Below are 57,671 nucleotides of genomic sequence, written 5' to 3'. Positions count from 1 at the left end.
GTAGTAGCTGAGTTTAGTCCAAAAACTAAGATTTTTAAAGAAGGTGTGTTTTTACAAACCCCTGCTTCCCCGCACAAAGGTAGGATTTTAGAAAATTTAAGCTATAAAGCCTTTGATATACAAATTCCACAAAGTGATAAACTCATCATCGAGCTAGCTGGTGGGCTTTTTTCGCCCCTTGATGATGAAAAAACAATGATTGATTATATGAGTGCGTTTAAGTACCCTACGATTTTAGTCGCAAAAGACTATCTAGGAAGTATCAATCATACACTTTTAAGTATAGAAGCACTAAAACAAAGAGATATTAAAATCCTTGCTTTAATCTTAAAAACCCAAGATAACTTTAGCAAGGATTTTATAAGTAATTACGCTAAAATTCCTATCATAGAATTTGATGATAAAGTGTGTGAAAATATTAAAAATAGTATTTGTTCAATTAAATAAATTTTTTAAATAAAATTGATTTTGTTATATTTTTCCCATTCTTTTCCAAAAAGTTCATATTCTGGAATTCTATTTAAAACTATGCATGTATAACTAGGTCTAGTTAGCGCTATATAAGTCTCAAAGTCACTTAGTTCGGTTTTTGTAGTACTTGTTAGAAAAATCACACATTGCAATTGCATTCCTTTGAAGCTTTTGATAGTTGAAATTTTAACGTTATCACTTGTAAAAGAAAAATATTCTTTGTTGTTTATCATATCTTCAACTGAAACATTTTTTTCTTTGAAATATTTTTTTATAATATCAACTTCCTCGTGATTAGATGTTAAAATTACAATATTTTTTGGAGAATTGTGCTTTAATAGAAAATTATAAGCCCTGAAAACCATTTCAGTGTAATTATTTTTTTCTATATTGCACCAATAAAGCTCTCTAATTAAAGAGCTATCCGCGTTTTGAGTATTAATTATAGGAGGTTCTAGAGTTTCACCAAAATTTTTGTTTGATTTTATCAAATAACCACTAAGATAAAACACATAAAACCTATAGGCTTCTATTAAAATTTCAGGGAAATTGTATTGTCGTATATTCATATTTAATTTCCCCCATTGCCCCTTAAATTTATACCCTTTATTGTTCATATTTCCAATCCATGAAATTTCTCTATCATATATATTTTGCTTATCATCTGCAACGACCATTACTTGCCCGTTGTCTTTTAGAAAATATAATAAAAATCAAACCATTTTTGTTTAAAATCTTGAGCTTCATCAATTAAGATAGCATCATAATATCTAGAATTTGAAAAATCTTCTGATTGTAAAATATAATTTGCATTTTCTAAAGCTTCTTTTTCATTATTTTCAAAAGATTTTGTATATTGTAATGATATGTCGCTATTTTTTATAAAGTTAAACAATAAGCCATGAAAGTGATCTATGTCTATCAAATTCCAATCAAATTCTTTTCTCACATCGTTAATTTGTGCTTTTAAATATTGTTTTAATGTTTTGTTATAACAAATTACTAAAACTTTTTTACCTTTTGAGGCTATATTTGCTGCTCTGTGTGCTATAATCAAACTCTTTCCACTCCCTGCAACACCTTTTATTCTGTTCCAAGTATTAGGTTTGTCTTCAATATAATATTTTTGTTGATTTGTTAGTGTTATGTTTTTTCCATGTTCTACTTTATGTATATTTTTTAAAAAAAGCTTCCTAAAGTTATCACAAGTATAATAATTTTTACATTGTATGTAAAATGTAATAAAATTAAATAGCTCGTTTGCGTTATTTTTTCCAAAAATTTTTATACCTTTATTGTCTATTTTTTCTAGAATATCTTTTGTAGTAGCGTTGTGAAAATAAAGAATTTCATATATTGGGATAAAATTATTTTTTAAAAAATTTGATATTATATTTTTATATTCATTAGTTTGTTGTATTGGATTTTTGATTTTTTTATTATTTTTATAAACTATTTCAGGATAGATTTTATTGTTAATAAGTTTGTTTTTACAGTTATTATTTTCAGTAAAACTAAAATTTTCTAATTTCCAATCTTTAACCTCTATTATAAAAATACCTTTATTTTTATGATAAATAATAAAATCAGGTATATATAATTTGTTCTTATAGTTGATTTTCGGTTGCTCATAAATTTCATAATCTCTACTAAGTCCATTATAAAGCATGTTAGATATATATTCTTCGCCTTTTGTGAATAGTTTATACTGCTCTTTACTCATTATATATCCTATTTTTTGGTTTTTTTAGCTTTCAAAAATCCTTGAAAATCTCTCTTAAAGACTGCACTACATAATTAATTTCATCTTCATTTATAACATATGGTGGCATGAAGTAAATTGTATTTCCAAGTGGTCTTAAAAGTAAGCCTTTTTCTAAGGCTCTTTGAAAGACTTCAAGTCCTGCTCTTTGGTATTTGCTTTTTTGTATATCAAATGCACTTACCATGCCTAAATTTCTAAAATTTCCTAAAAAGTCAAATTCTTTTAAACTCTCCCATTGAGTTTTTATAAAAGCACTTTTGATTTTATTTTTTGCGATGATATTTTCTTTTTCAAAAATATCCAAAGTAGCATTAGCCGCTGCACAAGCTAGGGCATTACCCGTGTAAGAGTGAGAGTGTAAAAAGGCCTTTTGACTCTCATAGCTATCATAAAATTTCTCATAAATTTCATCTTTAGTAAGCACCACTGAAAGTGGTAAATACCCACCTGTGATAGCTTTAGAAAGACATATATAATCAATGCTTTGTGAGCAATAATCAAGCGCAAACATCTCTCCCGTGCGTCCAAAACCTGTGGCTATCTCATCAAATATCACTTGCACGCCATAATCTTTAGCAAGTTTAACCGCCTCATCTAAATACCCAAGCTCATACATGTGCATATTGCCTGCACATTGAAGTAAAGGCTCAAGTATAAAAGCACAAATTTCATGATGATGATTTTTTAAAATGCTTTCTAAAATTTCAAGTTCTTTTGTATAGTCTTTGCTTGTTGGCACAGGCGTTGTGATACTTTTTAAAAGTAAAGGCTCATAGGTTTTTTTATAAAGTGCTACATCGCCAACGCTTAATGCGCCTAAAGTTTCTCCATGGTAAGAATTGCTAAGTGATAGGAATTTATCCTTTTTAGAACCATCATTGTTTAAGTGGTATTGAAAACTCATTTTTAAAGCCACTTCTATGGCTGAACTACCATTGTCTGCAAAAAAGCATTTATCAAAAGGTAAAAGCTCACAAAGTCTTTGTGAAAGCTTTATGATAGGCTCATGTGAAAAGCCTGCAAGCAAAACATGCTCTAAATTTTGAAGCTGATTTTTGATTTTTTCATTGATATATTCATTACAATGGCCAAAGATATTTACCCACCAAGAGCTAATGCAGTCTATGTAAGATTTTTCATCAAAATCATACAAATATATTCCTTTGGCTTTTTTTATAGGTATTAAAGGTAAAAACTCATGATCGCTCATTTGCGTGCAAGGGTGCCAAATGTGTTTTAAGTCTAGTTCTTTTAAATTCATTTTTACTTCTTTGATTTTTATTGCTAATGATACTACAATTTTTACTCAAATTTATGCTTTAAAATGAAAAAGGATTATTTAGAAAATATTTATATAATTAGCTTTTATCTTAAATTTAGAGGTAAAGTATGAAAAAAGTTTTGATTATCTTAGCGATTTTATTTTTAAATTTTGTATATTCGCAAGAGAATTTGGTTGCAAAAGGATTTAAAGCTTATGAAAGTGGTGATTACACCAATGCCATAAAGTATTCGCAACAGGCTTGTGATTTGAATAGTGGAATCAGTTGCTCTAATCTTGGTGTTATGTATGAAGATGGAAAAGGTGTTGAAAAAGATAATTTCAAAGCAGTAGAATTTTATCAAAAGGCTTGCAAATTGAATGATAATGTAGGTTGTTCTCACCTTGGGTATATGTATGCAAATGGTTATGGTGTAAAAAAAGATAATTTCAAAGCGGTAGAATTTTATCAAAAAGTTTGTAGTTTAAACGATAACTTAGGTTGCTTTAATCTTGCTATTATGTATGAAAATGGCAAAGGTATTAGAAAAGATACTTCTAAGGCTTTAGAATATTTTGGCAAGGCTTGTGATTTAAAAAGTGATGAGGGTTGTGAAAACTACGCAAGGCTTAAACAATAATGCAAATTGCACAAATTTTAGATGAGTTAAAACAACAAGATAATTTTAGAATTCTACGCTCATTAAAGCACGAGGGAAAATATGTCGTTTATAATGAGCAAAAATTACTAAATTTAGCGAGCAATAATTATTTAAATTTAAGCAATGAAAAAGCATTAAAGAAAGACTTTTTAACGCATTTAAAAGAATTTGAATTTTCTAGTTCAAGTTCAAGAAGCTTGAGTGGAAATTATGCGATTTTTGATGAATTTGAAAGCTTTTTAGAAGCTAAATTAGGCAAAAAAATTTTGCATTTTAACAACGGCTATGCCCTAAATGTTAGCTGTTTACAAGCTTTAGCAAGCATTAAAAATACTTTATTTTTAGCAGATAAGCAAGTGCATGCAAGTATCATTGATGGTTTAAGGCTTGGTGGGGCTAAATTTATAAGATTTAAACACAATGATATAAAGCATTTACAAAGCTTAGTGCAAAAGCATTATAAAGAATTTGAAAATATCATTATCATAAGTGAAGCTTTATTTAGTATGGATGGGGATTTTGCACCTATAAAAGAATTTGTAAATTTAAAAAAAGAGTTTAAAAATATCAAAATTTACATCGATGAAGCCCATAGCATAGGGTGTTTTAATGATGATGGTTTGGGTTATGTGAAATTTTTGGGCTTAGAAAAGGAGGTGGATTTTTTAGTTTTTACTTTTGGAAAAGCTATAGCTTCTATGGGAGCTTGTATGATAAGTGATGAAAAAGATTTTTTTATCAACAAAGCAAGGGCCTTTATATATTCAACTGCCATTGCGCCTATCAATGTAGCTTGGACTTTACATGTTTTTAGGCATTTGTATGAATTTAGTGCTCAAAGAAAAGAGCTCTTAGAATTAAGTGCTTGGTTTAAAAATGCTTTAGCAAGTAAAGGTGCAGTTTTAGGCGAGGCTTATGTGATATCTTTTATTTTAGGGCAAAATGCATTAGCTAGTGAAATTTCTCAAAAACTTTTAGAAAATGGTTTTTTTGCACCTGCTATTAAAGAGCCAACTGTGGTCAAAAATACAGCTAGAATTCGTTTTTCTTTGCATGCTGGATTAGTGAAAAAAGATTTAGAAAAGGTTTTGGAGGTACTTTGAAAACTCATTTTTTACATGAAAATGCAAATTCATCCGAGTTGATTTTGTTTTTTTCAGGGTTTTGCTCGCATTTTAGTCATTTTACGCATTTAAAAAGTGATGTAAATGTTTTAATGGTGTATGATTATACGAGTTTTGATTGGGAATTTGATCTTCATAATTTTGAAAAAATCACTCTTATTGGCTTTTCTATGGGAGTTTGTGTGGCGAGTAAAATTTTAAAAGATATAAATTTTTATAAAAAAATAGCTATAAATGGCACAAATTTGCCTATAAATGATGAATTTGGAATTAAAGAAGTTATTTTTAAACTTACGATGAAAAGATTTGCTTTAGAGGATTTTAAATTAAATTTACTTGAGAAAAGAATGAGTTTAAGTGATGAATTTTACTTTGAAAAAAACGAGCATTTAAAAGCAGAACTTTTAAGTTTATATGAGTTTTGCACTAAAGACTTAAATGAAAATTTCACTTGGGATAAAGCCATAATTAGCAAAGATGATAAAATCTTTCCACCAAAGCATGCTTTTAATTTTTTCAAAGAAAAGGTAATGTTTATTGATGAGCCACATTTTGCATTTTTTAAATACCACACTTGGGAAGAGCTTTGCAAACTTTCATAAGAGCAAAAGACACTTATAGCGCAAATACACCTGTGCAAAAAGACATGGCTAAAGAACTTTGCAAAATGCTTAGTGAGAATGATTTTAGAGATTTTGAAGCGGTGTTTGAGTTTGGCTGTGGGGTAGGGGTTTTTAGCAAGGCTTTGCAAGAGTGTATTAAATTTAAGCATTATTTTTTAAATGATATTTATCCTTTTGAAAATCCTTGTAAGTTTGATGAATTTGGTGTTTTTGATATGAATGAGCTTAAAAATCATCATTTTTATATGAAAAAATTTGATCTTATAGCTTCAAATGCTTGCGTGCAGTGGCTAAAGATAGATGAGCTTTTAGAAAATCTTGCAAATATGTTAAATAAAAATGGGATTTTGCTTTTTTCTACTTTTGGAGAAAAAAATTTCACTCAAATAAAGCAAAGCACTAATTTATCACTTGAATATTTAACTTTAGAGCAAATGGCGCAAAAGCTTTCTAAAAATTTTAAGATCATAAAGGCAAAAGAAGAGTTAAAAGAGCTAAAATTTGATGATACTTTAGAGCTTTTTAGACATTTGAAATTAAGCGGGGTAAATGCTTTGAATGAAAAATTTTTCATAAGCAAGGCATTTTTAAAAAACTATGAAAAAGAATTTCAAAATACCTTGACTTATCATCCTTTATTTTTTATGTGTCAAGTTTGTTAAATTTGATAGATATTTTTTTGCTAATTCTTCTCTTAGATAAAGCTTGTTAAAATCACTTATGTCCATACATAAAGCAAAAGCATAAATTTGATGAGTTTTTTTATCTTTTATAAAACCTACGATTTGTCCGTATTTTTCTTTACCCCAGCCTGTTTTTGCAAAAAACTCATATTGATTATTTTCCTTTAATTTAATGATATCAAGCACTTCTTTTTGTATATTTTTAGGATAATCTAGTGCTAAATTTGCTAGTTTAAAAAGTAAAGTAGATTGCTCTTTAGGACTAATTTGCAAAGAATCATCAAGCCAAAATTCATCGATTTTGCTTATTTTTTGATTGCCATAGTTGAGTTTATTTAAGTTTTTTTGCATTTTTTCCAAGCCTATTTTTCTAGCTAGTTCTTTATAAGCAGGAACTTGAGATCTTTGCATAGCTAGGGCTAAATTTGCGTCATTTTTCCAAGAGGGTAAAAATACTTTTTCGCCTTTGTAATGATAAAAAATCTCATTAGTATTTTTCACAACGCCTTCATTGAGTGCGATTAGAGCATTGAAAATTTTAAAAGTAGAGGCAGGTAGAATGCGTTTGTTTGCTTTTGTAAAATCATTACTATAATAATTTTTGCCATCATAAGCTACAAAAACCCCACTTTCATTGTAATCTTTAAAAAGATCTTTTAAATTTTCATTTGCCAAAGCAAAAGAGCAAAAAAGACTAAAAAGCAAAAGTAATTTTTTCAATTTATTTCCTTTTTCATTAAAAAATTTTTTAATTCTTGTTGATCTCTTATAGCAATGTTTTCTTTGATGATTTTAAATCCTGCTTTTAAAAAGAAATTTTTAGCACTAAGGCTAGCAAAAGTATAAATTTCACTATAAGGGTAGTTTTTAAGAGCAAATTCTAACAAAGCTTTGCCATAACCTTGATGAGCATAGTTTGCATGAGCAAAGCAAAGATCGAGCGTTTTTTCTTCTAAATTTATACTTATAAAAGATATGATTTGACCTTTTTCTTCATAAACAAAGCCTAGTTGATTTTGAAATTTTTCCTCCCAAGCTTTTTGGTCTATATTAGTCCATGCATGAATTTGTTCTTTTGTGTAATCATTTTTACAAAGGGTAGATACGCTTTGTTTAAAAAGCTTGATACAAGAAGCTAAGTCTTTTATATCAAGCTTTCTTATCAAGCACTTTCCTTAAAGCCAAAGAAGCTAAAGCAAGTCCAAAAGAGGCTGTCACACCCATAAATGAGCCAAGATCTTTACAATGAGCTTCTTCATCTGAAAATACCACATCAAAATCCCCTTTAAATCCTGATTTTCTAAGCTCATAACGGAATTTTTTAGCTAGGGCATCGCCATGTGTTTTAAATATGCTTGTCGTTTTAATACGCGTTGGATCAAGCTTTCTAGCTCCACCGGTTGATGAGATAAAAATTTGCTTTTTTAAATCAACTAAATTAGCCAAAGCAACCTTAGCAGGTATATCATCAATCGCATCGATGATTAAATCAAACTCACTTAGATCAAAACTTTTTAAAAACTCATCATCGATTTTGCTAACTATACCTTTGGCATTGTAAATGCGTTCAAAAACCTTAGCTTTTTCTATGCCTATATTTTCACTATGAAGTTGGCGGTTTTGATTAGTAGTTTCAAATTTATCCGCATCGATTAATGTTAGATTGCTAAAGCCACTTCTAAAAAGTGCATCAACACAAATTCCACCAACTCCACCTAAACCACAAACTAAAACTTTAGTGTTTTGAATTTTGATAAAATTTTCTTCATTAACAAGCCATTTTATACGCGTGTATCTATCCATTTTTCATCCATTTTTTGAGATTTTTCATTTGTTTATACGCTGTTAGATCAAGCATTATAGGGGTTATTGTGGCATAGCCTTGTTTTAAAAGTGCTATGTCTGAGTCTTTTTCATTTTCATGATCAAGATTAGCAGCAGCTAGCCAGTAGTATTCTACGCCTCTTGGATTTGTATTTGAGTGTGCTTCATAACTATAAATTCTTTTACCTGCTTTGCAAATTTTTAAGCCTTGAAAGGCTGTTTTGCTAGAAGGAAAGTTGATATTTAAAAATTCTTTTTTATCTAAAGGAAAGCCCTTTTCAAAGATATTTTTGACTATTTTTTTAGTAAGCTTTAAAGCAAGTTTATAATCAAGCTCTTTTTGATTATCTTTGTAAAATTGTGATAAAGCAATGGCAGGAATTCCATGAAGCACAGCTTCCATAGCACCTGCGCAAGTTCCTGAGTAGGTTATATCTTCACCTACATTAGCACCTTTATTGATCCCACTTATGACAAGATCAGGCAAACGCTTTTTGTATAAAGCATGCAAAGCTAGATAAACGCAATCTGCAGGCGTGCCATCATCAAGCTTGTAAAATCTTTTACCAACCTTGTGAAATCTCAAAGGTTTGGTTAGTGTTATGGAGTGTGAGCATGCTGATTTTTCACTAGCAGGAGCTACTATGGTAATTTTAGCTTTAAAATGCTTTCTTAGCATTTTAATAAGCTTTTTTAAGCCTTCACTTTCATAACCATCATCGTTTGTTATTAAAATTTCTTTCATATTTTTTCCTTTTTTTAAATTTTAACACAAGTAATACAATATTTTTTATTGCTAAATTGTTTTTTCATTTTTTAAATATTAAAATTATAGTTTTGATTAATTTTTTTAAAGGAAAGAATGATGTCAAAACTTTTACTTTTTAGTGCTTCTGGTTATAAAGATAGTGCGTATTTAAGTCATACTAGAGAATTTATAGATGATTTTTTAAAAGAAAATTCTATGGTAGATGAAGAAATTCTTTTTATACCTTATGCAGGAGTTAGAAGGACTTATGATGCTTATGAGGCTAGGGTAAAAGAAGGCTTGAAAAAAGATAATATCAAATCTTTGCACCATTTTGAAAATTTAAAAGAAGCGATTTTAAATGCAAAGGTTTTTTTAGTAGGTGGTGGCAATAGTTTTATGCTTTTGCATAAATTATATGAAAATGATTTGCTTGAAGTGTTAAAAGAGCGTATTGAAAAAGGGGTTTGTTATATAGGTTGGAGTGCAGGCTCAAACATAGCAGGACTTAGTATAAAAACAACTAATGATATGCCTATTATTATGCCAAAAAGTTTTGATAGTTTAGGGGTTTTTCCTTATCAAATCAACCCACATTTTATTGGTGGGAAAATTCCTGGACACAATGGAGAAAGTAGAGAGGAGCGTTTGGAGGAATTTTTGATAACTAATCCAAAAGACATTGTTTATGCTATACCGGAGGGTTCTGCATTAAAAGTGCAAGATGGTAGCTTAAAAATCATAGGTCATCATGATGTGTTAAAGCTAAGTTATCCTTTTAATGTGGAATATTTAAAAGTTAATCAAACAACTAAAATCTAAAGGAGAAAAATGCAAACTTTTTATCTTTTAGCTGCGATTTTTGGTATTGTGGCTGTGGTTTATTTGCTTATTAAAAAAGTAGAAACAAAAACAGCTTTAATTAGTGTTGGTTTTATTTTATGCTTGATTTCACTTAAGCCCATTGAAGCTTTGAGTGCTTTTACGCATGCTATGGTGCAACCTGCCTTGATTAAGGCAATTTGTGCAAGTATGGGTTTTGCTTTTGTGATGAAAGTGACTAAATGCGATAAACATTTAGTTAAACTACTTACAACACCTTTGAAAAATGTAGGATTTTTCTTAATTCCACTTGCTTTTATGGTGACTTTTTTTATCGCTATAGCTATACCTTCAGCAGCAGGATGTTCAGCAGCAGTTGGTGCGACTTTAATACCGCTTTTAATGGCTTCGGGTATAAAGCCTGCCATGGCAGCAGCAACAGTGCTTTGTGGAACTATAGGAGGAATTTTAAGTCCAGGTGTATCACATACTGCTTTGATTTCAGAAATTTCAGGGAAAAATATACAAGAAATTGTTTTAACTCAAACTCCAAATGCATTAACAGCAGGGGTGATAGTGATGATTTCTTTGATGATTATGGCGGTGGTTTTTAAAGATTATCAAAAAGGACAAGTTTTTGAAGTGGCAAATCAAAACAAGACTGAAGATAATATTGAAAAAGTAAATGTATTTTATGCACTTATGCCTTTAGTGCCTTTAATTGTGCTAATTATAGGTGCAAGTCCTTTAAATGATTATGAGTTTTTAACATGGACAAAACAAGTTGGAGTTGCCGAAGCTATGCTTTTAGGGGCGATTATAGCTTTAGTAGTAACTATGAGTAAGCCCGATAGTATTTTTAAAGAGTTTTTTAATGGTATGGGAAAATCTTATGCAGAGATTATAGGGATTATCATAGCTGCTAGTGTTTTTGTTGCGGGTTTGAAAGCATGCGGGGTGATTGATATCATCATAGAATGGCTTAAAAATGAACAACATTATGTGCGTTTTGGTGGAACTTTTATACCATTTTTAATGGCTATGGTTACAGGTAGTGGTGATGCTGCTGCTATGGCATTTAACAAGGCTGTAACTATTCATGCTCAAGATCTTGGTTTTGATCAAGTTAAACTTGGTACTGCAGTGGCAATGTCAGCAGTGCTTGGAAGATACCTTTCGCCTATTTTGGGAGCTTGTATTATCGTTTCAGCTATAGCAGGGGTTAGTCCTTTAGAAATTGTTAAAAGAACTGCTTTAGGTTGTGTTATTTCAGTAGTTGTAATTGCTTTTGTGTTGTTGTAAATTTAAGCCTTTTAAGGCTTAAATTTATTTTGCAGCTAGGATGATGATTTCTTGTATAACTTTGCTTGCTGCTTTTAAAGATTTAACAGGTAAATACTCATAAATAGAATGAAAATTATGTGCTCCGGTAAAGATATTTGGACAAGGTAAGCCTTTTTCTGAAAGCACTGCTCCATCATATCCTCCACGCATAGGAATGATTTTAGTTTTGATATTTAAATTTTTATAAGCTTGCAAAGCAAGTTTAATAGGCAAAGATTCGGTTGTTTTTAGACTATTAAAGACATTTTTATAACGATCATTGAGTTTAATGTTAATTCTTTCTTCTCCGTATAGCTTTTTAAAACTATTGCTTAAATCTTGCAAAAATTGCATTCTTTGTTTGTATTTTTCATCATCAAATTCTCTAATATCTATTTTTAAAATAGTTTTAGCGCTATTTCCTTTGAGTTCTTTAACCCAAAAATATCCTTCTTTGTTTTCTGTATATTCAGGTGCTTCACCATTTGGAAGCATAGAGATAAATTTATGTGCTAAAAGTAAAGAATTAACTAATTTTCCTTTGGCGCTCATAGGATGAGCAGATTTTCCTATAAATTCTACTTCACAATCTCCTGCATTCCAATTTTCATAAATAAACTCTCCTATCTCACAACAATCTAAACAATATCCAAAGTCAGCATTAATTTCTTTTATATCAAAAGCTTTTGCCCCTCTTAAACCTTGTTCTTCATCAGGTAAAAAGCAAGCATAAATATCACCATGTCTAATATCAGGATTTTTAACAAAAAACTCAAGCATATCCATAATAGCTGCAATAGCTGCTTTATCATCAGCTCCAAGCAAACTTGTGCCATCAGTGTGGATAATATCATCTCCTATGTAGTTTTTAAGTTCTTTAAATTCACTTTCTTTTAAATAAAGATCTAAGTTTTTATTTAAGCATATATCCCCACCTTGATACTTAGTAATTTGTGCTTTGGTATCGTTAGTTTGCTCCATACTTGTATCTAAATGCGCGAAAAAAGCTATTTTAGGAGCATTTGGAGTGTTTGCTGGCAAAAGAGCTGTGGTAATGGTGTTTTCTCTTCTTTTGATGTCTTTTAAACCTAACTCTTGTAGTTCTTTTTCGAGTAATTTTGCAAGCTCCATTTGATTGAGACTTGATGGCATAATACCCTTAGCGCCATTTTCTCTACTTGTAGTGGTGTTAATTTTAGTGTAGTTTATAAACCTTTGAACAATATCCATAATTTCCCCTTTTTTTGTACCAAAAATTAATAAATTATAACAATTCATTTTTTAAATATTTTATAAAGTCAAGAAAAAATTATTAAATGATATTTTATATCAAAATTTATTTTAAATTATGGTAATATATAAAATTAAATTGAGGAGTAAAAATGCAAAAAGTTAAATTTATAATGATTCTAAGTATATTGATAACATTCTTTATAGGATGCTCTTCTAAAGAGCAATTTAATCCTTTAGGGCGTTCTTTGGGTGTAGTGAATGATAGTGATCCTTTGAATATAGGTAAAAATCCAACACCACCTGCAAAACAAAAAGAAGTATCTTTGGTAGAAGGGAAGAAATTTCCAGCCATACCGCTTGAGCCACCACTTATAAAAACGAATACTTTTAAGGGAGATAACCCTATAAAAGGACCTTTACCAAGATTAACATCAAATGGGTCTTTTAGTCAGACTTCAGTATTTGAAAACCGTGGTTTTCCAAGCGATTTTGTTACTATTATGAGCCCAAATGGTGCTGTTTTAACTGTGTGGGCTTTAAATCCAGGAAATTGGATTTGGGGTTATAGTTTATATAATAGTAGACCTTTTGGAGATGCAAGAGTGTGGCAGCTTATAGAATTTCCAGATGACATGGTTATGATAAAGAATGCAAAAACAAATACATGTTTAAATGCATATGGTAACGGTATTGTGCATTATCCATGTGATCAAAGTAATTATGCTCAGTTTTGGAAGCTTTTTCCTATGAATAATGGTTCCTTTCAGATTCAAAATTTTGCAACACAAAAGTGTATTCAAAATTCAATTGGGGATGTTATGAGGGATTATCGTTTAAGTTATTTTGGAATTTTTTTAACAAACTGTCTACGCTCTAAAGAAAAAAATTTAGACAGACAATGGTATATTACAGCTCCAGCTTTTACTGCTAAGACGCCTTATATGAAAAAGTAAAGGAAGAAAATGAAAAAAATATCAATATTGCTATTTAGTATAAGTTTGCTTTTTGCAAATTTGGACGATTATAATGTAGGCACTTGGAATTTACAAGGATCTTCAGCTGCAACAGAAAGTAAATGGAATATAAGTATTAGGCAGCTTATAAGTGGGGATAATCCTTTGGATATATTAGCTGTCCAAGAAGCGGGAGTTTTACCTTCTACTGCAATGATGACTTCAAGACAAGTTCAACCCGCTGGAGTTGGAATTCCTATACATGAGTATGAGTGGAATTTAGGTTCTTTGAGTCGACCAAATTCTGTTTTTATTTATTATTCTAGGATTGATGTTGGAGCAAATCGTGTAAATATGGCTATTGTAAGTAGAAGGCAGGCTGATGAGGTTATTGTGTTGCCTCCCCCAACAGTAGCATCAAGACCAATTATAGGAATTCGTATAGGTAATGATGTATTTTTTAGTATACATGCTTTAGCAAGAGGGGGTAACGATGCAGGAGCTATTGTAGCTGCTGTGGATATGTATTTTAGAAATATGCCGCAAATTAACTGGATGATTTTAGGAGACTTTAACAGAAATCCAGCCGCTCTTGCTTCTTTACTTGATCCTGATTTGATGTCTAGAATCAATTTTGTTTCTCCTCCATCATCAACTCAGACAAGCGGTAATGTGATTGATTATGCAGTAACTGGAAATTCAAACAGAGGTTCTATATATACACCACCTCCTTTTATTGCTGTTTTAGCATTGGCTGGACTTAGAAGTTTTTTGGCTTCAGATCATTTTCCAGTAAATTTTAGAAGATTTTAAAAAAGGAGACATGATGAAAAAGAAATTATTTTTACTGCTTTTTTATTTTTGTTTTTGTTTTGGACTTGAACCATCAAAAGGAGATTTGCCAGATTTTACCCCGATGTTTGCCATAAGATCTCTTGAGACAGGAATTTCATTAAGTCCTTTTAGAAACACATCTGAAAGATTAGAAGATCAAAATTGGCTTTTAAGAGAAATTATACTTAGTGATGAGCTTAAGAAAAAAGATACCCTAGCTGATAAATTACCGTTTGGTTATGTGCAGTTTGTTAATCCGTTAAACGAGGATTTATGTTTGGCTATTTTAGAGAGTGGTTTTTTTGGAGGTAAGTCTTGTAAGCAAGACCTAGAAGATGGAAAATTGGAAACTATTTTTTCTATCATGCCTACAACTACTTCAGCTGTTCAAATTCGTTCTTTGGTACTTGGAGGGACAGAGTGTATGGTTATCGTACGTAACCCTCAACTTGCTCTAGAAGATCGTTTCGGTATACAACAATGTACTCTTGATGATCCTGCGTTATTTTTAGAGCTTTACGAGCTGATGTTTTTCACTCCTGCTATTATTGAAGCAGCTCCTCTATATTAATTTTTACCCGCTTTTGCGGGTTTAAACTATGAGCTAAAATTTGTTAGAATATTTTTTTACATTGATATTATTAAGGTAAGTTAATGAAAACCTTTTTAGTTTGCGCCCTAGAGCCTTCAGCAAATTTGCATTTAAAAGAAATTTTAAAAGCTTACAAAAACGAGTATAAAGAATTTGATTTAGTGGGAATCTATGATGAGAGTTTGTGCAAAGAATTTAGTCTAAATTCCAAGCCACTTTATAGTTCACATGAGTTTAGTGCCATGGGTTTTATAGAGGTTTTGCCACTCATTTTCAAAGCCAAAAAAGCTATAAAAGAGTTAGTAAATTTAAGTCTTACTCAAAAAATTGATGCGATTTTATGTATAGATTCTCCTGCTTTTAATATACCTTTTGCAAAGGCTTTAAAAAAAGCAAATTCTAAAGTAAAAAGAATTTATTATATCTTACCTCAAGTTTGGGCGTGGAAAAAAGGTCGCATACCTATCATAGAAAGTCATTTTGATGTGCTAGCTTCTATCTTGCCTTTTGATAGTGAGTTTTTTAGCAAAAGCACTTATGTAGGACATCCGCTTTTAGATGAGATAAAAGAATTTAAAAATCAAGAAGATATAAATTCTATACTTTCAAAAAATGATGATGAAAAAGCAATCGCTTTCTTGCCAGGCTCAAGAAAAAGTGAAATAAAGCGTTTAATGCCTATTTTTAGAGAATTAAGCACTAAATTTAAAGGTAAAAAAATCCTTTGTGTGCCTGAGTTTAATCTAAAAAGACTAGAAATTTATAGGGATGTGAGTAATTTTGAAATTCAAAGCAATACCCCAAAAGTGCTAAAAAATGCTGATTTTGCTTTTATTTGTAGTGGCACAGCTACACTTGAAGCAGCTTTGGTCGGCACGCCTTTTGTGCTTGCTTATAAAGCTAAAGCTATTGATGTATTTATCGCAAGATGTTTTGTAAAACTTAAACACATAGGCCTTGCAAATATCTTTTTGGATTTTGCAGGAAAAAGCGAGCTTAATCCTGAATTTTTACAAGAGCAAGTGAATGTGGAAAATTTATATCAAGCTTATCTTAAATACGATTATAAGGCATTTTTTGATAAAGTAGATTTTTTAAAAGAATATTTGCAATTTGCAAGTGCAAAAAATTTAGCTAAAATACTTTATGAAATCAAATAAGGATAAATCATGCAAAAAGAACCTATGAGTAAATACGGTTATGAGAAATTAGAAAAAGAATTAGAACATTTAAAGAAAGTTGAACGTCCAAAAGTAGTAGAAGAAATAGACATAGCAAGAAGCCATGGGGATTTAAAAGAAAATGCAGAATATCACGCAGCTAGAGAAAAACAAGCTTTTATAGAAGGTAAGATAGCTGAACTTGGGGATTTGATCTCAAGAGCGCAAATCATCGATCCATCTTCTTATGAGCATGATAGTGTGAAATTTGGCTCAACTGTTGTGGTGGAAGATTTAGAAAGTGAAAAGCAAAGCACTTATACTTTGGTAGGGGTAAATGAGGGAAATTTAGAAAAAGGTTATATTTCCATTAGTTCGCCTATTGCTAAAGCAATGCTTGGTAAAAAAGAGGGCGATGATTTTAAAGTGCGTTTACCAAAAGGCGAGAGTGAATTTGAAATCATTTCTATAGAATACAAAGCTTTGGAATTTTAATTTTTGCAAAAAATAATTATAAAAGAAAATGCTATTTTCATCGCTGATGCGCATGAAAATGAGAATAGGCGTGGTTTTTGGGAGTTTTTACAAGCCTTAAAAGATAAAAAAATTCAAGCCCCGCAGCTTTTTTTAATGGGTGATATTTTTGATCTTTTAATTTATGAAGTAAAAGCTACTCATGGTTTTGCAAAAGCTTATATAGACTTACTTGAAGAGCTTGCTGATGAGATTGAAATCATTTATTTAGAAGGTAATCATGATTTTAATTTGGCTAAATTTTTTAAAAAAGTGAAGGTTTTTAGTATAAAACAGCAACCTTTACTTTGCGAATTTCAAGATAAAACCTTAGTAAAATTAGCCCATGGAGATATTTTTTTAAAACCTTTTTTGCAATTTTGCTTAAAAAGTTTAAGAAATCATTATCTGCTATTTTTTTTAAATTTTTTAAATATTATTAGTAAAGAAAAAATAACTCAAAAAATTCTAAAAAATCAAAACGAAAAACAACTTATTAGAAAAATTCCTCATTTTTCTACCTTGATAAAAGAGCGTTTAAAGCACTATAATATAGGTTTTATGATAGAAGGTCATTATCATCAAGATGTGTTTTTAGAATACGAAAATATAAAATATTTAAATTTAGCTACTTTTGCATACAAGGAAAGTTTTTTTGTAGTAAAATATGAGCCAGAAATCAGATTTCACAAAATAGAACTTAAGGAGGCATAATGTTTGATGAGAATGTCGTTAAAACAGGTTCAAATGAAATGGAACTTGTTGATTTTCGCATCTTTAAGCAAGGCCACGATAAAGTCTATGAGGGAATTTATGGTGTAAATGTTTCTAAGGTTAGAGAAATCATTAAAATTCCTTTTTTGACTGAAATTCCAGGGGTACCTGACTATGTGGAAGGTATTTTCGATCTTCGTGGTGTGGTGATTCCTGTAATCAACCTAGCAAAATGGATGCAAATTCAAGAACCAGAAATGACAAATATAAAACCTAGAGTTATTATTACTGAATTTAGTAATGTATTGATTGGTTTTATAGTGCATGAAGCAAAAAGAATTCGTAGAATTAATTGGAAAAATATTGAACCAGCTACTTTTGCTTCAAGTGCAGGTAGTTTGGATAAGAGTAAAATTACAGGTGTAACTAAGATTGAAGGTGATGAAGTTTTGCTCATTTTAGACTTAGAGAGTATTGTGCAAGAGCTTGGAATTTATACTCCACAAACTGATATTGAAGATGATAAAATTCAAAAAATTGAAGGTATAGCTTTAGCACTTGATGACAGTTCTACTGCAAGAAAACTTGTTAAAGATTTGCTTAATAAAATCGGCTTAAAAGTTGTAGAAGCAAAAGATGGGGTTGAAGGTTTACAAAAGCTTCAAGAGTTATATGGGGCATATAGTGATGATTTAAATAAACATCTAAAAATCATCGTAAGTGATGTTGAAATGCCTCAAATGGACGGTTTCCACTTTGCAGCTAAAGTAAGAGAAGATGAGAGATTTAAAAATATTCCTATAGTATTTAACTCTTCTTTATCAAATGAGTTTATGAGTGATAAAGGTGTTAAAGAAGCAGGTGGAGAGGGATATTTGGTTAAATTTAACGCAAGCGATTTCTTTGCTGAAATTTCTCGTGTTATTAAAAAACATGAAAAAGGTGAGGAGTAAAAATGGAAGATATTCAAGAAATACTTGAGGATTTTTTAGTTGAAGCCTTTGAACTAGTTGAGCAAATTGACCATGATTTGGTTGAATTAGAAGCAAATCCTGAAGACTTAGAACTATTAAATAGAATTTTCCGTGTCGCACATACTGTTAAAGGTTCATCAAGCTTTTTAAATTTTGATATTTTAACAAAACTTACTCATCATATGGAAGATGTTTTAAATAAAGCAAGACATAATGAGCTTAAAATTACTCCTGAAATAATGGATGTGGTTTTAGAGTCTATTGATATGATGAAAACCTTGTTAAATTCTATCAGAGATAATGGAAATGATACAGCAATAGGACTCGACATAGCTCCAATTTGTACAAGATTAACCGCTATTTCAGAGGGTGAAAGTTTAGAGTCTGTTGTTCCGGCTAAAACTGAAGAAGTAAAAGAAGAGCCAAAGGTGGTTGAAGAACCTGAAGTTGATGTAAATAAACTTAGTGATGATGAGGTTGAAGCTGAAATTGAAAGACTTTTAAAAGTAAGAAAAGCTGAAGATCAAGCAAGACGTGCTGAAAAGAAAAAAACACAAGAATCTAATCCGACTTCGAGCAAACCAGTTACTCAAACACAAAATGTAACTGCAGAGAAAAAAGTTCCTGCGACAGGTGGTGCAAGTAGTAGTGCAAGTATGGATCAAACAATTAGGGTTGAAGTTAAAAGACTTGATCATTTGATGAATTTAATTGGTGAGCTTGTATTAGGCAAAAATCGTTTATTGAAAATTTATGATGATGTTGAAGAAAGATATGATGGGGAAAAATTCTTAGAAGAATTAAATCAAGTAGTATCTCAACTTAGTATTGTCACTACAGATATTCAACTTGCGGTTATGAAAACAAGAATGCAACCTATTGCAAAAGTATTCAATAAATTCCCAAGAGTTGTACGTGATTTAGGTCGTGAGCTTGGTAAACAAATGGAGCTTGAAATTTCAGGAGAAGAAACTGAGCTTGATAAGTCTATTGTGGAAGAAATTGGCGATCCTATTATGCATATGATCAGAAATTCATGCGATCATGGTATAGAGGATCCAGCAACGCGTGTCGCTAATGGCAAACCAGAAAAAGGAACGGTTAATCTTAAGGCATATAATGAAGGAAATCATATTGTAGTAGAGATTGCTGATGATGGTAAAGGTTTGGATGCTGATGTACTAAAAGCAAAAGCTATAGAGAAGAATTTAATCACAGAACGTGAAGCTGATCAAATGACAGATAAAGAAGCGTTTGCATTGATTTTTAAACCGGGTTTTTCAACTGCGAAAAAAATTACCAATGTTTCAGGTCGTGGCGTTGGAATGGATGTTGTTAAAACTAATATTGAAAAGCTAAATGGTGTGATTGAAATCGACAGTGAGCTTGGAAAAGGCACTGTGATGAAGCTTAAAATTCCACTTACTTTGGCAATTATCCAATCGTTACTTGTGGGTACACAAGAAGAATTTTATGCTATTCCACTTGCAAGCGTTCTTGAAACAGTTAGAGTGCCAATTGATGATATTTATACTATTGAAGGTAAAAATGTATTGCGTTTAAGAGATGAGGTTTTATCTTTAGTAAGACTTTCAGATGTTTTTGGTGTAAAACAAGTACTTGAAAACACTGATCAAACTTATGTAGTTGTTATCGGCGTAGCAGAAAGCAAACTTGGCATTATAGTGGATACTTTAGTAGGTCAAGAAGAGATTGTTATTAAATCTATGGGTGAGTATTTACAAAACATTCAAGGTATAGCAGGAGCAACTATTCGCGGTGATGGTAGAGTTACTTTGATTATTGATGTTGCTGCTATGATGGATATAGCTAAAGAAATCAAAGTAGATATTAAAGCACAAATCGAATCACAATCTAAAAAGACTACTAAAGAAAAACCAAGTGATTATACAGTGCTTATAGTGGATGATTCTAAAATGGATAGAAATATCATGCAAAAATCATTAGAGCCATTAGGTGTAAGCATTATAGAAGCAACTAATGGTGTTGAAGCATTAAATACAATTAAATCAGGCGAGCATGATATTGATGCAGTGTTGATTGATATTGAAATGCCAAGAATGGATGGTTATACCTTAGCAGGTGAAATTAGAAAGTATTCTAAATATAAAAACCTTCCACTTGTTGCAGTAACTTCAAGAACTAGTAAATCAGACCGCTTAAGAGGTGTGGAAGTAGGAATGACTGAGTATATTACTAAGCCTTACTCTCCAGAGTACTTAGAAAATGTAGTTAGAAAAAATTTAAAACTAGGATAAGAAGATGAATGATAAATTAAGCCAGGTTTTGCAAAAACAACAAGCACAAATTGCAGAACCTGATGTAGATAAAGAAGAGGATATTATTCAGCTTGTTGGTTTTGTGGTAGGAGATGAGGAATATGCTATTCCTATTCTTAATATCCAAGAAATTATTAAACCTATAGAATATACTAGGGTTCCAAGTGTGCCTGATTATGTTTTAGGTGTGTTTAATATGAGGGGTAATGTTATGCCTTTGATTGATCTTGCAAAAAGATTTAATCAAGGTAGTTCTAAAATGACACCTCAAACAAGATATATTGTTTTAAAAGGTATGGCAAATGGCAATCAAACTCCTGCAGGTAATGCGGGTTTCGTGATAGATAGATTAACAGAGGCTATCAAAATTCACAGAAGCAGAATTGATCCACCACCTGAAACTTTACTAAAAGAAAAAGGTATGATTTTTGGTATAGGTAAAAGAGAAGAAAATATCTTGACTATATTAAAAGCTGAAGCTTTATTAAAGCGTGAGTTTTAATGATAAAGCTTTGTGCCTTTGACTTCGATTCTACGCTAATGGATGGAGAAACCATCGATATTTTAGCGCAAGAGTATAATGTTGGTGATGCTGTAAAAGCAATCACCAACAAAGCAATGAATGGTGAGCTTGATTTTTTTGAAAGCTTGAGTGCTAGAGTAGCCTTGCTTGAGGGAATGCCTATTGATCAAGTAAGAAAGTGCTGTGAAAATTTACCCTTGATGAATGGCGCTAAAGAATTATGCGAGTATTTAAAAAATAAAAACATAAAAATAATTGTTTTTAGTGGCGGGTTTCATGAAGGAATTGACTTAATACAAGATAAACTTCATTTTGATTTTGGTTTTGCTAACTTTTTGCATAGTAAAAATGGTATGTTAACAGGAAAAGTTTGCGGAGAAATTATGTTCAATAACTCAAAAGGTATTATACTACAAAGACTTAAGAAATTTTTAAATTTAAAAACAGAAGAAATTATGTGTGTGGGTGATGGAGCTAATGATATTTCTATGTTTAAAGAGTGTGGATTAAAAATAGCTTTTTGTGCCAAAGAAATTTTAAGATCCCATGCAGATATTTGTATAGATAAAAAAGATTTGAAAGAAATAATAAAGGTAATACAATGAAAAAATTTTCACTATGGTGTGATTTTATAGAAAATGAATTTTTAGAAAATGAATTTTTAGATTTAATATACTCAAGAACAATCAACGGTGCTACTTCAAATCCTGCTATTTTTAAAAATGCGATTTTAAACTCAGCTATTTATAAAGAAAAAATCAAAAAATCAAATCTTAAAGATAAAAAAGCTTTATATGAGTATCTTGCGGTAGAAGATATAGCTAAGGCCGCAGATAAATTAGCTATTAATTATTATGAAAATAATGATGGTTTTATTAGTATTGAAATTGACCCAAGATTAAAAGATAATACTAGCTCATCTTTGGCTGAGGCAAAAAGATTATACACGCAAATTTCAAAAGAAAATGTAATGATGAAAATTCCTGCCACAGAAGCTTCTTATGAAGTAATGCAAGAATTAATGAAAAATGGTATTAGTGTCAATGCGACTTTGATTTTTGATTTTGAGCAAGCTAAAAAATGCTTTGAAGCTTTAAATTTGGGTTTAAAAGAATTTAGAAAAAATAATACTGCAGCCAAAAAAGAACCTCAAGCAGTTATTAGTATTTTTGTAAGCCGTTTTGATAGATTATTAAATAATCAAGTTTTAGATAAAAATTATATAGGAATTCTCACTGCAACTAAGGCTTATAATTATATCATTAAACAAAATGAAGCAAATATTAGAGCTTTATTTGCAAGTACGGGTGTTAAAGGTAATGATTTAGAAAAAGATTATTATATTAAAGAATTACTCTATGATAAAGCTATTAATACTGCACCGCTAGATGCTATCAAAGCTTTTAAAGGTAAGCAAATCGTATTTAAAGAGCCTTTAAAAGATGAGTGTATAGAGAAAAAATTAAATGCAAATATTTCAAAAGATACTTTAAGCAAAGCTTGTAAAGATTTACTTGACGATGGTTTAGAGCAATTTTGCATAGCTTATGAAGATATTTTAAAATCTTTATAAACTTATTTAGCTATAATTAGCGTTTATTTTTTTAGAAAGGAAACAGATGTTAGAAGGTATCGTTAGAGAGAGTATCGGTAGAAAAGCTGCTAAAGCTTTAAAAAGAGATGGTTATCTAATCGCAAACATCTACGGAAAAGGATTAGAAAACATCAATGCTGCTTTTAAAGTAAATGAATTTATTAAAGAAGTACGCAAAAAAACTACTTTAGCTTTTGATGTAAAAGTAGCAGACAAAGTATTAAATGTTGTGGTAGTTGATTATCAAAAAGATCCTGTAACTGCAGAATTAAAACACGTAGATTTAAAAGTAGCACAAAAAGGTGTTGTTTCTAAATATATGGTTCCTATAAAAATCGTAGGAACGGCTATGGGTCTTAAAAATAAAGGTGTTTTAATCCAATCAAAAAGAAGATTGAAAGTAAAATGTGCAGCTGAAAACTTACCAAATTATTTTGAATTAGATGTAACTAAACTTGATGTTGGTGATGCACTTTTAATCCGCGATGTGGTTGTACCTGAGGGTGTAACTATGGTTGATGCTGATAGAGTAGCTGTAGTTGGCGTAGAAAAAGCAAGATAAAATGACCTTAGTCGTAGGACTTGGTAATATAGGAGAACAATACACCCAAACCCGTCATAATGTAGGGTTTATGCTAATTGACTTAATTTTGAAAGATTTGCAAACAACAAAACTTTCAAATGCTAAATTTAAAGGAGAGCTTTTTAAAAGCTCTTCTACTCTTTTTTTAAAACCTTCCACTTATATGAATTTATCCGGAGAAAGCGTAAAAGCTGTTAGTGAATACTATAAATGTGATAGAATTATTGTAATCCATGATGATATAGATTTAAATTTAGGTGCTTTGAAATTTAAAATAGGTGGATCAAGTGGTGGACATAATGGACTTAAAAGTATAGATAATCTTTGTGGTAATGCTTATGAGAGAGTACGTATAGGAGTAGGAAAAGGACAAGATGTAATTTCTCATGTTTTGGGGAAATTTAAACAAGAAGAGCAAGAAAGTTTAACTAAGGTTTTAGAACGTAGTAAAAAAGCCTTACTTGAGCTTTTAAATTCTGATATAGAAAAAATCGCTTCAAAATATTCTTTAAAAAGTTAAACGATGAGTATATTTTTTCGCTATATTTCATCTTTGTATTTAAAATCATTTTTTATTTTATTTTTTTCTTTGACTTTTTTCTTTGTAGCGATTGATTTTTTGCTCAATTTCAATAGACTACCAAAAAGTGCAAATTTAGAGCTTTTGTATATATTTTTCTTAACATGCTCAGCAGCTTCTTATATACTACCTTTAGCTATAGTCCTTGCTTTGGTTTTATGTATTTTTAATATGATACGCTCGAATGAATTTGTTAGCTTATATGCTTTGGGTTTAAGTAAAAATCAAGTGATTTTTTATCCTTTTTTATGGGCTATGTTTTTTTGTTGTGTTTATGTAGGACTTAATTTTAGCTCCTTTGCTTATGCAGATGAATATAAAAGTAATATTCTTAAGCGTGGCGTTGTAGATAGAGAGGGTGGGGAAGTTTTGATTAAATATAATGATAAATTTATTTATATACAAAAAACAAGTTCTCAAACCCTATATAATGTAAAAATCTTTGATGTAAAAAATTTAGACATTCAAAGCATAATCCACGCAAAAACTGCTAAATTTAATGGAGATTCTTGGGATTTAAATGATGCTAAAGCTACTAATGTACCACAAAATTTGATTGTTTCAAAAGAGGGTTTAAGTATAGAAGAATTTAAAAATATTAAAGGTTTAGAAGACTTTTCTCCAAAAATTTTAGAAAGAATTTCTTTAGTAGAGAGTAATCCTTCTTATTCTATTTTAGACGCACTAGAAAGTATGGTGATTTTTGCAAAACAAAATATTTCTACTAATACACTTAGAACAAGTTTATATTCTTTAATTCTTACACCATTTTTTGCCCCATTTTTGATGCTTATTGTGTATTATTATTTTCCTTTAATTGCAAGATTTTTTAATCTCGCACTTTTAGCTTTTGTGTTTTTTGTGTGCATACTTTTAGTTTGGGGTTTATTGTTTTTATTAACAAGATTGAGTGAAAATGAAATTTTACTTCCAGAGCTTGGTATAATGCTACCAGTATTTATTTTAATGAGTATAGGAAGTTTTTATTATTTTAAACACAAATAACTACAAGTGAGGTTTTTATGGATTATTTAAAACTAGCAAAAGAATATAACACACCATTTTATATTTATGATTTTGATAAAATCAAAGAACGTTTTACAATGTTAAAAGATGCATTCAAAGCAAGAAAATCACAAATTTTTTATGCAGTTAAAGCAAATTCTAATTTAAGTGTTTTAAAACTTTTAGCTTCTTTAGATAGTGGGTTTGATTGTGTTAGTGCAGGCGAGATTTATAGAGCTTTAAAAGCAGGAGCTAAAAATTATAAAATTATTTTTAGCGGGGTAGGTAAAAGTGCTGATGAGTTAAAATATGCTTTAGAGCAAAACATACTTTATGTAAATTTAGAAAGCTACGAAGAAATGCTTCTTTTAGAACAAATTGCTAAAGAAAATCAAAAAATAGCTCGTATAAGCATAAGAGTAAATCCAAATGTAGATGCTAAAACACATCCTTATATTTCTACAGGTTTGCATGAAAATAAATTTGGTGTAGATATAGAAAGTGCTAAAAAAATGTATCTTTATGCTAAAAACTCACAATTTTTAGAGCCAGTTGGTGTGCATTTTCACATAGGCTCTCAAATTCTTGATATAAGCAGTATTCATGAAGCTTCAGTGATTGTTGCAAAATTAGTAAAAGAACTTTTAGCTTTAAAAATTAATATTAAATTCTTTGATATAGGCGGGGGTTTAGGAGTTTGTTATAAAGATGAACAAGAACCAAATTTATATGATTATGCTCAAGGAATTTTAGCAAGTTTGCAAGGTCTTGATGTGTGTATAGGTATGGAACCTGGTAGGTTTTTGGTAGCAAATGCAGGCGAGTTTGTTGCTAAAGTTTTGTATGAAAAATTTAATGATAAAAAGCGTTTTGTGATTGTTGATGGAGCGATGAATGATTTATTGCGTCCAAGTTTATATAGTGCTTATCATGAAATCAAGCTTTTGAGTGAAAATAAAGAAGAAAGCCTTTGTGATATTGTTGGCGGGGTTTGTGAGAGTGGAGATTTTTTAGCTAAAGATAGAAAATTAGCTAAAACAAAAGCAGGAGATTTAATCATAGTTAAAAGCGCAGGTGCGTATGGTTTTAGCATGAGTAGTAATTATAATACTCGTAATAGAGTATGTGAGCTAGCTTGTGAAAACGGCACAGTAAAAATGATTAGAAAAAGAGAAAGTTATGAGGATCAAATTGCTTTAGAACTTGATTTTTTAAAGGATTGAAATGTTATTTTTAGATGTTCAAGGGACTTTGATTTCAGATTATGATAAAAGTCCTATAAATGGTGCTTTAGAACTCATTCAATCTTTAAATAAAGAAAAAATTCCTTATGTGATTATTACTAATAATACCAAAAAATTAGACTTTTTAAATTATTTGCAAAATTTGGGTTTTGAAATTAATGAAAAAGTTTATATTGATCCTTTTTGTGTTTTAAAAGATCATTTAAAGCCTTGTAAAATAGCAGCTTTTGGAGCAAAAGAATTTTTAGATTCACTTCAAGAGTTAGGCTATGAGCTTGATTATAAAAACCCAAAAGCATTTTTAGTAGCAAGTTATGATGATTTTAAATTTCAAGATTTTGCTAGTATGATAGAGTATCTTAAAAATGGTGTGCAAGCTATAGCAATGCATGAAAGTAGTATTTATAAGAAAAACTCAAGGCTTTATCCAGGTGTTGGAAGTATCATGTCTATGCTTAAAAATGCATGCGAGTTTGATTATAAAGTGATAGGAAAACCTAGTAAGGCTTTTTATGAAAGTGCTTTAAATTTATTAAAACAGCAAGATTATAATGCAAGCTTTGAAAAGACTTTAATCATCAGTGATGATTTTAAAGGTGATTTGCTTGGTGCTTATGAGCTTGGCATGCAAACAGCCTTAGTTTTAAGCGGTAAAATTTCTAACACTCAAGGTCTTGATACAACTAAACTTAATTTTGTATATGATAGTATTAAGGATTACTACATATCGAGGTTTAAATGAAAGAGATAGAAAAATTACGTAATAAAATCGATACTATCGATGATAAAATTTTGGCTTTACTTAATGAAAGAATGCTTCATGTTAAAGATATAGGAGTTATTAAGCAAAATTTAGGTGGGAGTATTTATAGACCTGAGCGTGAAAGAGCTATTATAAATAGACTTAAAAATTATAATCATGGTTTATTAGATCAAAATGCAATAGAAGCAATTTATCAAGAAATTTTTGCTGTATCAAGAAATTTAGAAATGCCTCAAAGCATAGCTTATTTAGGACCTGAGGGAAGCTATACACATCAAGTAGCAAGAACGCGTTTTGGTGCTATGAGTCGTTATATTCCGCTTGCAAATATAGAAGATGTTTTTAAAGAATTAGCTCACAAAGAAGCAAAATATGGAGTAGTACCTATAGAAAATAATACAGCAGGTGCAGTGGGTGTGACGCTTGATTGTCTTGGAAAATATGAAGATGTAAAAATTTTTGCTGAAATTTATATGGATATTCATCATTCTTTTGTAAGTATGAGTGAAAATTTAAAAGATATTAAACGCATATATTCTCATCCACAAGGCTATAATCAATGTAGAAATTTTTTAGAAAGTCATGATTTAAGTGAAGTAGAATTTGTAGCAAGTAAATCCACAGCTCATGCAGCTTACTTAGCTTCGCAAGATGTTACTTCAGCTGCGATTTGCTCTAAGATTGCAGCAAAACTTTATAATGTACCTATATTATTTGAAACGATTGAGGATAATTTGGCAAATCGTACTAGGTTTTTGATTTTAAGTGATATAAAAATACCTCAAATGCCTCATTGTAAAACTTCTATCTTAGCACTTGCTGCACACAAACCAGGTGGGCTTAGCGATTTATTGTATGAGTTTAAAAAAGAAGGGATAAATTTAACAAAACTTGAATCACGCCCTATAAAAACAAGAGAATTTGTGCATAGTTTTTATATAGATTTTGAAGGACATATTGATGATGAAAATGTCCAAAGAGTATTAAAAAAAGCCGAGCATATAAAATGGCTTGGATCATATTTATCAGGAGAAAGCAATGAAATTTAATCCTTTTTTAGAAGCTATTAAAACTTATGAAAGTGGTAAGGATATAGATTTAATTGCTAAAGAATATGGTTTAAAAGAAGTTATTAAATTAGCGAGTAATGAAAATCCTTATGGTACAAGTAAAAAAGCTAAAGAAGCCATCATAAATAATGCACATTTAGCTCATTTGTATCCTGATGATACTATGAGTGAATTAAAACAAGCTTTAGCACAAAAATATGATATTTTAAAAGAAAATCTCATCATAGGTAGTGGGAGTGATCAAATCATAGAATATATAGTACACGCAAAACTTGATCATTCTAAGGCTTATTTGCAATGTGGGGTTAGCTTTGCTATGTATGAAATTTATGCAAAACAATTAGGAGTTAAGGTTTATAAAACCCCAAGTTTAACCCATGATTTAAATGAGTTGCATGAGTTATATCAAAAGCATAAAAATGAAATCAAAGTAATCTTTTTATGCTTGCCCAATAATCCTTTAGGTGAGTGTTTGGATGCAAGTGCGGTTTTTGAGTTTTTAGAAAAAATTGATGAAGATTGTTTGGTGGCCATTGATGGAGCTTATAATGAATTTGCTTCATTTAAAGATAGCAAAAAGCATATTAATCCTAAAGAATTAATCCATAAATTTCAAAATGCAGTATATCTAGGAACCTTTTCTAAGCTTTATGGTTTGGGTGGTATGAGAGTGGGTTATGGTATAGCTTGCAAGGAAATTATCAATGCATTTTATAAATTAAGAGCACCTTTTAATGTGACTAATTTGAGTTTAAAAGCTGCTGTTGCTGCGTTAGATGATGATGAGTTTGTGCAAAAAACTTTGGAAAATAATTTTTCACAAATGAAACTTTATGAAGATTTTGCTAAAAATTATAAAATTCAATACATCCCAAGCTATACAAATTTTATTACTTATTTTTTTGATGAAAAAAATAGCACAGATTTATCTGAAAAACTGCTTAAAAACGGTATAATAATAAGAAATTTACAAAGTTATGGTTTAAATGCTGTGCGTATAAGTATAGGTACAGAGTATGAAAATTCAAGGTTTTTTGAAGAGTTTTCTAAAAATTTTTAGTTTGTAGGAAATAAATGGATTATAAAACTATACTGCACCAAGTAGGTCAGCTTTATCAAAATTTAAGTTTAAGACAGCGTATTATCATTGCTGCTTCTATTGTTGTTGTAGTTGGATTTTTAGTATTTTTAACCCTTTTTAGAAGTGGTTCTACAGTAGCTAGCGAGGCTGGATATTCAGTATTATTTGAAAATGCTAATACTAGTGACTCAGCGATGATAGTAACGCAGCTTGAAAAAAGTGGAGTTCCTTATATTTTGCGTAATGAGGGAACTATTTTAGTACCTAATGAACAAGTATATAAACAGCGTTTAGCTATCGCTTCTGCAGGGTTATTGCCAAAAGATAATAAAGTAGGTTTTGAGCTTTTTGATAAACAAGAATTTGGAGCTACAGAAGCTGAACAAAAGGTAAAATATCAAAGAGCATTAGAAGGTGAGCTTGCTAGAACGATTGAAAGTTTAGAGCCTATCCATAGTGCTACGGTGCATATTGCTTTTGCTAAAGATACACTTTTCACTCAACAACAAGTCCCACCAACTGCTTCAGTAGCTTTGACGATAAAAGATGGTTTAAAGCTTAATAAAAAGCAAATTATGGGGATTAAAAACTTAATTGCTTCTTCAGTAACAAAACTTACCCCTGAAAATGTAAAAATCATGGATCAAAAAGGTATTCCTTTAGATGATGAGGGTGCTTTTGAGAGTGATTTAATCGCTGCTCAAATTAAATATAAAAGAGATCAAGAATACGAATTAGAGCAAAAAATTGTTGCTTCCATTGCTCCATTTGCAGGTGGTTATGATAGGGTAGTAGCAAAGGTTAGTATTGATTATGATTTTTCTAAAGAAGAATCACAAAGTGAAGTATATGATCCAAACACAGTTGTGCGCAGTGAGCAAACCTTAGAAGAGCATAGAGAAGGCTACAAAGATAAAGAAATTCAAGGTGTACCAGGCGCTGTTTCAAACATCGGTCCTGTAGAAGGTTTAGATGATAAAGGTGCGCGCGAGGTTTATACTAAAAACCAAACCACTACTAATAATGAAATTTCTAAAAAAATCACCAATACCACTAAGCAATTTGCAACCGTTAAAAGAATTTCTGCAGCCGTTGTAGTAGATGGAAAATACAAAGTAATTACTGATGATCAAGGAAATATCACAAACGAATACATTCCTTTGAGCGATAAAGAAATTCAAGCTATCGAAAATCTTACTAAAGGCGCTATAGGTTTTAATCTTGCCAGAGGTGATGCGGTTGAAGTAAATAATTTGGAATTTCATAGAACAGTTAAAGTTGAAAATAAGGTTCAAACTTTCTATTCAAGATTTATTGAACCATTTATTCCACCTGTTAAGTATGTCTTTGCTGCGATTTTACTTTTCATCTTTTATAAAAAGGTTATTGTACCATTTTCACAAAAAATGCTTGCAGATATCAAGCTTGAAGAAGAAATGGAAGGTAAAGATGGACAAGTTATTGATGATGCTGAAGATGCTATTGAAAAATTCAATGCTGCGCGTAAGAAAGTTGAAGAACAACTTGGCTTTGGAGATAATTTTGATGAAGATGCGCTTCAATATGATGTTTTACTTGAAAAATTAAGAGCAGTGGCTAATGAAAAAGGTGAAGAAGTGGCATTATTGTTACAAAAACTTGTCGAAAATGAAGCTGAATTTGGTGAGAAGGATATCTGATGATAAAGCTTAGTGAAGAACAAAAAATGGTCTATGATGACCTTTCTATGCCAGAAAAGGTCGCAATTTTTTTAATTCAACTTGGAGAAGATGTAACAACAGTTTTATTTTCTCATATGGATATTAATGTCATCACTGAAATTTCTCGCTATATTGCTTTAGCAAAAAATGTTGACAAACCAGTTGCTACTGCAGTGCTTGAGGAATTTTATACTTTATTACAATCAAACCAGTATCTAAAAAGTGGTGGTTTGGAATATGCAAAAGAAATTTTATTTAGAACTTTTGGTCCTGAAATTGCCAATAAAATTTTGGAAAAACTTACCAAAAGTATGGAAAATAACCAAAATTTTGCTTATCTTTCTCAAATTAAACCACAACAACTTGCAGACTTTATCATTAAAGAACACCCTCAAACCATAGCTTTAATTTTAGCTCATATGGATACTACTCAAGCGGCTGAAACTTTGGAATATTTTAGTGATGAATTAAGAGCTGAGGTTGTAATAAGAATGGCAAATCTTGGAGATATTTCACCTTCAATCATCAAAAGAGTATCTGCAGTGCTTGAAAGCAAACTTGAAAGTCTTACTTCTTATAAGGTTGAAGTGGGTGGTCCAAGAGCGGTTGCTGAAGTGCTTAATCGCTTGGGTCAAAAAGCTTCTAAAACAACGCTTTCTTATATTGAGCAAAGTGATGAAAAACTTGCTACAACCATTAAAGATTTAATGTTTACCTTTGATGATATTTCTCAACTTAGTACTAATGCGATTAGAGAAGTTTTAAAAGCTGCTGATAAGCGTGATTTGATGATAGGTTTAAAAGGTGCAAGCGAGGATTTAAAACAAAAATTCATGTCCAATATGTCTACGCGTGCTGCTGAAGCCTTTGTAGAAGAAATGGGATTTTTGGGTGCTGTGCGTGTAAAAGATGTTGAAGAGGCTCAAAGAAAAGTTGTAGAAGTGGTGCAAAAACTTGCAGAACAAGGTCTTATCCAAGTGGGTGAGGCTGATGAGATGATAGAGTAAGATTATGGCTAAATTAACCAATGTAATTTCACCTGAAAACATTTCTGCTCATGTAGTTGAGGGTTATCATTTTAAAGTTATGAGCGAAATGTCTTCTAATGAGGAACAAAAACAAGAAGAAATTCAAACTATAAATCAAGTCTCTCCTGTCCAAAATACAACTCAACAAGCAGTAGAAAATCAAGTAGTAGAAGCTATCCCACAAGCCCCTCAACCTCAAGTCCAACCTGATTTTGTGGAAGATTTACTTAAAAAAACTGATGAAATGTCAGGAAATATTATTAAGTTACAAATGCAAATAGAAAGTCAAGAAGCTGAATTTAACAATCGCTTAAATACAGAATTAGAACATGCAAAAGAAAAATTTACCAAAGAAGGTTATGAGCAAGCTCAAAAAAATTTTGAAAGTGAATTAGAAGCTTTAAAAGAAAAATACTTAAAAAGTGTAGAAAAGCTTGAAAATACAGTACAAAATTTAAATGAGTTTTTATCTAAAAATGAAAAAGAATTAGCCGATACTGCTGTAATTATCGCAAAAGAAGTGATTGTAAAAGAACTTGAGGAAAATTCTTCACTTATAGCTTTAAATTTGGCAAAAGAACTTATGAGTGAGCTTAAAAATGCTACTAAAATAGAATTAAAACTTAGTCCTGAAGATTTTGAATATGTAAAATCACATTTAGAACAAGAGCAAAGTAATATCAAATTTAGCCTTGATGATGCGATTAATAAAGGGAGTATTTTAATATTAAGTGATGCAGGCAATATAGAGTCAAACCTTAATAATCGTTTGCAAAAAATCAAAAATATGGTTAATGAATGATAGATTTAAATAACTTAAATATTAAAAATATACAAATTAAAGAGTTAGAAAATTTAGCTAATAATTTGCGTGAGGTTATTATAGATACAGTAAGTAAAAATGGTGGACATTTAAGCTCTAATTTAGGAGTTGTAGAACTTAGCATAGGAATGCATTATGTTTTTGATGTAAAAAAAGATCCTTTTATTTTCGATGTTTCACATCAATCTTATCCGCATAAGCTCTTAAGTGGTAAAAAAAATAATTTTCACACTCTAAGACAATTTAATGGCTTAAGTGGATATACTAAGCCTGATGAGGGGGATTATTTTGTAGCAGGACATTCAAGTACTTCTATATCTTTAGCGGTTGGAGCTTGTAAAGCTATAAGATTAAAAAAAGAAGATCGTTTACCTGTTGTGTTAATAGGCGATGGAGCGCTAAGTGCAGGTATGGCATATGAAGCCTTAAATGAGCTTGGCGATAGAGAATATCCTTGTGTGATCATTTTAAATGATAATGAAATGAGTATTTCAAGGCCAATTGGGGCTATTTCAAAATACCTTTCTCAAGCAATGGCAACGCAGTTTTATCAAAAATTTAAAAAACGCATAGAAAATCTTTTAGAATACTTTCCTCAAGGTGCTTCTTATATGGCAAAGCGTTTTGAAGAGGGTTTAAGACTTATTACACCTGGACTTTTGTTTGAAGAACTAGGGCTTGAATATATTGGACCTATTGATGGACATAATTTAAATGAAGTTATTAATGCATTAAATCAAGCAAAAGCTATGAATAAACCTTGCGTTGTACATGCGCAAACTATCAAAGGTAAAGGTTATGCATTAGCTGAGGGAAAAAATGCTAAATGGCATGGGGTAGGTGCTTTTGATAGAAGTAGCGGGGAGAGTTTAAAAGCAAATGTAAGCAAAAAAAGTGCCACAGAAATTTTTTCAAATACACTTTTAAATTTAGCTCAAAAATATGAAAATATAGTGGGAGTAACTGCTGCTATGCCAAGTGGAACTGGACTTGATAAATTAATGGAAAAATACCCTGAGCGCTTTTGGGATGTTGCAATTGCAGAACAACATGCAGTTACTTCTATGGCAGCTATGGCCAAAGAAGGTTTTAAACCTTTTATAGCAATTTATAGTACTTTTATGCAAAGGGCATATGATCAAGTAATTCATGATTGTGCTATTATGAATTTAAATGTAGTTATAGCTATGGATAGAGCAGGAATTGTAGGAGAAGATGGAGAGACACATCAGGGTGTTTTTGATGTTAGTTTTTTAAGTGCTATTCCAAACGTTACTCTAGCGGCTCCAAGAGATGAGGCCATGATGGAAAAAATCATGGAATATGCTTATTTTCATCAAGGTGTTTTTGCTTTTCGTTATCCTAGGGGTAATTTTTTATTAGATGATGATTTTAAACCATGTGAGATAAAACTTGCAAAAGCTCAAATTTTATCTAAAACACAAAGCGATAAAGTGTTTTTAGGTTTTGGTCAAGGTGTAGCTAAGGCAAAATTAGTTTTAGATAAACTTGGTTTAGATTATGCGAGCTTAATAGATTTGATTTTTGTAAAACCTTTAGATGAAGAGCTTTTAAAAGAATTAGCAAAAGATACAAAAACTTGGTTTATTTTTTCAGATAGTGCTAAGATAGGCGGAGTGGGAAGTTTAATTGCAAATTTTTTACAAAAAGAAAAACTTTGTCATATAAAACTAGTAAGTTTTGAATTTGAAGATCAATTCATAACTCACGGTAAAACAAATGAAGTGGAGAAATTTTTAGAGCTTGATATTGATTCTTTATGTAAAAAAATTAAAAGTTATTAAAGGATAAAAAATATCTTTTAATATAATTATTTTTTTATAATAAAAGCGTTATACTATTAAAAAATATTGGAGAATTTATTATGGAACTTATTCAAATGCTTAAAAATTGTGATTTAAAAGCTACTCCACAAAGACTTTGTATTTTGAAAATTTTAAAACGCCATGAACATCCTAATATTGAATCTTTATATGAAAGTATTAAGGAAGAGTATCCTTCTATTTCATTGGCTACGGTATATAAAAATTTAAACACCTTAAAAGAGCAAGGTTTGGTGGTAGAAATTAACACTCCAAATCAAAAAACTTGTTATGATATTTATGAATATCCACATATTCATGTAATTTGTAGTAAGTGTAATCATATAGAAGATGTGTGTTATGAAGATAGCGGGCTTAATAAATACCAAGAAGAACTCGAGAAAAAAATCGGTAATATTATTGATTATCTTGGTGTTTTTGCCCATGTAAATGGTTGTAAAGCTTGTAAAAAATAAAATGGTTTGTGAAGTCCAAAGACGCTTTTTACTCAAAAATGATGACTTTATAAAAATTTTAAAAGAAGAAAAAATCACTTATTCTAAGGATAAAATACGCGTTTTTTTTACGCGTATAAGTCCTTTTTGCGATATTAAATATAAAAAAATCAATCAAAGTTATCATCAATTTTCACTTTATAAACTACATGATATTATAGATAAAAAAACTCATAAACTCTCTAAAAAAGAATTTAAATGCCAAAGTAAAAATGCTATAGGGGATATCATTAAAAAAACTAGAATTAGTTTTGAGGTTAATGGTATTTGGTTTTTTCTTTATAAATTTAAAAATAATTTGCAAGATTTAATTATTTTAAAAGTTATTTTTTCTACTTTTGAACAAGCAAGATGTTTTAATTTACCCCATTTTTTACAAAGCTATAAAGAAATCACAGATGATGAAAATTTTTATAGTAAAAATTTAGCATTATATGGAGATTTTTCAAAGACCTTTGATAGTGTAAAATGTATTAAAATTTTAGACAAGCAAGAAGACATTAGTTTGTATTTTCCAAGTCAAATTCAAAGTTTTGAAGCAGGTAAAATTTTACTTTTTGTGCTTTTAAAAAGATTAAAAAATGATAGATTAAATTTTTTACAAAAATTGACTTTTGAAAGTTTAGAGCAATTTTTTATAAGCCTTAGGCAAATTTGTATCTTCTTTGAGTTTTTCAGTGCTCTTTTTGAAAAAAGTATTCAAAATAAACTTCAAAATTATATTTTAAATTTAGAAAAACAAGTATATGGCGATAAAAATTATAAATTTGAATTAGAAAAGTATATTTTTATTTTAAGTGATGAAAAAATTAACAACGTTTTTCTTGATATGGATTTTATTTTAAAGAATGATTGTGATTTTTATCAAGGAGAAGAAAATCAAATTTTAAAGTCCTTGGTAGCTTTTAAACTAAGAAAAGAATTAGTTTTTTTAAAGAAAAAAATTGTAAAATCTCAAATAAATCTTAAAGAAGAAATAGAAAGAATAAAATTTTTATTATGCTATTTTGCAACTATGTTTGAAGAAAAAAGTATTAAAAAGTTGAAAAATTATTTTGAATATAATCATTTAGAGCAAATTTCTTATAATAAAAATATAATAAAACAAATTGAAAAAAGCATTAAAAAATTGAAAATATATAGTTAGGAAAAACATGCAAAAACAAGAAAAAATAGTCAAAATGTTTGATGATATAGCACCAACTTATGATAAGGCTAATAGGATTTTAAGTTTTGGAAGTGATGTGAGTTGGAGAAAAAAAGCTTGTTTGGATGTTTTTAAATTTTCTAATAATGAACTTGATATTATCGATGTAGCTTGTGGTACGGGTGATATGATTATAGAATGGCAAAATCAAGCCTTAAAGGCAAATAAAAATATCATTAGCATAAAAGGAGTTGATCCAAGTGCAGGTATGCTTGAGGTGGCTAAGAAAAAAATTCCTGAAGCGATTTTTGTACAAGCAAAAGCACAAGAACTTCCACTTGAAAATGAAAGTGCAGACATCATAAGTATAAGTTATGGTATACGCAATGTGGTAGATAGGAAAGAAGCTATAAAAGAATTTGCAAGAGTGTTAAAAAAGAATGGAATTTTACTTGTACTTGAATTTACCAAAAGAGAGCAGGGTGGTTTTATAGCTGCTTGTAGAGATTTTTACTTAAAAAATATTTTGCCAAAAGTGGGTGGATTTATCAGTAAAAATTATAGTGCTTATGAGTATTTGCCAAATTCTATAGAAGATTTTTTAAGCAAAGAAGAATTTATTAAAGAATTGAGTGGGCATTTTGAAATGTTAGAGTATAAAAGCTTTAGTTTTGGTGTTTGCTCTATGTTTATTGCAAGAAAAAAATGAAAGTTTCAGAACTTAATCTAAAAGCTAAAAGTTTATTGGAATTTCATCTTGATGATATAGAGCTTAGTGGAGAAATTTCTAAAATTACCATTCATAGTTCAGGGCATTGGTATTTTGATTTAAAAGATGAAAAATCAAGCATAGCTTGTGTGATGTTTAAAGGCTTTAATCAATTTGTTCAAGCTAAACCTAAGGTTGGTGATATGCTTGATCTAAGAGGTTATGTGAGTTTATATGAAGCAAGTGGTAGGTATCAATTTATCGCTAAAAGTATGCAAAAAACAAGCCTTGGGGATTTAGAAGCTAAATTTTTAGCCTTAAAAGAAAAGCTTGAAAAAGAAGGCTTGTTTGATACAAATGCTAAAAAAAGCATTGTTAAATTTCCTAAAAAAATAGGCATAATCACTTCTTTTACTTCAGCAGCTTTGCAAGATATGCTAAAGCTAATTTCACAAAAGGAATACAATCTTTGTAAAATAACTATTTTTAATGCTCTCACTCAAGGACAAAGCGCTCCAAATTCTTTGATAAATGCTTTAAAAAAAGCCAATGAGTATAATTTAGATGCGATTATTTTAGCAAGAGGTGGCGGGAGTAGAGAAGATTTGTTTTGTTTTAATGATGAAGAACTTGCAAGATGTATTTTTTCTTTAAAAACACCTGTTGTTTCTGCCATTGGACATGAGATTGATTATGTTATTAGTGATTTTGTAGCAGATTTAAGAGCACCAACTCCAAGCGCAGCTATTGATATGATTTTTCCAAATAAACTAAGCTTAGAACAAGGACTTGATGAGCTTGCTATGCGTTTTAAAAACCAAATGTCAAATCATCTTAAGTTTTATCAAAACAAAATCGATCACTTGCAAAATTTAGCCAAAGCTAAGTCTTTAGAAAATGCTTTTTTTCTTAGAAAACAAAAGCTTGATTTTTTACAAAGCCAACTAAAGAGCGTTTTAAATTTAAAATTATTAAATTATGAAAATAAGCTTGATAATTTTGAGGAACTTTTAACTCAACATAAAAATTTCTTTGATAAAAGTAAAAATTTGATAAATTTACAAAAAGATGGCAAAAATATCTCTCTTGAAAAACTAAAAAAGGGAGATATTATAAAACTTTGCTCAATAAATGAGAGCAAAGAAGCCCAAATACTATAAAAAGGAGACAAAATGAGAGTAATGAATTTTAGTGCAGGTCCTTCAAATCTGCCTGATGAGGTTTTAAAAGAAGCACAGGAGCATTTGTTTGATTATCATGGCAAAGGCTTTTCTATTATGGAAGTTTCTCATCGTGGAAAGGTTTTTGAAGAAGTGCATTTTGAAGCTATTAAAATGGCAAAAGATCTTTATGGTGTAAATGATGATTATGAAGTGCTTTTAATGCAAGGTGGGGCTAGTTTGCAATTTGCTATGATACCTATGAATTTATATATGGGTGGAGTTTGTGAATTTGCTAATACGGGAGTTTGGACTAAAAAGGCTATTAAAGAGGCTGAAATTTTAGGAGTAAATACAAAAATAGTAGCAAGTAGCCAAGAAAGTGAGTTTGATCATATTCCACAATTTGAATTTAGTGATAATGCAGATTATGCTTATATATGCTCTAATAATACCATTTATGGAACTCAATATAAAAGCTATCCAAAGACTAAAAGTCCTTTGATAATTGATGCTTCTAGTGATTTTTTTTCTAAAAAGATAGATTTTTCTAATATTGCTATGCTTTTTGGTGGAGTGCAAAAAAATGCAGGAATTTCAGGACTTGCTTGTGCATTTGTGCGTAAAGATATGATAGAGCGTAGTAAAAACAAAAATATACCTAGTATGTTAAAATACAGTGTTTATGCTGAAAATAATTCTTTATTTAATACACCTGCAACCTTTGCTATATATATGTTTAATCTTGAAATGAAATGGCTTTTAAATCAAGGTGGCTTAGATAAAATCAATGAGCAAAATATACAAAAGGCTAAAATTTTATACGATGTGATTGATGAGAGCAATGGTTTTTATAAAGGTCATGCTAAAAAAGAAGATAGATCGCTAATGAATGTTAGTTTTAACATAGCTCATGATAAAAACTTAGAGCCAGTTTTTGTAAAAGAAGCTGAAGAAAATGGTATGATAGGTCTTAAAGGACATAAAATTTTAGGTGGAATTCGTGCTAGTATTTATAATTCTATCAGCATTGAAAAGGTTCAAAAGTTAAGTGAATTCATGAAAGATTTTGCTAAAAAATATGCTTGATTAGGTAAAAAGAGGATTTTTATGAATAATGACAAAATAAGTATCATAGGTGCTAAAGAGAATAACCTTAAAAATATCAACCTAGAAATTCCTAAAAATAAACTCATAGTATTTACAGGACTTAGTGGAAGTGGTAAATCCACTTTAGCTTTTGGTACGCTTTATGCAGAAGGACAACGTCGTTATATTGAAAGTTTAAGTGCTTATGCAAGGCAGTTTTTAGATAAAGTGGGTAAGCCAAATGTTGATAAGATAGAAGGTTTAACTCCTGCTATTGCTATTGATCAAAAAACAACTTCTAAAAATCCTCGATCAACTGTTGGAACTATTACTGAAATTTATGATTATTTAAGACTTTTGTATGCAAGGATTGGCTTACAACATTGTCATCAATGTGGCCAAAAAATCTCATCTATGAGTGCAGCAGATATCGTAGGTGAAATTTTAAAGCTTCCAAAAGGAGCAAAAATCATTATTTATGCACCTTTAATCAAAGAAAAAAAAGGAACTTTTGCAGATCTTTTGGAAAATTTAGTTGCAAAAGGCTATGTTAGAGCGCAAATTGATGGGGTTTTAACACGTCTTGATGAGGATATTGAGCTTGCTAAAACCAAAAAACATACAATAAAACTTGTAATAGATAGGCTTGAAGTGCAAGATGATATGCTAGCAAGACTTGCAGGCGATATAGAAAAAGGCCTTAGTGAGAGCTTTGGTGAAGTGGAAATTGAAGTTTTAAACAGTGAAGAATTAAACATACCTAAACATTTTCATTATAGTGAGCATAATGCTTGTTTTGATTGTAAAATTTCTTTTCCTTTGCTTGAGCCTTTGAGTTTTTCTTTTAATTCTCCAAAAGGTGCTTGTCCAAGTTGTGATGGTCTTGGTATAAGATATACACTAGATATGAAAAAGCTTATCAATGAAGAATTAAGCTTAGAAGCAGGAGCTATAAAGCTTTTATATGGGTTTAATAAAAGTTATTATTATAAGTTTTTAATGGCTTTTTGTGAGCAAAATGATATTAGGGTAAAAATTCCATATAATGAGTTAAGTGAAGAAGAAAAGCGTCTAGTGCTTTATGGTAATGCTAAGGAAATCAACTTTTTATGGAAAAGACATCGTTTAAATCGTAAATTTGAAGGTGCGGTTAAATATGCCTATGAAATGCTAAAAGATGAAAAAGATTTAAGCGAGTATATGAGCGAAAAAACTTGCAAAGATTGCAATGGTCATCGTTTAAGAGCAGAAAGTTTAGCTGTAAAAGTAGCTGAGAAAAATTTGGGTGAAATTTTAGATATGAGTATAGAAAACACCACTGCATTTTTTTCAAATGAAGCTAATTTTGCGTATTTGAGTGAGCAAGAAAGATTGATAGCTAAGCCTATTTTTAAAGAAATTAATGAAAGATTGTTTTTTCTTTATGATGTAGGACTTGGGTATTTATCCTTAGGACGTGATGCTAGAACCATTAGTGGAGGTGAAGCTCAAAGAATTCGTATAGCATCTCAAATTGGTAGTGGATTAAGTGGGGTGATGTATGTTTTAGATGAGCCTAGTATTGGTTTGCATGAGCGAGATACAGCAAAACTCATTAAAACTTTAAGAAATCTTCAGCAAAAGGGTAATACTTTAATTGTAGTTGAGCATGATAAAATGACCATAGAAGAGGCAGATTTTATCGTAGATATTGGTCCAAATGCTGGTAAATTTGGCGGTGAGGTTGTATTTAGTGGGACTTATAAAGAATTGTTAAAAAGTAAAAGCCAAACCGCCCTTTATATGAGCGGTAAAAAACAAATTGCTCATCAAAAAAACAGAGAACAAAAAGATTTTATTAGTTTAAAAGATGTGAGTATTAATAATATTCAAAATTTAAGTGTAGATTTTCCATTGCATAATCTAGTAGCAATTACAGGCGTTTCAGGAAGTGGTAAAAGCTCATTGATTTTACAAACTTTACTTCCATTCGCAAAAGAAGAGCTTAACCGTGCTAAAAAAGTTAAAAAACTAAGTGGGGCTAAAATAGAAGGTTTAGAAAAACTTGATAAGGTGATTTATCTTGATCAAAGTCCTATAGGTCGTACCCCGCGTTCAAATCCTGCTACTTATACAGGCGCTATGGATGAAATTCGTAATCTTTTTGCAGCTACTAAAGAAGCTAAAATGCGAGGTTATAAAGCAGGGCGTTTTTCTTTTAATGTTAAAGGTGGAAGATGTGAAAAGTGTAGTGGCGATGGCGAGATTAAAATCGAAATGCACTTTTTGCCTGATGTGATGGTAACTTGTGATGTTTGTAATGGTAAAAGATATAATGATGCAACTTTAGAGATCAAATATAAAGGTAAAAGCATAGCTGATGTTTTAAATATGAGTATTATTGAAGCAAGTGAGTTTTTTACTTCTGTACCAAAGATAAAGCAAAAACTTGATACTTTGGTAAAAGTTGGGCTTGATTATCTTACCTTAGGACAAAATGCAACTACTTTAAGTGGTGGGGAGGCTCAGCGTATTAAGCTAGCCAAAGAATTAAGCAGAAGTGATACGGGAAAAACTCTTTATATTTTAGATGAACCTACAACGGGACTTCATTTTGAAGATGTTAATAAACTTATTTTGGTTTTGCAACATTTAGTTGATCTTGGAAATAGTGTGTTTGTGATAGAGCATAATTTAGATGTGATTAAAAATGCTGATTATATCATCGATATGGGGCCTGAAGGTGGAGTTAAAGGTGGTAAGGTTATAGCTAAAGGTAGCGTTGAAGAGCTTGCTAAAAATCATGAAAAAAGTGGTTCTTATACGGGGTATTATCTAAATTTAGAACTTAATAATAGTAAAAAATAAATTTGATCGAAAGAAAATGATGCAAAAATAAATTATTGTTTTAAGATAACAAATAACGCAACTTACTTAAGTGATGTTTGAAAATTCCTGCCCATAAAAAGGCAGGAAAACTTATAAAGGGTTTTTATAAGTTTTTATAACATCTTTTTTATCATTTGTACGATCTAAAATATAGATAGTATTATTTTTTATAGCTAGAGATTTTGGATTATTAAGTCCTTGAATTTCATAAGCATCGATTATTTTTGCATTTTTATAATCAATTACAAGTAAGGTGCTGTAATTTAAACTTAATGCTAACATTTTATCCCCTATAATATCTGCACCTACTATATAATAGTCATTGATATTTCTACCATCTTTGAGTTTTAAGTTTTCATCAACTTCAAGTATTTTTTCTCCGCTTAACAAATAGTCTTTAGTACTCGCATAAGATAAAATAAGTTTTTTGCTAAATTTGTTTGGAACTGTGATTAAATATAAAAATTTACCATCATTAGCATAAGAGTGTATATAGTTTTGCTTTGCTCTTATGGTTAAAATATATTTTCTTGAAGGCTCAAACCAATTTTCATTTTTTTTAGTAAAAAATGCAGGTGCTATATTTTTTGTTGTTTTTTTAAAAGTTTGCCATTCTAGCATTTCATCAATAGAAGCATCTGTTTTTTCTGTTCCTGTGAAAGTTTTATTTGCTGCTCCAATGACAAACTTATTTCCTATAAAAGTAGCATCGACAATATATCTCATATCATTTCCATTTGTTTTATCAAACAAAACAAAACCATTAGATTGTTTAAAATCTTTAGTGTATGATACAGCCATTTCATTAGTTACGAGAGCAAATTCATCGTTATTTTTATTATAAGCTATAGCATTGATGTGTTTGAATTTTTCTAGTTCTGGTATTTGTATTTCATAAGTATCTAACATCTTTATACTTTTTGAAATTTCAAAAGCTCCACTAGAGATATTTTTTTCAAAATTTAATCTTTTTGGCTCTACTAAATCTTTAATAAAAACATCTTCTGGAACATTTTTGCCTAAAAGATTAAATTTACTAAGTCTTCCCCAAACTTCTGTAGTCCAAGTTTTACTCATGATATTCATATCAAAAGTTAAACGATCAGGATTTGATTTTCCTGTATAAGGAGGTAAACCATTTATTATTAAAGCTTGAAAAGCATTAGAGCAAACTACTATGAAAGATATAATAATAACAAATTTTGAATAAGTGTTTAAAGTTTTAACTTTAATTTCTTTATTAGCAAGATCTTCCATCATAGAGCTATTTTTTCTTATAAATAATAAAGCAAGCCCCATTACTATAACAACACACCAATATACAACAACAGCCCAAGTATAAGTATGAGCTCCTACTAATTTGTCTCCTAAACCTATACCAATATCTCTTTGCCACCAACTGGCTGTATGACGAACTCCCATATAGATTCCATATCCTGCAAATAAAAATACACAAACAATATATTTTATTTGAGGACCATATCGTAATATAAGCATTCCAAGAACACCAATTACGATCATACCAATACGTTCAAACCAGCAAAGTGTGCAAGGAGATTCATTATGAAAATATCCTAAATACATATTTGCAAATCCTACCGGTATTGTTAGAATAAGTAAAACGGCAGAGGTCATAAAAAAGTAAAAATATTGATCATTTTTGCTTAAATAGGCATTCATAATTATTTCTCCTTACCAATTGCCACTTGGGATAATAGAGTCAAAGCTAGCTACTAAATACATAAAATAATTTAATAAAGCACCGCAAAGGAAAATTCCAAAAATTAATTTTTCTTTTTCTGGTTTAATAAGTATTAACAAGATAGAAATTGCTAATAAAACTAATATGCTAAATTCCATATTAACTCCTTTTTTATTTATATTTGATAAAATTTTATTAAAAAAATGTTAAAAATTATCTTAATAAAAAGGAGTTATTGGAATTTAAAAATTAGCCATAAATTTTACCCTTTTTATATTCATAAATACTTTGCATATCTTTATCGCCTCTTCCTGAAAGATTTACAATTATCACACTTTTATTTTTTAAAGTCGGACAAAGTTTTTCTAAATAAGCTAATGCATGTGAGCTTTCAATAGCGGGTATAATACCTTCTTCTTTGCACAATAATTTTAAAGCATTAATACACTCATCATCACTAATAGCATGATAACTTGCTCTTTTACTTTCTTGTAAATATGCATGCAAAGGACCTATACCAGGGTAATCAAGCCCAGCAGAAATACTAAAAGTATGAGCAATGTTTCCTTTATCATCTTGTAAAACCTTAGTTTTCATACCATGGATAATACCCTCTTTACCTTTAGTAAGTGTGGCTGCATGATAAGGTGTATCTTTACCTAAACCTGCTGCTTCAACGCCTATGAGTTTAACTTTTTCATCTTTTAAAAATGCATGAAAAATTCCAGCAGCATTGCTACCACCTCCAGCTGCTGCTATGATGTAATCAACTTTTTTATTTAATTTTCTAAGTTGTATTTTGCATTCTTTACCTATAATACTTTGAAAATGCGTAACAATTTGCGGATAAGGATAAGGCCCTACTGCACTTCCTACTACATAAAATACTTCTTTGGTGTTTTTAACCCAAAAATTTAAAGCCTCATCCACTGCATCGTTTAAAGTTTTACTTCCACTTTCTACCGCATGAACTTTTGCTCCTAAAAGCTCCATTTTATAGACATTTAAGGCTTGTCTTTTTACATCAATAGCTCCCATAAATATCTCACATTTAAGTCCCAAAAGTGCTGCTGCAGTAGCGGTTGCAAGCCCGTGTTGTCCTGCTCCGGTTTCTGCAATAATTTTTTTCTTATTCATTTTCTTTGCCATTAAGGCTTGAGCTATGGCATTGTTGATCTTATGAGCTCCTGTGTGAGTTAAGTCTTCTCTTTTTAAATAAATTTCATGATTATAAAGCTTGCTTAAATTTTTAGCATGGTATAAAGGCGTAGGTCTTCCCACATAATTAGCTAAGAGTTCTTTTAATTTTGTGTTAAAATCTTTATCTTTTTTGAGTTTTAAAAAAGCTTTTTCTACTTCATCTAATGCTATTTTTACTTCATTTGGCACAAATTGCCCACCAAATTTTCCATAATATTTTTTCATAGTATTTCCTTAGGAATGATTAATAATTTAAAATCAAAAATGATCAACTAAAACTAAAAATGTAAAATAAAAAATGATTGAAAATGTAGTAGCAGGCTTAACGCCAAGAAAAAGAAGCTTTGTTAAATGAATATTCTAAATTTAGTTTAGAAAATTTTTTCCTTTCCATAGTTTTCCTTTTAAAAAATTGCCAAATGACTTTACATTCTAAGATAATTATTATTAAAAATTCTTTAAAATGATAGTTCAGAAAATAAATACTAAGAAAATTTGTAATGTTTGATTTTTTATATAATGACATAAGCTATATAGGGCTTTTTATAGTATGTTTTCTCTCTAGCACGCTTTTGCCTATGGCAAGTGAAGCTTTTGTACTTGCTTTTGTAAAATTAGATTTTAATGCTTGTATGGTTTTATTTGTCGCAAGTTTGGGGAATACTTTGGGTAGTTTGAGTACTTATGCGTTAGCTTATTTTGGAGAGAGTCAAATTTTAGAAAAATATTTTAAAGGCTCTTTGTGTAAATTAGAAAAAATCAATGCAAACTTTAAAAAATTTGGTTCCTTATATGCTTTTTTTACTTTTTTGCCCATAGTGGGAGATCTTTTTGCACTAGGGCTTGGATTTGCTAAGTATTCTTTTTTAAAAGCAAGTATTTTTATAGCCTTGGGTAAATTAAGTCGTTATGCTTTTGTAATTTTCATAGCAAATTCCATTTAAAAGTCTTGATTTTAAAAGTTTTAAAAGTCTAGTATTATTAATATCTTTTAAAACTTTTATAGTGTTTTTTAATTTATGATTTTTCATAGGCATTTTTGCATCTTTAAAACACCTTATCGTGCTTCCTCTAGCAAAAGTACTATCACAAATGACATCTACTAAATACTCATCAAAATTTGCTAAATTAGGATCAAGTATATAAGCAATAGTTAATGCATCATGTATCCATGTGCCATTTGTACCTCTTGTTTTGCTTGCATAATCAATCCAAATTCTTAAAGTCTGTACTAAAAAATCACAAAGAGGATTTTGATTTTCTAAAGCATTTAAATCTTCATGTGTGAGCATAGTTTGCATTGTTGCATTATAAGGAACAAGTGTGATTTTAGCTCTTGAGTTTAAAACCATACTAGCAGCTTCAGGATCAAAGCCAAAATTTGTATCTTTGATATGATAAGGCATATCAAAACTTCCACCCATGATAAAAATTTCTTTCACATTTTTATCAAAGTCTTTAAAAAGCTTCATCGCTATGGCTATATTTGTTAAAGGTCCTATAGCGCAAATTGAAATTTCACCTGGGTTTTGCATAATAAGCTCACCCATTTTCATACAAGCATTTGGGCTTATGTTTTCTAAGATTTTTATAGGTTTTATATGATTCCAAAGATGAGTAAGCTTAAACTCTTCTACGCTTTTATCTAGTCTTTGTCTCCAAAAATGACCATCTTCACATAAAGCTTCATGGGCACCTAAATACAAAGGTATATCTAGATTAAGCTTATTTAATAAATCTTTAGCAACACTATAAGCGGTTAAAGCTTGTACATTACCACTTAAAGTGCTAATCATCTCAAGTTTGATTTCTTTGGAGGCTAAAATAAGTCCAAGGGCTAAACCATCATCGGTATTAGCCCCTGCTATTCCATTGCCTATATCAGTATCTAAAATAAGGCGTATCATATCGCATCTTCTATTAAATTTAAATCCCTACCTCTAGTTTCTGGTGCAAAGAAAGTTGTGATAAAACCAATTCCCGCGGTGATAACAAAATACAAGGCTATTGGCCACCAAGTGCCATAATAAGCAAGCAAAGCTGAAGCTATCATAGGAGCGGTTCCTCCTGAAAGTATAGAGCCAAATTCTTTTGCTAGTGCCATTTTGGTATAGCGATTTTTTGCTCCAAAAAGCTCCACACCCCACGCAGCTTGTACGCCAAAAATTCCTAAAGATGCCAAAGACATACCTACGATGATAGTTAAAATTACAATAATTTCATTTTTACTATCAAGTAGCATAAAAGCAGGAAAAGCATAAAGCATTAAAAGCAAGCAAAAGGTTCTATAAGTAATACGCCTTCCAAATTTATCACTTAAATATCCTGCTAAAGGTATAACTAAAAATCCTACTAAAGAAGCGATAACAACAGCAGTTGTGGCTACTGATTTATCAAGAAGTAAAATTTTAGTTACATAGCCTACTATAAAGCCTTGTGCAAGATAAGATGGCCCATTTTCTCCTATCCTTATACCCACCATAGTCCAAAATGCACGACTTTTTTGCCAAAAAGTTCTTTCATCTTTTTTCATATGTGCTTCATTTTCATGACGAATTTTTAGCATTAATTCTTTTTGTTTTTCAAAAACAGGAGTTTCTTTTACATTTAAACGCATATAAACAGCAAAAAGTGCTATAAAAATACTTCCTATAAAAGGAATTCTCCATCCCCATTCTTTGAAACTAGCATCATCCATGCTTGTAACTAAAAGCCATACAAAAGCTGCAAGCAAGGTTCCACTATTTGATCCAAGAGCGATGATAGAAGAGATTAAACCTCTATGCTTACTAGGAGCATATTCTCCAAGCATGACAGTTCCACCTGAAAGCTCAGCACCTGCGCCAAAGCCTTGCATAAAACGCAAAATAACCAAACATATAGGAGCCCAAATTCCAATTACTGCATAACTTGGTATAAAACCAATTAAAGTAGTTGAAATACCCATTAATGCAATGGTGCTCATCAATACATTTTTTCTTCCGTATTTATCTCCTAAATATCCAAAAAATAAAGCTCCAATAGGTCTAGCAATAAAACCTATACCATAAGTAACAAAACTAAGCAATAATGCTATAACAGGAGTTTGCTCAGGAAAGAAAACTTCTGAAAAAACAGTAGCTGCAGCTAAGCCATAAAGTGCAAAATCTGCATATTCCATAGCAGTTCCTAGCCAACACGAAAACACAGCCTTTTTGAAGGCTTTTTTTCCTTGTGGAGTTTGAAAATTTTCATCCGCGATTGATTTTGTTTGCAAGATTAAACCTTTATTTGAAATTTCAAAATGATAATTTTATCTAAAATGCTTAAAATGGAAATTTAATACTTTTTACCGACTTTTAAATAATTTTGGGCGATAATTATTGTTATTATTTTTTTAATATAGGAAAAAAATGAAAACTTTAACCATAATTGATACTTTTGGCTTTTTCTTTAGACTTTTTTATGCTTTAAAGGGTTTGAAAAATTCAAAAGGCGAACCTAGTAATATGATTAGCGGTTTTGCTAATTTTATTTATAGTTTGAAAAATGAACATCCTAGTGATATGATTATTTTTACTCTTGATAGCAAAGGAAAAACTTTTAGAAGTGAAATTGATCCAAATTATAAAATCAACCGTACTCCGCCTCCACCTGATTTATTAGCTCAAATTCCAATTTGCATTCAAATGATAGAAAAAATGGGTTTTTCAAGTTTTTCTTGCGAAGGCTATGAGGCTGATGATATCATAGCATCTTTGGTTAAAGAGTGTGAAAATAAGGATATTTTTATAAGAATTATCACTCAAGATAAAGATTTGTATCAACTTATAAAAGATAATAAAGTTAGTATTTATAGTCCTATTTCAAAAAATGATTACAATGAAGCAGGATGTTTGGAAAAATATGGGGTAAAACCTAGCCAAATAAGAGATTTTTTAGCTCTATGTGGAGATAGCTCAGATAATATCCCTGGGGTAAAAGGAATTGGTGCTAAGGGTGCTAAGAATTTACTTGATGAGTTTGAAAGTATTGAGGGAATTTATGAAAACTTAACACTAGTGCGTAATGAAAGAAATAGAAATTTGCTTCTTGAAGGTAAAGAAAATGCCTTTTTGAGTAAAAAACTTGCTTCTTTGTACGAAGATTTAGATGTGAAAAATATGCTTTTAAATTGTGAGTATCCAAAAGATGAACCTTTGCTTAAGATTATGGATGTTTTGGAGTATTATGAATTAAATGCTTTATTAAAAAAGCTACGCACTAATCCTACTAATAAAGATAAAAATTTAGGATTTAATGCAAGATTAATTTTAGATGAGAAAGAATTATTTGAAATTTTAGAAAAAATTGATGATCAAAGCATTGTTGCTTTTGACACTGAAACTACGGGCTTAGATACTAAAGAAGCTAAGATAGTAGGGTTTAGCTTTTGTTTTCATGAAAGTGAAGCCTTTTATGTGCCACTTGCGCATGATTATTTAGGAGTTTGTAAGCAAATTTCTATGCAAGTGGCCAAAAAAGGCATAGAAAAAATCTATCAAAGCACAGTTATAGGACATAATCTTAAATATGATTTTGAGATTATAAAAAATAATTTTAATTTACTTCCTCCAAAAAATTATGCTGATACTATGATACTTGCATGGCTTAAAGAGCCAAGTTTGCGTGTAAATATGGATGATTTAGCAAAAAGATTGTTTGATTATGAGACTTTGCATTTTGAAGACTTGGTAAAAAAAGGAGAAAGCTTTGCAGGAGTGGACGTAGAAAAAGCTTGTAAATATGCAGCCGAGGATGCTTATATCACTTTAAGATTTTATTTGTATTTTTTAAAAAATTTAGAAAAGCCTTTGTTTGAGCTTGCACAAAAAAGTGAGTTTGAATTTATCAAAGTGCTTATTATGATGGAAAATAATGGCATTAAACTTGATACTCAAAAGCTTGAAAGCTTAATGCAAAGTTTTAATCAAGATATTAAAATACTAAGTGAAAAAATATATGATTTGGCGGGTGAAAAATTTAATATCAACTCTCCAAAACAAGTAGGGGATATTTTATTTGAAAAACTAAAACTACCAAGTGGTAAAAAAAGTAAAACAGGTTATTCTACTGATGAAAAGGTTTTAAATGCTATTTTAGATAACCATCCGATTGTAAAAGAAATTTTAGCCTATAGAGAGCTTGCAAAATTAGTTTCTACTTATTGTGAACCTTTGTTAAAATTAGCTAAAAAAGATGAAAACTCAAGAATTTATTCAAGCTTTTTGCAAACTGGTACTGCAACTGGACGCCTTTCATCAAAAGATCCAAATTTACAAAATATCCCTGCTCATGGTCAATATGCTAAAGATTATAAATCCTGTTTTGTAGCAAAAGAAGGATTTAGTTTTATCTCGCTTGATTATTCACAAATTGAGCTTAGAATGCTAGCGCATTTTAGTGAAGATGAGAAATTACTAGAAGCGTTTTCAAATGATGAGGATATTCATGCAAAAACTGCTATTATGATTTTTAATCATAGTGATTATGAAACAAGAAGTATTGCTAAAAGTATAAATTTTGGTCTTATTTATGGCATGGGTTATAAGACTTTGAGTCAAAATTTAAAAATAGAAGCAAAATTAGCTAAAGAATATATTGAAAAATATTTTGAGAATTTTACTAGCATTAAAACTTATTTTGAAAAGGTAAAAAATGAAGCTAAGCAAAATGGTTTTATAAAGACTTTGCTAGGTCGTAAGCGTTATTTTGATTTTGAAAATGCAAAGCCTATGCATGTGGCAATGTATGAAAGAGAGAGTATTAACTCTACACTTCAAGGCTCTGCTGCCGATATAATAAAACTTGCAATGATAGAAATTGCAAAAGACTTAGATGAAAATAAACGCTTGATTTTACAAATTCATGATGAGCTTATTTTTGAAGTAAAAGATGAACTTTGCGAGGAATTTGCAAAAAATGCTAGTGATATTATGGAAAATATTGTAAAATTAAAAGTTAAATTAAAAACTTCATCAAGTATTGCCAAAAATTGGGGCGCATTAAAATAAGGAGAATAACTAATGGATCTTTCAACCATACTTGGGATGGTATTAGCTGTTGTTAGTATTTCTGTAGGGGATATTTTAGAGGGCGGTAACCCTTTGCATGTTTTGCACTTAAGTTCGTTTTTGATCGTGGTTCCAACTGCGGCTTTTTGTGCGATGACAGCAACGCATAAAAAATTTGTTAAAGCAGCTTATAAAGAATTAAAACTTGCCTTTAAAGGTGCAGGGGTAAATTTAAGTCAAAGGATAGCTGAGCTTGTAGAATACTCTATCATAGCAAGAAGAGATGGGCTTTTGGCTTTAGAATCAAAAACTAATGAAATTGATAATGAGTTTTTAAAAGAAACTATGATGATGATGGTTGATGGTAAGAGTGTAGAGGAGATTAAAGAAAGCATGGAAATCCAAATAGAAGAAATGGAAGAATACTATAAAGAAACTGCTGAATACTGGATACGCTTTGGTGAGACTTGCCCTACTATGGGTCTTGTTGGTGCGGTTATGGGGCTTATGCTTGCATTGCAACTTTTAGATGATCCTCAAGCTATGGCAGCAGGTATTGCAGGGGCATTTACTGCAACAGTAACTGGGATTTTTGGTGCTTATGCTTTATTTGGTCCTTGGGGACATAAAATTAAAGCTAATGCGCATGAACTAATCAAAGAAAGGATAGTTATCTCACATGCTATTGTGAGTATTGCTGAGGGAGCTAATCCTAGAGATTTAGAGGCTAAATTGTTTAATTATCTCGGACAAGGCGAGCCTAGAATTTCTCAGTTTGATAAGTAAGAGTTAAAAATGGGAAAAAAACATAAATGTCCAGAATGTCCAGCAGGTGAAAAGTGGGCTGTACCTTATGCAGACTTTTTAAGTTTGCTTTTGGCACTTTTCATTGCTCTTTGGGCGATTTCTGAAAGCAATCCTGCTAAAACTGAAGCCTTAAAAACTGAATTTGTTAAAATTTTTGAATTTACTGCTTCTAGTCCTTTAGAAAAAGAAAGTGAAGTGCATAATAAATATAGTGCACCATCTAATGCAAATGTTGAAGAACTTGAGAAGCTTAAAAAATTAAGTATTACTCAACAAGAAAATATAGAAAAACTAAAAGCAGCTTTAGATCAAAGAGAAAATAATATCGTTTTAAATTTGCCTGCAAGAGTTGAATTTGCTAGAGGTAGTACTGAGATTGACTCAGCAGATGTGCAAGATTTTTTAAAGCGTATTAGTGAAGTTTTAAAAAGAATGCCAAAACAAGCTCAAATAGAACTTAGAGGTTATACTGATGCAAGCGATAAAGATCCTAAAAGGAATTTTGATTTAGCAAGTAAAAGATCTCAGGTTGTGGCTGATTATTTGATTGCTAAAGGGATTAATCCAGCTCAACTTATAGTGGTTAGTTTTGGAGATAACTATCCTTTAGGTGCAAACAAAGAAGATGAAATAAATAATAGGGTTGAATTTTATATTCGTGTAGATTCTTCGGATAATCAAACTAAAAAATCTGTATTGGATCAAATTGGAACTTTTAAATAACAAATAAGCAAAAAAGACTTATTTGTTATTTTCTCCGCCAAAACGAAGTAGTGCTGAACCCCAAGTAAAACCACCACCAAAAGCATCAAGTAATACTAGCGAACCTTGTTTTAAACGACCTTGTTCATAAGCATCATTCATTGCCATAGGAATTGAGGCGGCTGAGGTATTGCCATATTTTTGAACAGTAACTACACATTGCTCATCTTTAAAATTTAATTTTTCTTGTACGGCTTTGATAATTCTTAAATTAGCTTGATGAGGTATAAAAAGATCAATTTCTTCGCTTTTTATATTATTTTTTGTAAGAATTTCAACAACATCATTACTTAGAGTATTCACTGCGATTTTAAATACTTCATTTCCCTTCATTTGCATGGAAAGTGGAGAGCAGATACTACTTTTTTGAGCTCTTTGAGTCATTAATAAATCTCCAAATTCTCCATCGCTTGCAGTATGAGTATCTATGATAGGGAAATTATCATCTAATGACACAACCCCAGCACCAGCTCCATCACCAAATAACACACAAATGCTTCTATCAGTATAATCCATAATAGAGCTAATTTTTTCAGCGCCTATGATTAATACATTTTTTTTAGCACCACTTTCAACCATAGATTTTGCAAGCTCTAAAAGATAAATAAACCCTGAGCATGCAGCAGAAATATCAAAAGCAGTGATATTTTTTAAGCCTAAATTATGAGCGATTTTGCACGCAGTTGATGGCATGGTAAAATAATCAGGGCTTAAAGTAGCTACGATGATCGCATCTATATCTTGAGGATTTAAATTAGCTCTTTGTATGGCTTTAATAGCCGCTTTAGTGCCAAGATCGCTTGTATTCTCATCATCATTTGCTATATGTCTTTGTTCTATACCAGTTCTTCTTAATATCCATTCATTACTAGTTTGAACCATTTTTTCTAAGTCAAAGTTACTCAGAGTTTTTGTAGGGATATAAGAAGCTATACTTTTTAAGGAAGCTTTAGTTGATTTCATAATTAGAAAGTTCTTTTTCTATAGTTTGATTTATATTTGATTGTGTGAAATTTAATGCTTGAAAAATAGCATTTTTTATAGCTTTTGGACCACTTTTTCCATGACTTATAATGACACATTCTTTTATGCCTAAAAGCGGAGCTCCGCCATATTCTTCATAATCAATATGAGTTTTTAATTCATTAAAAGCTGGTTTTGCTAAAAGATAGCCAAGTTTTGCTAAAAAAGATTTTTGAATTTCTTGTTTTAGAAGCTTTGTAATAACACTCGCTACACCTTCACCTGTTTTAAGTAAAATATTTCCATTAAACCCATCGCATACTAATACATCTATAGTGCCATTAAAGATATCTCTACCTTCGGCATTTCCGACAAAATTTGGAAGTTGTTTTAAGAGTTGATGAGTTTCTTTGGTAAGCTCATTTCCCTTACATTCTTCTTCACCATTTGATAGTAAAGCAACTCTAGGTTTAGTAATTTTTAAAATCTCTTTAGCATAGGCTTCGCCCATAATAGCAAATTGAAATAAATGCTCGCTTTTACAATCAACATTTGCTCCAACATCTAATACAAGTGTTCTTGAATGGATATTTGGCATTAAGGTAGCTATTGCAGGTCTAGCAATATTTGCTAATCTTCCAAGTCTTAATGTGGCTAAACTCATGGTAGCACCACTATGTCCAGCAGAAACAACAGCTTTTGCTTTTTGATTTCTTACTAGTTCTATGGCCTTGTAGATAGTACTATCTTTTCTTTTTAATGCATCTGTGGAATTTTCTTCCATAGCAAATACATCAAAAGCCTCTTCATATTCTATATATGAGTTTAATTCTTGAGGGATTAAGGTTTTAAGTTTTTGAGGATCTCCTACCAAGATAGCTTTAAATTCACGCTCTTTTAAAGCCTGAATCACGCCTTCTATAATAGGTTTTTCCCCAAAATCACCTCCCATTGCATCAATAGCAATGCTTGTCATCGTTATTAATATTCCTTAGTTACTGGATTTACACGGTGAGGCATTTTATAGCTACCATCTTTGTCTTTTATAGGCATAGGTAGGGTAACTTTATAATGAGTTCTGCGTTTTGCTGCACGAGTTTTGCTCACTCTTCTCTTAGGTACTGCCATTTTTTACTCCTTTTATTAATTTAAACATTTATTACAATAAAAATAATCACTTAAATAAGATTGCAACTCGCTTGTGGCAAGTTCTATTAAATCTACATGAGAGTCAAAAAACTCCATAGTGTCACTTAAAGTGTTATTTTCATCTTTAAAAATTCCATCACTTGCAAAAAGCTCTACATTTTGATCGATTTCAAGCTCCATTTCATCGCCACACCGATCGCAGTTTCTATAAGTAAATCCTTTAAAACTAGCTTTTACTTTTGCTAATTTTGGATTAACTTTTGTAATAGTTCCTTCAAAAACTATATTATCAAGATCTAGTTTAAAAGGATAAGCTACAGAGCTAAGTTTTGCAAAGGCAATTTTCATTATAAAATTTCAGTTTTTGAAAAGAAAAATTCTATTTCAATTTTTGCATTTTCCAAGCTATCGCTTCCATGAACCGCATTTGCATCAATACTATCTGCAAAATCTGCTCTAATAGTACCAGGAGCTGCTTCTTTTGGATTTGTAGCACCCATTAATTCTCTGTTTTTTAATACAGCATTTTCGCCTTCTAAAACAGAAACCACAACTGGACCACTGATCATAAATTCAACTAAATCTTTGAAAAAAGGTCTGTCTTTGTGTACAGCGTAAAATTCTTGAGCTTCTTTTTCTGAAAGCTGTATTTTTTTTGTTGCTGCTATTCTTAGACCATTGCTTTCAAAGCGTGTTAAAATTTGACCAATAACACCTTTTTTAACTGCATCAGGTTTAATAATAGAAAGTGTTTTTTCCAAAATCGTCCCCTTAATTTAAATAAGTTTTATATTTATAAAAGAGCTAATTATACCAAAAAATGCTTTAAAATTATATAAAAGTTTAGAGTTATTAAAGGGTTTGTAAGTAACTTGAAATCAAGATACTTACATTAAATTTGTTAAGCAAATACCGGAGTTGAACCGTCTCTTAAGTCACTTCCGATGTTATCACGGCTTGGTTGCCCGCTAACTACATCACTCCATACAATACAGCCATCAGTTGGACAAGCACTTGCACAGGCTGGCTGATCATTGTGTCCTACACATTCAACGCACTTATCAGAATAAACATAATATCTATCTTCACCTTCAGGATTGTTTGCATCATCTACGATTGCGCTTACTGGGCATTCATCTATACAAGAACCACATGCTATACAAATATCAGTAATTTTAACTGCCATTTTTTACTCCTTAATATTAATATTGGATATAAGATTATCAAAATTGTCTTAATTTTATTCTTAAAATCTTTTAATTTTGATAATAAAATTAAATTATGGGTAATTTTACACAATTAATAAATTTTTAAATTTACAAATGATATTATTTTGTTACAAATAAAATTTATTAATTAGGAGATAAAATTATGGTAGTAACTAAAAAAGCTATTGACTTTACAGCACCTGCTGTATTAGGTAATAATGAAATAGTTGGAGATTTTAATCTTTATAAAAATATAGGACCAAAAGGTGCTGTAGTATTTTTCTATCCAAAAGATTTTACATTTGTTTGTCCGTCTGAAATTATTGCTTTTGATAAAAGATATCAAGATTTTAAAGATAGAGGTATTGAAGTAATCGGTATATCTTGCGACAATGAATTTTCTCACTTTGCATGGAAAAATATGCCTGTAAATCAAGGTGGTATAGGCCAAGTTAAATTTCCTTTAGTAGCTGATTTAACAAAACAAATTGCTAGAAATTTTGATGTTTTATTTGAAGAAGCAGTTGCTTTAAGAGGTTCTTTCTTGCTTGATGCTGATGGAACAATTCGCCATGCGGTAGTTAATGATTTACCACTTGGAAGAAATATTGATGAAATGATTAGAATGGTTGATACTATGTTATTTACTAATGAGCATGGTGAAGTTTGCCCAGCAGGTTGGAACAAAGGTGATGAAGGTATGAAAGCTGATCCTAAAGGCGTTGCTGATTATTTAAGTAAAAATGAAGATAAACTTTAATTTTATAAAGCCTATTTATAGGCTTTATAATTTTTTATTTAAAACTTATTATTAAAAATATTTCTACATTTTTCTTCATCTAAAATTTATTTTTTTAATTATATAGTTTTCCATTAAAAACATTTAATATTAAGGAGTAAAAATGTTTCAAAGCATCACGAGTAGATTAACTTTGGTAATTGCCATTATAAGTATTATAGTTCTTGTTAGTGTTAATGGCTTGAGTTATTACAACATAAAAGAAGATACTTATGAATACCTAGAAGAAATACAAAAAAAGACAATGCTTGATACAGCTGAAGTTTTTTTTATTTATTCAAATGCAAAAAGAAAAGCAGTATCAACTTTAGCGGAAGAAATAGTAAAACAAGATTTTTCTAATGATGAAAATATATATAATTTTTTAGAGGCTTTTAAAAAAGCAAATAATTTTGACATTATATATTTTGCTTTAGAAGAAAATGGAAAACATTATAAATCCGATCATACTTATTTAGATAAATCCAAAGGATTTGATGTAAAAACAAGAGCATGGTATATCAATGCAAAAAAAGAAGGAGGGCTGATTGTCTCTGATCCATATTCTAGTTTTGCTGATGGTAAAATGAAAATTGCATATGCAATGCCCGTATTTAAAAATGACAAATTTATAGGTGTTGTTGGTGGAGATTATGATTTGGAGAGATTTTCAAAAGATGTGCTTTCTGTTGGAAAAAGTTCTCAAGCATATACAGCTATATATGATATAGAAGGAAATGCATTTTTTCATCCAGAAGTTGAAAAAATAGGTAAAAAAGACAAACTAAGCGAGAATATCTCAGTTTATATGAGAGCAAACCCTCATTTTTTGGAACTCAATAACGAAAATGCAATTGCTTATATACCTAATGAGCAAGGTGTTATGGAAGCGATTATGTGTACTAATTCTTTTAATTCTAAATATAAAGTATGTACAGTAACAAAGGAAAAGGTATATTCGGAAAAAGTAAACGAGGCTTTAATAAAACAAATTATCATAGGAGCTATAAGTTTGGTGATAGCTCTTATAGTTATAAGATTTATGATCAATTATAACTTATCCCCACTAAAAAAAATCCAAACCGGCCTCAACTCTTTCTTTGATTTTATCAACTATAAAACCAAAGATTCAGCTATGATAGATGTTAAGACTAATGATGAATTAGGTGCTATGGCAAAAGCCATC

At 30.5% G+C, this 57,671-nt stretch carries 60 protein-coding genes (1 of these 60 running past the window's edge); 41 read left to right on the top strand and 19 right to left on the bottom strand.

The genetic code is table 11. The annotated features are described in order from the left end of the window. Positions 1–447, top strand: the 3' portion of a protein-coding gene (gene bioD / locus ACOTVC_RS03530) for a dethiobiotin synthase (RefSeq protein WP_087685449.1). Its footprint begins 126 nt before the window's first position; the window shows 447 of its 573 coding nt (coding positions 127–573); its start codon lies beyond the left edge, outside the window; it ends in the stop codon at positions 445–447. Between the two features lie 5 nt (positions 448–452). Here bioD and ACOTVC_RS03525 read toward each other — a convergent pair whose 3' ends face one another. The 3 genes from ACOTVC_RS03525 to ACOTVC_RS03515 are packed head-to-tail and all read right to left on the bottom strand — an operon-like array spanning position 453 to position 3,497. Next, positions 453–1,148 (bottom strand): AAA domain-containing protein, encoded by a 696-nt coding sequence (locus ACOTVC_RS03525; protein ID WP_257933249.1) that lies wholly within the window; start codon positions 1,146–1,148, stop codon positions 453–455. Between the two features lie 17 nt (positions 1,149–1,165). Next, on the bottom strand, positions 1,166–2,194 hold the full coding sequence (locus ACOTVC_RS03520; protein ID WP_421627724.1) for an NERD domain-containing protein: 1,029 nt from the start codon (positions 2,192–2,194) through the stop codon (positions 1,166–1,168). A gap of 31 nt (positions 2,195–2,225) precedes the next feature. Next, entirely contained in the window at positions 2,226–3,497 is a 1,272-nt protein-coding gene (locus ACOTVC_RS03515; RefSeq protein ID WP_214116053.1) for an adenosylmethionine--8-amino-7-oxononanoate transaminase, read from the bottom strand. Positions 3,498–3,625: 128 nt separating this feature from the next. Here ACOTVC_RS03515 and ACOTVC_RS03510 point away from each other — a divergent pair, with 128 nt between their 5' ends. From ACOTVC_RS03510 to ACOTVC_RS03495, 4 genes are read left to right on the top strand one after another with little or no spacing between them, the layout of a single operon-like run. Next, the gene (locus ACOTVC_RS03510; RefSeq protein ID WP_421627723.1) at positions 3,626–4,138 is read left to right on the top strand and encodes a tetratricopeptide repeat protein; all 513 of its coding nucleotides are present in this window, start codon (positions 3,626–3,628) and stop codon (positions 4,136–4,138) included. Then, positions 4,138–5,262 (top strand): aminotransferase class I/II-fold pyridoxal phosphate-dependent enzyme, encoded by a 1,125-nt coding sequence (locus ACOTVC_RS03505; protein WP_214116057.1) that lies wholly within the window; start codon positions 4,138–4,140, stop codon positions 5,260–5,262. The genes ACOTVC_RS03510 and ACOTVC_RS03505 overlap by 1 nt, the downstream gene beginning before the upstream one ends. Beyond that, the gene (locus ACOTVC_RS03500; protein WP_214116058.1) at positions 5,259–5,885 is read left to right on the top strand and encodes a pimeloyl-ACP methyl esterase BioG family protein; all 627 of its coding nucleotides are present in this window, start codon (positions 5,259–5,261) and stop codon (positions 5,883–5,885) included. Before ACOTVC_RS03505 ends, ACOTVC_RS03500 begins: the two co-directional genes overlap by 4 nt. After that, positions 5,870–6,568 carry a methyltransferase domain-containing protein gene (locus ACOTVC_RS03495; protein WP_214116059.1) on the top strand — a complete coding sequence of 233 codons (699 nt, stop codon included), beginning with the start codon at positions 5,870–5,872 and terminating at the stop codon, positions 6,566–6,568. The genes ACOTVC_RS03500 and ACOTVC_RS03495 overlap by 16 nt, the downstream gene beginning before the upstream one ends. Here ACOTVC_RS03495 and blaOXA read toward each other — a convergent pair. The 4 genes from blaOXA to surE are packed head-to-tail and all read right to left on the bottom strand — an operon-like array spanning position 6,542 to position 9,158. Continuing rightward, positions 6,542–7,309 (bottom strand): OXA-493 family class D beta-lactamase, encoded by a 768-nt coding sequence (gene blaOXA / locus ACOTVC_RS03490; protein WP_421627721.1) that lies wholly within the window; start codon positions 7,307–7,309, stop codon positions 6,542–6,544. The two genes, ACOTVC_RS03495 and blaOXA, sit on opposite strands and share 27 nt — an antisense overlap. After that, a complete protein-coding gene (locus ACOTVC_RS03485; RefSeq protein WP_421627719.1) occupies positions 7,306–7,755 on the bottom strand; it encodes a GNAT family N-acetyltransferase in 450 nt (149 codons plus the stop codon). The genes blaOXA and ACOTVC_RS03485 overlap by 4 nt, the downstream gene beginning before the upstream one ends. Further along, positions 7,739–8,392 carry a ThiF family adenylyltransferase gene (locus ACOTVC_RS03480; RefSeq protein ID WP_214116062.1) on the bottom strand — a complete coding sequence of 218 codons (654 nt, stop codon included), beginning with the start codon at positions 8,390–8,392 and terminating at the stop codon, positions 7,739–7,741. Before ACOTVC_RS03480 ends, ACOTVC_RS03485 begins: the two co-directional genes overlap by 17 nt. Further along, positions 8,385–9,158 carry a 5'/3'-nucleotidase SurE gene (surE, locus tag ACOTVC_RS03475; RefSeq protein ID WP_039627068.1) on the bottom strand — a complete coding sequence of 258 codons (774 nt, stop codon included), beginning with the start codon at positions 9,156–9,158 and terminating at the stop codon, positions 8,385–8,387. The genes ACOTVC_RS03480 and surE overlap by 8 nt, the downstream gene beginning before the upstream one ends. Before the next feature lie 120 nt (positions 9,159–9,278). Here surE and pepE point away from each other — a divergent pair, with 120 nt between their 5' ends. Both pepE and dcuC read left to right on the top strand, forming a co-directional pair. Next, positions 9,279–9,983 (top strand): dipeptidase PepE, encoded by a 705-nt coding sequence (gene pepE, locus ACOTVC_RS03470; protein WP_214116063.1) that lies wholly within the window; start codon positions 9,279–9,281, stop codon positions 9,981–9,983. A gap of 9 nt (positions 9,984–9,992) precedes the next feature. Continuing rightward, positions 9,993–11,285, top strand: a complete 1,293-nt coding sequence (gene dcuC, locus ACOTVC_RS03465; RefSeq protein ID WP_214116064.1) for a C4-dicarboxylate transporter DcuC — start codon at positions 9,993–9,995, stop codon at positions 11,283–11,285. Positions 11,286–11,309: 24 nt separating this feature from the next. Here dcuC and pepT read toward each other — a convergent pair whose 3' ends face one another. Next, positions 11,310–12,536, bottom strand: a complete 1,227-nt coding sequence (gene pepT / locus ACOTVC_RS03460; protein ID WP_214116066.1) for a peptidase T — start codon at positions 12,534–12,536, stop codon at positions 11,310–11,312. 152 nt (positions 12,537–12,688) lie between these two features. Between pepT and ACOTVC_RS03455 the strand changes: the two genes are divergently transcribed. The 28 genes from ACOTVC_RS03455 (at position 12,689) to uvrA (ending at position 41,863) form a co-directional block, all read left to right on the top strand. Continuing rightward, complete coding sequence (locus ACOTVC_RS03455) at positions 12,689–13,492, top strand: cytolethal distending toxin subunit A/C (protein WP_039642298.1); 804 nt, start codon at positions 12,689–12,691, stop codon at positions 13,490–13,492. A 9-nt stretch (positions 13,493–13,501) separates the two neighbouring features. Further along, the gene (locus tag ACOTVC_RS03450) at positions 13,502–14,305 is read left to right on the top strand and encodes a cytolethal distending toxin subunit B family protein (protein ID WP_214116068.1); all 804 of its coding nucleotides are present in this window, start codon (positions 13,502–13,504) and stop codon (positions 14,303–14,305) included. A 13-nt stretch (positions 14,306–14,318) separates the two neighbouring features. Then, positions 14,319–14,897, top strand: a complete 579-nt coding sequence (locus tag ACOTVC_RS03445) for a cytolethal distending toxin subunit A (RefSeq protein ID WP_087685436.1) — start codon at positions 14,319–14,321, stop codon at positions 14,895–14,897. An 83-nt stretch (positions 14,898–14,980) separates the two neighbouring features. After that, complete coding sequence (gene lpxB, locus ACOTVC_RS03440; RefSeq protein ID WP_214116070.1) at positions 14,981–16,078, top strand: lipid-A-disaccharide synthase; 1,098 nt, start codon at positions 14,981–14,983, stop codon at positions 16,076–16,078. Between the two features lie 9 nt (positions 16,079–16,087). Continuing rightward, complete coding sequence (gene greA / locus ACOTVC_RS03435) at positions 16,088–16,573, top strand: transcription elongation factor GreA (protein ID WP_039619215.1); 486 nt, start codon at positions 16,088–16,090, stop codon at positions 16,571–16,573. A gap of 3 nt (positions 16,574–16,576) precedes the next feature. Beyond that, positions 16,577–17,305, top strand: a complete 729-nt coding sequence (locus ACOTVC_RS03430; protein ID WP_308400869.1) for a UDP-2,3-diacylglucosamine diphosphatase — start codon at positions 16,577–16,579, stop codon at positions 17,303–17,305. Then, positions 17,305–18,258, top strand: a complete 954-nt coding sequence (locus tag ACOTVC_RS03425; protein ID WP_214116072.1) for a chemotaxis protein — start codon at positions 17,305–17,307, stop codon at positions 18,256–18,258. The genes ACOTVC_RS03430 and ACOTVC_RS03425 overlap by 1 nt, the downstream gene beginning before the upstream one ends. A gap of 2 nt (positions 18,259–18,260) precedes the next feature. After that, positions 18,261–20,558 carry a hybrid sensor histidine kinase/response regulator gene (locus ACOTVC_RS03420; protein WP_214116074.1) on the top strand — a complete coding sequence of 766 codons (2,298 nt, stop codon included), beginning with the start codon at positions 18,261–18,263 and terminating at the stop codon, positions 20,556–20,558. Positions 20,559–20,562: 4 nt separating this feature from the next. Next, positions 20,563–21,081 (top strand): chemotaxis protein CheW, encoded by a 519-nt coding sequence (locus tag ACOTVC_RS03415; RefSeq protein ID WP_039619209.1) that lies wholly within the window; start codon positions 20,563–20,565, stop codon positions 21,079–21,081. Beyond that, a complete protein-coding gene (serB, locus tag ACOTVC_RS03410) occupies positions 21,081–21,707 on the top strand; it encodes a phosphoserine phosphatase SerB (protein WP_087685433.1) in 627 nt (208 codons plus the stop codon). Before ACOTVC_RS03415 ends, serB begins: the two co-directional genes overlap by 1 nt. Further along, positions 21,704–22,675 carry a transaldolase gene (locus ACOTVC_RS03405; RefSeq protein ID WP_087685432.1) on the top strand — a complete coding sequence of 324 codons (972 nt, stop codon included), beginning with the start codon at positions 21,704–21,706 and terminating at the stop codon, positions 22,673–22,675. The genes serB and ACOTVC_RS03405 overlap by 4 nt, the downstream gene beginning before the upstream one ends. Positions 22,676–22,721: 46 nt before the next feature. Next, complete coding sequence (locus tag ACOTVC_RS03400; protein WP_214116076.1) at positions 22,722–23,258, top strand: 50S ribosomal protein L25/general stress protein Ctc; 537 nt, start codon at positions 22,722–22,724, stop codon at positions 23,256–23,258. A 1-nt stretch (position 23,259) separates the two neighbouring features. Further along, positions 23,260–23,799: an aminoacyl-tRNA hydrolase gene (gene pth / locus ACOTVC_RS03395; RefSeq protein ID WP_039642283.1), complete on the top strand. Its 540-nt coding sequence runs from the start codon at positions 23,260–23,262 to the stop codon at positions 23,797–23,799. Positions 23,800–23,802: 3 nt separating this feature from the next. Continuing rightward, complete coding sequence (locus ACOTVC_RS03390; protein WP_214116078.1) at positions 23,803–24,864, top strand: LptF/LptG family permease; 1,062 nt, start codon at positions 23,803–23,805, stop codon at positions 24,862–24,864. 17 nt (positions 24,865–24,881) lie between these two features. Further along, on the top strand, positions 24,882–26,087 hold the full coding sequence (lysA, locus tag ACOTVC_RS03385; protein ID WP_087685430.1) for a diaminopimelate decarboxylase: 1,206 nt from the start codon (positions 24,882–24,884) through the stop codon (positions 26,085–26,087). Between the two features lies 1 nt (position 26,088). Continuing rightward, entirely contained in the window at positions 26,089–26,850 is a 762-nt protein-coding gene (locus ACOTVC_RS03380) for an HAD-IIA family hydrolase (RefSeq protein ID WP_214116079.1), read from the top strand. Next, positions 26,847–27,920 (top strand): prephenate dehydratase, encoded by a 1,074-nt coding sequence (pheA, locus tag ACOTVC_RS03375; RefSeq protein WP_214116080.1) that lies wholly within the window; start codon positions 26,847–26,849, stop codon positions 27,918–27,920. The genes ACOTVC_RS03380 and pheA overlap by 4 nt, the downstream gene beginning before the upstream one ends. Then, positions 27,910–29,001, top strand: coding sequence for a histidinol-phosphate transaminase (hisC, locus tag ACOTVC_RS03370; RefSeq protein ID WP_214116081.1), 1,092 nt, complete (start codon positions 27,910–27,912; stop codon positions 28,999–29,001). The genes pheA and hisC overlap by 11 nt, the downstream gene beginning before the upstream one ends. Before the next feature lie 14 nt (positions 29,002–29,015). Then, positions 29,016–30,701, top strand: coding sequence for a flagellar basal-body MS-ring/collar protein FliF (gene fliF / locus ACOTVC_RS03365; RefSeq protein ID WP_214116082.1), 1,686 nt, complete (start codon positions 29,016–29,018; stop codon positions 30,699–30,701). Continuing rightward, positions 30,701–31,729 (top strand): flagellar motor switch protein FliG, encoded by a 1,029-nt coding sequence (gene fliG, locus ACOTVC_RS03360; RefSeq protein ID WP_039619192.1) that lies wholly within the window; start codon positions 30,701–30,703, stop codon positions 31,727–31,729. Before fliF ends, fliG begins: the two co-directional genes overlap by 1 nt. Before the next feature lie 4 nt (positions 31,730–31,733). Next, positions 31,734–32,552: a flagellar assembly protein FliH gene (fliH, locus tag ACOTVC_RS03355; RefSeq protein WP_421627711.1), complete on the top strand. Its 819-nt coding sequence runs from the start codon at positions 31,734–31,736 to the stop codon at positions 32,550–32,552. Further along, a complete protein-coding gene (dxs, locus tag ACOTVC_RS03350; RefSeq protein WP_214115025.1) occupies positions 32,549–34,378 on the top strand; it encodes a 1-deoxy-D-xylulose-5-phosphate synthase in 1,830 nt (609 codons plus the stop codon). The genes fliH and dxs overlap by 4 nt, the downstream gene beginning before the upstream one ends. Positions 34,379–34,458: 80 nt before the next feature. Continuing rightward, complete coding sequence (gene perR, locus ACOTVC_RS03345) at positions 34,459–34,872, top strand: peroxide-responsive transcriptional repressor PerR (protein ID WP_039619189.1); 414 nt, start codon at positions 34,459–34,461, stop codon at positions 34,870–34,872. A gap of 1 nt (position 34,873) precedes the next feature. Beyond that, a complete protein-coding gene (locus ACOTVC_RS03340; protein ID WP_214099267.1) occupies positions 34,874–36,058 on the top strand; it encodes a hypothetical protein in 1,185 nt (394 codons plus the stop codon). A 7-nt stretch (positions 36,059–36,065) separates the two neighbouring features. Beyond that, the gene (ubiE, locus tag ACOTVC_RS03335) at positions 36,066–36,767 is read left to right on the top strand and encodes a bifunctional demethylmenaquinone methyltransferase/2-methoxy-6-polyprenyl-1,4-benzoquinol methylase UbiE (protein ID WP_214098028.1); all 702 of its coding nucleotides are present in this window, start codon (positions 36,066–36,068) and stop codon (positions 36,765–36,767) included. Next, a complete protein-coding gene (gene xseA / locus ACOTVC_RS03330) occupies positions 36,764–37,927 on the top strand; it encodes an exodeoxyribonuclease VII large subunit (RefSeq protein WP_087685421.1) in 1,164 nt (387 codons plus the stop codon). Before ubiE ends, xseA begins: the two co-directional genes overlap by 4 nt. A 12-nt stretch (positions 37,928–37,939) precedes the next feature. Further along, the gene (serC, locus tag ACOTVC_RS03325) at positions 37,940–39,016 is read left to right on the top strand and encodes a phosphoserine transaminase (RefSeq protein WP_421627710.1); all 1,077 of its coding nucleotides are present in this window, start codon (positions 37,940–37,942) and stop codon (positions 39,014–39,016) included. A 21-nt stretch (positions 39,017–39,037) separates the two neighbouring features. Then, positions 39,038–41,863 (top strand): excinuclease ABC subunit UvrA, encoded by a 2,826-nt coding sequence (gene uvrA, locus ACOTVC_RS03320; protein WP_214116336.1) that lies wholly within the window; start codon positions 39,038–39,040, stop codon positions 41,861–41,863. 111 nt (positions 41,864–41,974) lie between these two features. On the opposite strand, the gene ACOTVC_RS03315 is transcribed toward uvrA, so the two are convergent. From ACOTVC_RS03315 to trpB, 3 genes are all read right to left on the bottom strand, one after another. After that, positions 41,975–43,564, bottom strand: coding sequence for a disulfide bond formation protein B (locus tag ACOTVC_RS03315; RefSeq protein ID WP_421627707.1), 1,590 nt, complete (start codon positions 43,562–43,564; stop codon positions 41,975–41,977). 12 nt (positions 43,565–43,576) lie between these two features. After that, positions 43,577–43,744, bottom strand: a complete 168-nt coding sequence (locus ACOTVC_RS03310) for a hypothetical protein (protein ID WP_158100222.1) — start codon at positions 43,742–43,744, stop codon at positions 43,577–43,579. Between the two features lie 91 nt (positions 43,745–43,835). Then, positions 43,836–45,011: a tryptophan synthase subunit beta gene (gene trpB, locus ACOTVC_RS03305; protein WP_421627705.1), complete on the bottom strand. Its 1,176-nt coding sequence runs from the start codon at positions 45,009–45,011 to the stop codon at positions 43,836–43,838. A gap of 275 nt (positions 45,012–45,286) precedes the next feature. Between trpB and ACOTVC_RS03300 the strand changes: the two genes are divergently transcribed. Further along, positions 45,287–45,730, top strand: a complete 444-nt coding sequence (locus ACOTVC_RS03300; protein WP_039642251.1) for a YqaA family protein — start codon at positions 45,287–45,289, stop codon at positions 45,728–45,730. Here ACOTVC_RS03300 and ACOTVC_RS03295 read toward each other — a convergent pair. Then, on the bottom strand, positions 45,686–46,690 hold the full coding sequence (locus ACOTVC_RS03295) for a nucleoside hydrolase (protein ID WP_421627757.1): 1,005 nt from the start codon (positions 46,688–46,690) through the stop codon (positions 45,686–45,688). The two genes, ACOTVC_RS03300 and ACOTVC_RS03295, sit on opposite strands and share 45 nt — an antisense overlap. Further along, a complete protein-coding gene (locus tag ACOTVC_RS03290; RefSeq protein WP_263684051.1) occupies positions 46,690–48,045 on the bottom strand; it encodes an MFS transporter in 1,356 nt (451 codons plus the stop codon). Before ACOTVC_RS03290 ends, ACOTVC_RS03295 begins: the two co-directional genes overlap by 1 nt. 133 nt (positions 48,046–48,178) lie before the next feature. Between ACOTVC_RS03290 and polA the strand changes: the two genes are divergently transcribed. Genes polA through motB form a run of 3 tightly spaced genes read left to right on the top strand, consistent with a single transcriptional unit; the run spans position 48,179 to position 52,348 of the window. After that, on the top strand, positions 48,179–50,818 hold the full coding sequence (gene polA / locus ACOTVC_RS03285) for a DNA polymerase I (protein WP_421627703.1): 2,640 nt from the start codon (positions 48,179–48,181) through the stop codon (positions 50,816–50,818). A 12-nt stretch (positions 50,819–50,830) separates the two neighbouring features. Beyond that, positions 50,831–51,604 (top strand): flagellar motor stator protein MotA, encoded by a 774-nt coding sequence (motA, locus tag ACOTVC_RS03280; protein ID WP_039619177.1) that lies wholly within the window; start codon positions 50,831–50,833, stop codon positions 51,602–51,604. A 9-nt stretch (positions 51,605–51,613) separates the two neighbouring features. Then, the gene (motB, locus tag ACOTVC_RS03275) at positions 51,614–52,348 is read left to right on the top strand and encodes a flagellar motor protein MotB (RefSeq protein ID WP_214115031.1); all 735 of its coding nucleotides are present in this window, start codon (positions 51,614–51,616) and stop codon (positions 52,346–52,348) included. A gap of 18 nt (positions 52,349–52,366) precedes the next feature. Here the strand turns inward: motB and ACOTVC_RS03270 are convergent, their stop codons facing one another. From ACOTVC_RS03270 to ACOTVC_RS03245, 6 genes are all read right to left on the bottom strand, one after another. Next, positions 52,367–53,350, bottom strand: coding sequence for a beta-ketoacyl-ACP synthase III (locus ACOTVC_RS03270; protein ID WP_039628956.1), 984 nt, complete (start codon positions 53,348–53,350; stop codon positions 52,367–52,369). Further along, on the bottom strand, positions 53,337–54,326 hold the full coding sequence (gene plsX / locus ACOTVC_RS03265; RefSeq protein WP_039628955.1) for a phosphate acyltransferase PlsX: 990 nt from the start codon (positions 54,324–54,326) through the stop codon (positions 53,337–53,339). Before plsX ends, ACOTVC_RS03270 begins: the two co-directional genes overlap by 14 nt. Positions 54,327–54,331: 5 nt before the next feature. Next, positions 54,332–54,478 carry a 50S ribosomal protein L32 gene (gene rpmF / locus ACOTVC_RS03260; RefSeq protein WP_012662034.1) on the bottom strand — a complete coding sequence of 49 codons (147 nt, stop codon included), beginning with the start codon at positions 54,476–54,478 and terminating at the stop codon, positions 54,332–54,334. A gap of 15 nt (positions 54,479–54,493) precedes the next feature. After that, entirely contained in the window at positions 54,494–54,847 is a 354-nt protein-coding gene (locus ACOTVC_RS03255) for a hypothetical protein (protein WP_039619169.1), read from the bottom strand. Then, positions 54,847–55,260, bottom strand: a complete 414-nt coding sequence (gene ndk, locus ACOTVC_RS03250) for a nucleoside-diphosphate kinase (RefSeq protein ID WP_039642239.1) — start codon at positions 55,258–55,260, stop codon at positions 54,847–54,849. Before ndk ends, ACOTVC_RS03255 begins: the two co-directional genes overlap by 1 nt. Before the next feature lie 140 nt (positions 55,261–55,400). Continuing rightward, entirely contained in the window at positions 55,401–55,685 is a 285-nt protein-coding gene (locus tag ACOTVC_RS03245; RefSeq protein ID WP_039642237.1) for a ferredoxin, 4Fe-4S, read from the bottom strand. Between the two features lie 185 nt (positions 55,686–55,870). Here ACOTVC_RS03245 and ACOTVC_RS03240 point away from each other — a divergent pair, with 185 nt between their 5' ends. Both ACOTVC_RS03240 and ACOTVC_RS03235 read left to right on the top strand, forming a co-directional pair. Further along, positions 55,871–56,467 carry a peroxiredoxin gene (locus ACOTVC_RS03240; protein ID WP_039642235.1) on the top strand — a complete coding sequence of 199 codons (597 nt, stop codon included), beginning with the start codon at positions 55,871–55,873 and terminating at the stop codon, positions 56,465–56,467. Between the two features lie 142 nt (positions 56,468–56,609). Beyond that, the coding region (locus ACOTVC_RS03235) for a cache domain-containing protein (protein ID WP_421627701.1) at positions 56,610–57,671 on the top strand (1,062 nt) is incomplete at its 3' end.

Origin of the sequence: Campylobacter sp. GB48, from assembly GCF_049221845.1 — a bacterium.
GTDB lineage: Bacteria > Campylobacterota > Campylobacteria > Campylobacterales > Campylobacteraceae > Campylobacter_D > Campylobacter_D lari_C.
This window is presented reverse-complemented; position numbering and strand designations above follow the sequence as displayed.

Coding starts and splice junctions, on each gene's coding strand:
- ACOTVC_RS03525 (WP_257933249.1), bottom strand. CDS start 1,148: ATGGTCGTTGCAGATGATAAGCAAAATATATATGATAGAGAAATTTCA.
- ACOTVC_RS03520 (WP_421627724.1), bottom strand. CDS start 2,194: ATGAGTAAAGAGCAGTATAAACTATTCACAAAAGGCGAAGAATATATA.
- ACOTVC_RS03515 (WP_214116053.1), bottom strand. CDS start 3,497: ATGAATTTAAAAGAACTAGACTTAAAACACATTTGGCACCCTTGCACG.
- ACOTVC_RS03510 (WP_421627723.1), top strand. CDS start 3,626: ATGAAAAAAGTTTTGATTATCTTAGCGATTTTATTTTTAAATTTTGTA.
- ACOTVC_RS03505 (WP_214116057.1), top strand. CDS start 4,138: ATGCAAATTGCACAAATTTTAGATGAGTTAAAACAACAAGATAATTTT.
- ACOTVC_RS03480 (WP_214116062.1), bottom strand. CDS start 8,392: ATGGATAGATACACGCGTATAAAATGGCTTGTTAATGAAGAAAATTTT.
- surE (WP_039627068.1), bottom strand. CDS start 9,158: ATGAAAGAAATTTTAATAACAAACGATGATGGTTATGAAAGTGAAGGC.
- pepE (WP_214116063.1), top strand. CDS start 9,279: ATGTCAAAACTTTTACTTTTTAGTGCTTCTGGTTATAAAGATAGTGCG.
- dcuC (WP_214116064.1), top strand. CDS start 9,993: ATGCAAACTTTTTATCTTTTAGCTGCGATTTTTGGTATTGTGGCTGTG.
- pepT (WP_214116066.1), bottom strand. CDS start 12,536: ATGGATATTGTTCAAAGGTTTATAAACTACACTAAAATTAACACCACT.
- ACOTVC_RS03455 (WP_039642298.1), top strand. CDS start 12,689: ATGCAAAAAGTTAAATTTATAATGATTCTAAGTATATTGATAACATTC.
- ACOTVC_RS03450 (WP_214116068.1), top strand. CDS start 13,502: ATGAAAAAAATATCAATATTGCTATTTAGTATAAGTTTGCTTTTTGCA.
- ACOTVC_RS03445 (WP_087685436.1), top strand. CDS start 14,319: ATGAAAAAGAAATTATTTTTACTGCTTTTTTATTTTTGTTTTTGTTTT.
- lpxB (WP_214116070.1), top strand. CDS start 14,981: ATGAAAACCTTTTTAGTTTGCGCCCTAGAGCCTTCAGCAAATTTGCAT.
- greA (WP_039619215.1), top strand. CDS start 16,088: ATGCAAAAAGAACCTATGAGTAAATACGGTTATGAGAAATTAGAAAAA.
- ACOTVC_RS03425 (WP_214116072.1), top strand. CDS start 17,305: ATGTTTGATGAGAATGTCGTTAAAACAGGTTCAAATGAAATGGAACTT.
- ACOTVC_RS03420 (WP_214116074.1), top strand. CDS start 18,261: ATGGAAGATATTCAAGAAATACTTGAGGATTTTTTAGTTGAAGCCTTT.
- ACOTVC_RS03415 (WP_039619209.1), top strand. CDS start 20,563: ATGAATGATAAATTAAGCCAGGTTTTGCAAAAACAACAAGCACAAATT.
- serB (WP_087685433.1), top strand. CDS start 21,081: ATGATAAAGCTTTGTGCCTTTGACTTCGATTCTACGCTAATGGATGGA.
- ACOTVC_RS03405 (WP_087685432.1), top strand. CDS start 21,704: ATGAAAAAATTTTCACTATGGTGTGATTTTATAGAAAATGAATTTTTA.
- ACOTVC_RS03400 (WP_214116076.1), top strand. CDS start 22,722: ATGTTAGAAGGTATCGTTAGAGAGAGTATCGGTAGAAAAGCTGCTAAA.
- pth (WP_039642283.1), top strand. CDS start 23,260: ATGACCTTAGTCGTAGGACTTGGTAATATAGGAGAACAATACACCCAA.
- ACOTVC_RS03390 (WP_214116078.1), top strand. CDS start 23,803: ATGAGTATATTTTTTCGCTATATTTCATCTTTGTATTTAAAATCATTT.
- lysA (WP_087685430.1), top strand. CDS start 24,882: ATGGATTATTTAAAACTAGCAAAAGAATATAACACACCATTTTATATT.
- ACOTVC_RS03380 (WP_214116079.1), top strand. CDS start 26,089: ATGTTATTTTTAGATGTTCAAGGGACTTTGATTTCAGATTATGATAAA.
- pheA (WP_214116080.1), top strand. CDS start 26,847: ATGAAAGAGATAGAAAAATTACGTAATAAAATCGATACTATCGATGAT.
- hisC (WP_214116081.1), top strand. CDS start 27,910: ATGAAATTTAATCCTTTTTTAGAAGCTATTAAAACTTATGAAAGTGGT.
- fliF (WP_214116082.1), top strand. CDS start 29,016: ATGGATTATAAAACTATACTGCACCAAGTAGGTCAGCTTTATCAAAAT.
- fliG (WP_039619192.1), top strand. CDS start 30,701: ATGATAAAGCTTAGTGAAGAACAAAAAATGGTCTATGATGACCTTTCT.
- fliH (WP_421627711.1), top strand. CDS start 31,734: ATGGCTAAATTAACCAATGTAATTTCACCTGAAAACATTTCTGCTCAT.
- dxs (WP_214115025.1), top strand. CDS start 32,549: ATGATAGATTTAAATAACTTAAATATTAAAAATATACAAATTAAAGAG.
- perR (WP_039619189.1), top strand. CDS start 34,459: ATGGAACTTATTCAAATGCTTAAAAATTGTGATTTAAAAGCTACTCCA.
- ACOTVC_RS03340 (WP_214099267.1), top strand. CDS start 34,874: ATGGTTTGTGAAGTCCAAAGACGCTTTTTACTCAAAAATGATGACTTT.
- ubiE (WP_214098028.1), top strand. CDS start 36,066: ATGCAAAAACAAGAAAAAATAGTCAAAATGTTTGATGATATAGCACCA.
- xseA (WP_087685421.1), top strand. CDS start 36,764: ATGAAAGTTTCAGAACTTAATCTAAAAGCTAAAAGTTTATTGGAATTT.
- serC (WP_421627710.1), top strand. CDS start 37,940: ATGAGAGTAATGAATTTTAGTGCAGGTCCTTCAAATCTGCCTGATGAG.
- uvrA (WP_214116336.1), top strand. CDS start 39,038: ATGAATAATGACAAAATAAGTATCATAGGTGCTAAAGAGAATAACCTT.
- ACOTVC_RS03315 (WP_421627707.1), bottom strand. CDS start 43,564: ATGAATGCCTATTTAAGCAAAAATGATCAATATTTTTACTTTTTTATG.
- ACOTVC_RS03310 (WP_158100222.1), bottom strand. CDS start 43,744: ATGGAATTTAGCATATTAGTTTTATTAGCAATTTCTATCTTGTTAATA.
- trpB (WP_421627705.1), bottom strand. CDS start 45,011: ATGAAAAAATATTATGGAAAATTTGGTGGGCAATTTGTGCCAAATGAA.
- ACOTVC_RS03300 (WP_039642251.1), top strand. CDS start 45,287: ATGTTTGATTTTTTATATAATGACATAAGCTATATAGGGCTTTTTATA.
- polA (WP_421627703.1), top strand. CDS start 48,179: ATGAAAACTTTAACCATAATTGATACTTTTGGCTTTTTCTTTAGACTT.
- motA (WP_039619177.1), top strand. CDS start 50,831: ATGGATCTTTCAACCATACTTGGGATGGTATTAGCTGTTGTTAGTATT.
- motB (WP_214115031.1), top strand. CDS start 51,614: ATGGGAAAAAAACATAAATGTCCAGAATGTCCAGCAGGTGAAAAGTGG.
- ACOTVC_RS03270 (WP_039628956.1), bottom strand. CDS start 53,350: ATGAAATCAACTAAAGCTTCCTTAAAAAGTATAGCTTCTTATATCCCT.
- plsX (WP_039628955.1), bottom strand. CDS start 54,326: ATGACAAGCATTGCTATTGATGCAATGGGAGGTGATTTTGGGGAAAAA.
- rpmF (WP_012662034.1), bottom strand. CDS start 54,478: ATGGCAGTACCTAAGAGAAGAGTGAGCAAAACTCGTGCAGCAAAACGC.
- ACOTVC_RS03255 (WP_039619169.1), bottom strand. CDS start 54,847: ATGAAAATTGCCTTTGCAAAACTTAGCTCTGTAGCTTATCCTTTTAAA.
- ACOTVC_RS03245 (WP_039642237.1), bottom strand. CDS start 55,685: ATGGCAGTTAAAATTACTGATATTTGTATAGCATGTGGTTCTTGTATA.
- ACOTVC_RS03240 (WP_039642235.1), top strand. CDS start 55,871: ATGGTAGTAACTAAAAAAGCTATTGACTTTACAGCACCTGCTGTATTA.